Source organism: Corynebacterium meridianum, from assembly GCF_016342265.1.
Lineage (GTDB): Bacteria > Actinomycetota > Actinomycetes > Mycobacteriales > Mycobacteriaceae > Corynebacterium > Corynebacterium meridianum.
Map to the genome: position 1 here is coordinate 1 of NZ_JAEIOS010000013.1, position 57,671 is coordinate 57,671.

General features: G+C 65.5%; 51 protein-coding genes and 4 pseudogenes (1 of these 55 running past the window's edge). 34 read left to right on the forward strand and 21 right to left on the reverse strand.

The window, feature by feature from the left end:
• Positions 1–393: 393 nt before the first annotated feature.
• From JDV75_RS07805 to JDV75_RS07820, 4 genes are all read right to left on the reverse strand, one after another.
• Positions 394–1,290, reverse strand: coding sequence for a hypothetical protein (locus JDV75_RS07805; RefSeq protein ID WP_198738712.1), 897 nt, complete (start codon positions 1,288–1,290; stop codon positions 394–396).
• 183 nt (positions 1,291–1,473) lie between these two features.
• Positions 1,474–2,607: a hypothetical protein gene (locus JDV75_RS07810; RefSeq protein WP_198738713.1), complete on the reverse strand. Its 1,134-nt coding sequence runs from the start codon at positions 2,605–2,607 to the stop codon at positions 1,474–1,476.
• Entirely contained in the window at positions 2,604–3,515 is a 912-nt protein-coding gene (locus JDV75_RS07815) for an ATP-binding cassette domain-containing protein (protein WP_198738714.1), read from the reverse strand. The genes JDV75_RS07810 and JDV75_RS07815 overlap by 4 nt, the downstream gene beginning before the upstream one ends.
• The gene (locus JDV75_RS07820) at positions 3,512–3,886 is read right to left on the reverse strand and encodes a GntR family transcriptional regulator (protein WP_198738715.1); all 375 of its coding nucleotides are present in this window, start codon (positions 3,884–3,886) and stop codon (positions 3,512–3,514) included. The genes JDV75_RS07815 and JDV75_RS07820 overlap by 4 nt, the downstream gene beginning before the upstream one ends.
• Before the next feature lie 347 nt (positions 3,887–4,233).
• Between JDV75_RS07820 and JDV75_RS12345 the strand changes: the two are divergent.
• Together JDV75_RS12345 and JDV75_RS12350 are read left to right on the forward strand one after the other, a co-directional pair.
• Positions 4,234–4,807, forward strand: a pseudogene (locus JDV75_RS12345) (NYN domain-containing protein); the annotation flags it as partial.
• Between the two features lie 470 nt (positions 4,808–5,277).
• A pseudogene (locus JDV75_RS12350) lies at positions 5,278–5,628 on the forward strand (NYN domain-containing protein); the annotation flags it as partial.
• Between the two features lie 70 nt (positions 5,629–5,698).
• On the opposite strand, the gene JDV75_RS07830 reads toward JDV75_RS12350, so the two are convergent.
• Positions 5,699–6,463: a PspA/IM30 family protein gene (locus tag JDV75_RS07830; protein WP_198738717.1), complete on the reverse strand. Its 765-nt coding sequence runs from the start codon at positions 6,461–6,463 to the stop codon at positions 5,699–5,701.
• Positions 6,464–6,644: 181 nt separating this feature from the next.
• Entirely contained in the window at positions 6,645–7,013 is a 369-nt protein-coding gene (locus JDV75_RS07835; RefSeq protein WP_198738718.1) for a thioredoxin family protein, read from the reverse strand.
• Positions 7,014–7,242: 229 nt separating this feature from the next.
• Between JDV75_RS07835 and JDV75_RS07840 the strand changes: the two genes are divergently transcribed.
• Positions 7,243–7,443: a heavy-metal-associated domain-containing protein gene (locus JDV75_RS07840; RefSeq protein WP_198738719.1), complete on the forward strand. Its 201-nt coding sequence runs from the start codon at positions 7,243–7,245 to the stop codon at positions 7,441–7,443.
• 113 nt (positions 7,444–7,556) lie between these two features.
• Positions 7,557–9,845 (forward strand): heavy metal translocating P-type ATPase, encoded by a 2,289-nt coding sequence (locus JDV75_RS07845; RefSeq protein ID WP_198738720.1) that lies wholly within the window; start codon positions 7,557–7,559, stop codon positions 9,843–9,845.
• 81 nt (positions 9,846–9,926) lie between these two features.
• Here the strand turns inward: JDV75_RS07845 and dnaB are convergent, their stop codons facing one another.
• The 8 genes from dnaB to JDV75_RS07885 all read right to left on the reverse strand — a co-directional run bounded on the left by dnaB (position 9,927) and on the right by JDV75_RS07885 (position 18,474).
• A complete protein-coding gene (dnaB, locus tag JDV75_RS07850) occupies positions 9,927–11,417 on the reverse strand; it encodes a replicative DNA helicase (protein WP_198738721.1) in 1,491 nt (496 codons plus the stop codon).
• A gap of 805 nt (positions 11,418–12,222) precedes the next feature.
• Positions 12,223–12,675 carry a 50S ribosomal protein L9 gene (rplI, locus tag JDV75_RS07855; protein WP_198738722.1) on the reverse strand — a complete coding sequence of 151 codons (453 nt, stop codon included), beginning with the start codon at positions 12,673–12,675 and terminating at the stop codon, positions 12,223–12,225.
• Between the two features lie 126 nt (positions 12,676–12,801).
• Positions 12,802–13,398 (reverse strand): single-stranded DNA-binding protein, encoded by a 597-nt coding sequence (locus JDV75_RS07860; RefSeq protein ID WP_198738723.1) that lies wholly within the window; start codon positions 13,396–13,398, stop codon positions 12,802–12,804.
• Positions 13,399–13,504: 106 nt separating this feature from the next.
• Positions 13,505–13,792: a 30S ribosomal protein S6 gene (gene rpsF / locus JDV75_RS07865; RefSeq protein WP_198738724.1), complete on the reverse strand. Its 288-nt coding sequence runs from the start codon at positions 13,790–13,792 to the stop codon at positions 13,505–13,507.
• Between the two features lie 174 nt (positions 13,793–13,966).
• Entirely contained in the window at positions 13,967–14,146 is a 180-nt protein-coding gene (locus tag JDV75_RS07870; protein ID WP_232958384.1) for a hypothetical protein, read from the reverse strand.
• 19 nt (positions 14,147–14,165) lie between these two features.
• Positions 14,166–15,767 (reverse strand): glycosyltransferase family 87 protein, encoded by a 1,602-nt coding sequence (locus JDV75_RS07875; RefSeq protein WP_198738726.1) that lies wholly within the window; start codon positions 15,765–15,767, stop codon positions 14,166–14,168.
• A 120-nt stretch (positions 15,768–15,887) separates the two neighbouring features.
• Positions 15,888–18,011 (reverse strand): transglycosylase domain-containing protein, encoded by a 2,124-nt coding sequence (locus JDV75_RS07880; protein ID WP_418884392.1) that lies wholly within the window; start codon positions 18,009–18,011, stop codon positions 15,888–15,890.
• 103 nt (positions 18,012–18,114) lie between these two features.
• Entirely contained in the window at positions 18,115–18,474 is a 360-nt protein-coding gene (locus JDV75_RS07885; RefSeq protein ID WP_198738727.1) for a DUF5318 family protein, read from the reverse strand.
• A gap of 231 nt (positions 18,475–18,705) precedes the next feature.
• Here JDV75_RS07885 and JDV75_RS07890 point away from each other — a divergent pair, with 231 nt between their 5' ends.
• The 3 genes from JDV75_RS07890 (at position 18,706) to JDV75_RS07900 (ending at position 20,745) form a co-directional block, all read left to right on the forward strand.
• Positions 18,706–19,158 carry a MarR family winged helix-turn-helix transcriptional regulator gene (locus tag JDV75_RS07890; RefSeq protein ID WP_198738728.1) on the forward strand — a complete coding sequence of 151 codons (453 nt, stop codon included), beginning with the start codon at positions 18,706–18,708 and terminating at the stop codon, positions 19,156–19,158.
• A gap of 71 nt (positions 19,159–19,229) precedes the next feature.
• Positions 19,230–20,180, forward strand: coding sequence for a universal stress protein (locus JDV75_RS07895; protein ID WP_198738729.1), 951 nt, complete (start codon positions 19,230–19,232; stop codon positions 20,178–20,180).
• 82 nt (positions 20,181–20,262) lie between these two features.
• The gene (locus JDV75_RS07900; protein ID WP_336244310.1) at positions 20,263–20,745 is read left to right on the forward strand and encodes a hypothetical protein; all 483 of its coding nucleotides are present in this window, start codon (positions 20,263–20,265) and stop codon (positions 20,743–20,745) included.
• A gap of 3 nt (positions 20,746–20,748) precedes the next feature.
• On the opposite strand, the gene JDV75_RS07905 is transcribed toward JDV75_RS07900, so the two are convergent.
• The gene (locus JDV75_RS07905; RefSeq protein ID WP_198738730.1) at positions 20,749–21,051 is read right to left on the reverse strand and encodes an antibiotic biosynthesis monooxygenase family protein; all 303 of its coding nucleotides are present in this window, start codon (positions 21,049–21,051) and stop codon (positions 20,749–20,751) included.
• Positions 21,052–21,142: 91 nt separating this feature from the next.
• Positions 21,143–22,054, reverse strand: coding sequence for an oxygen-dependent tRNA uridine(34) hydroxylase TrhO (trhO, locus tag JDV75_RS07910; RefSeq protein WP_198738731.1), 912 nt, complete (start codon positions 22,052–22,054; stop codon positions 21,143–21,145).
• Positions 22,055–22,214: 160 nt separating this feature from the next.
• Here trhO and JDV75_RS07915 point away from each other — a divergent pair, with 160 nt between their 5' ends.
• The 4 genes and pseudogenes from JDV75_RS07915 to JDV75_RS12355 form a co-directional block, all read left to right on the forward strand.
• Positions 22,215–23,084: a siderophore-interacting protein gene (locus JDV75_RS07915; protein ID WP_198738732.1), complete on the forward strand. Its 870-nt coding sequence runs from the start codon at positions 22,215–22,217 to the stop codon at positions 23,082–23,084.
• Positions 23,085–23,192: 108 nt separating this feature from the next.
• The gene (locus JDV75_RS07920) at positions 23,193–23,372 is read left to right on the forward strand and encodes a hypothetical protein (protein WP_198738733.1); all 180 of its coding nucleotides are present in this window, start codon (positions 23,193–23,195) and stop codon (positions 23,370–23,372) included.
• Positions 23,373–23,526: 154 nt separating this feature from the next.
• Entirely contained in the window at positions 23,527–24,336 is an 810-nt protein-coding gene (locus JDV75_RS07925; protein ID WP_198738734.1) for an Fpg/Nei family DNA glycosylase, read from the forward strand.
• Between the two features lie 165 nt (positions 24,337–24,501).
• Positions 24,502–25,542 (forward strand): annotated as a pseudogene (locus tag JDV75_RS12355) (carbon starvation CstA family protein); the annotation flags it as partial.
• Here JDV75_RS12355 and JDV75_RS12360 read toward each other — a convergent pair.
• Entirely contained in the window at positions 25,542–25,748 is a 207-nt protein-coding gene (locus JDV75_RS12360) for a hypothetical protein (RefSeq protein ID WP_418884398.1), read from the reverse strand. The pseudogene JDV75_RS12355 and the gene JDV75_RS12360 overlap by 1 nt on opposite strands.
• 17 nt (positions 25,749–25,765) lie before the next feature.
• Here JDV75_RS12360 and JDV75_RS12365 point away from each other — a divergent pair, with 17 nt between their 5' ends.
• From JDV75_RS12365 to JDV75_RS07945, 5 genes are all read left to right on the forward strand, one after another.
• Positions 25,766–25,900, forward strand: coding sequence for a hypothetical protein (locus JDV75_RS12365; RefSeq protein WP_418884399.1), 135 nt, complete (start codon positions 25,766–25,768; stop codon positions 25,898–25,900).
• A gap of 54 nt (positions 25,901–25,954) precedes the next feature.
• Positions 25,955–26,551, forward strand: coding sequence for a cory-CC-star protein (locus tag JDV75_RS12370; RefSeq protein WP_418884390.1), 597 nt, complete (start codon positions 25,955–25,957; stop codon positions 26,549–26,551).
• Positions 26,542–27,000: an ArsA-related P-loop ATPase gene (locus JDV75_RS12225; protein ID WP_336244311.1), complete on the forward strand. Its 459-nt coding sequence runs from the start codon at positions 26,542–26,544 to the stop codon at positions 26,998–27,000. Before JDV75_RS12370 ends, JDV75_RS12225 begins: the two co-directional genes overlap by 10 nt.
• Positions 26,928–27,584, forward strand: coding sequence for an ArsA family ATPase (locus tag JDV75_RS12230; protein WP_336244312.1), 657 nt, complete (start codon positions 26,928–26,930; stop codon positions 27,582–27,584). The genes JDV75_RS12225 and JDV75_RS12230 overlap by 73 nt, the downstream gene beginning before the upstream one ends.
• A gap of 202 nt (positions 27,585–27,786) precedes the next feature.
• Positions 27,787–28,716, forward strand: coding sequence for a hypothetical protein (locus JDV75_RS07945; RefSeq protein WP_198738735.1), 930 nt, complete (start codon positions 27,787–27,789; stop codon positions 28,714–28,716).
• A gap of 75 nt (positions 28,717–28,791) precedes the next feature.
• Here the strand turns inward: JDV75_RS07945 and leuS are convergent, their stop codons facing one another.
• From leuS to JDV75_RS07960, 3 genes are all read right to left on the reverse strand, one after another.
• On the reverse strand, positions 28,792–31,665 hold the full coding sequence (gene leuS / locus JDV75_RS07950; RefSeq protein ID WP_198738736.1) for a leucine--tRNA ligase: 2,874 nt from the start codon (positions 31,663–31,665) through the stop codon (positions 28,792–28,794).
• A 78-nt stretch (positions 31,666–31,743) separates the two neighbouring features.
• The gene (locus tag JDV75_RS07955) at positions 31,744–32,595 is read right to left on the reverse strand and encodes a hypothetical protein (protein ID WP_198738737.1); all 852 of its coding nucleotides are present in this window, start codon (positions 32,593–32,595) and stop codon (positions 31,744–31,746) included.
• Positions 32,596–32,747: 152 nt separating this feature from the next.
• Positions 32,748–33,998, reverse strand: a complete 1,251-nt coding sequence (locus tag JDV75_RS07960; RefSeq protein WP_198738738.1) for a dicarboxylate/amino acid:cation symporter — start codon at positions 33,996–33,998, stop codon at positions 32,748–32,750.
• A gap of 316 nt (positions 33,999–34,314) precedes the next feature.
• Between JDV75_RS07960 and JDV75_RS07965 the strand changes: the two genes are divergently transcribed.
• From JDV75_RS07965 to JDV75_RS08015, 11 genes and pseudogenes are all read left to right on the forward strand, one after another.
• A complete protein-coding gene (locus JDV75_RS07965) occupies positions 34,315–34,785 on the forward strand; it encodes an SdpI family protein (protein ID WP_198738739.1) in 471 nt (156 codons plus the stop codon).
• Between the two features lie 9 nt (positions 34,786–34,794).
• Positions 34,795–35,336, forward strand: a pseudogene (locus JDV75_RS12235) (NUDIX hydrolase).
• The gene (locus JDV75_RS07975) at positions 35,323–35,664 is read left to right on the forward strand and encodes an ArsR/SmtB family transcription factor (protein ID WP_198738740.1); all 342 of its coding nucleotides are present in this window, start codon (positions 35,323–35,325) and stop codon (positions 35,662–35,664) included. Before JDV75_RS12235 ends, JDV75_RS07975 begins: the two are co-directional and overlap by 14 nt.
• Complete coding sequence (locus JDV75_RS07980; RefSeq protein ID WP_198738741.1) at positions 35,661–37,664, forward strand: heavy metal translocating P-type ATPase; 2,004 nt, start codon at positions 35,661–35,663, stop codon at positions 37,662–37,664. Before JDV75_RS07975 ends, JDV75_RS07980 begins: the two co-directional genes overlap by 4 nt.
• Positions 37,665–37,871: 207 nt before the next feature.
• The gene (locus JDV75_RS07985; protein ID WP_198738742.1) at positions 37,872–40,601 is read left to right on the forward strand and encodes a YncE family protein; all 2,730 of its coding nucleotides are present in this window, start codon (positions 37,872–37,874) and stop codon (positions 40,599–40,601) included.
• Positions 40,602–40,797: 196 nt separating this feature from the next.
• Positions 40,798–41,796: an ABC transporter substrate-binding protein gene (locus JDV75_RS07990; RefSeq protein WP_198738743.1), complete on the forward strand. Its 999-nt coding sequence runs from the start codon at positions 40,798–40,800 to the stop codon at positions 41,794–41,796.
• A 32-nt stretch (positions 41,797–41,828) separates the two neighbouring features.
• Complete coding sequence (locus tag JDV75_RS07995; protein ID WP_198738744.1) at positions 41,829–44,051, forward strand: hypothetical protein; 2,223 nt, start codon at positions 41,829–41,831, stop codon at positions 44,049–44,051.
• A gap of 41 nt (positions 44,052–44,092) precedes the next feature.
• On the forward strand, positions 44,093–45,106 hold the full coding sequence (locus JDV75_RS08000; protein WP_198738745.1) for a hypothetical protein: 1,014 nt from the start codon (positions 44,093–44,095) through the stop codon (positions 45,104–45,106).
• A gap of 2 nt (positions 45,107–45,108) precedes the next feature.
• Complete coding sequence (locus JDV75_RS08005; protein ID WP_198738746.1) at positions 45,109–46,107, forward strand: FecCD family ABC transporter permease; 999 nt, start codon at positions 45,109–45,111, stop codon at positions 46,105–46,107.
• A complete protein-coding gene (locus tag JDV75_RS08010) occupies positions 46,104–47,153 on the forward strand; it encodes a FecCD family ABC transporter permease (RefSeq protein WP_248096548.1) in 1,050 nt (349 codons plus the stop codon). The genes JDV75_RS08005 and JDV75_RS08010 overlap by 4 nt, the downstream gene beginning before the upstream one ends.
• Positions 47,150–47,950, forward strand: coding sequence for an ABC transporter ATP-binding protein (locus JDV75_RS08015; RefSeq protein WP_232958364.1), 801 nt, complete (start codon positions 47,150–47,152; stop codon positions 47,948–47,950). The genes JDV75_RS08010 and JDV75_RS08015 overlap by 4 nt, the downstream gene beginning before the upstream one ends.
• An 86-nt stretch (positions 47,951–48,036) precedes the next feature.
• Here the strand turns inward: JDV75_RS08015 and JDV75_RS08020 are convergent, their stop codons facing one another.
• Positions 48,037–49,911, reverse strand: a complete 1,875-nt coding sequence (locus JDV75_RS08020; protein ID WP_248096545.1) for a phosphoenolpyruvate carboxykinase (GTP) — start codon at positions 49,909–49,911, stop codon at positions 48,037–48,039.
• Between the two features lie 622 nt (positions 49,912–50,533).
• Between JDV75_RS08020 and JDV75_RS08025 the strand changes: the two genes are divergently transcribed.
• The 7 genes from JDV75_RS08025 to JDV75_RS08055 form a co-directional block, all read left to right on the forward strand.
• The gene (locus tag JDV75_RS08025; protein ID WP_198739084.1) at positions 50,534–52,099 is read left to right on the forward strand and encodes an anthranilate synthase component 1; all 1,566 of its coding nucleotides are present in this window, start codon (positions 50,534–50,536) and stop codon (positions 52,097–52,099) included.
• Complete coding sequence (locus tag JDV75_RS08030) at positions 52,096–52,764, forward strand: anthranilate synthase component II (protein WP_198738749.1); 669 nt, start codon at positions 52,096–52,098, stop codon at positions 52,762–52,764. Before JDV75_RS08025 ends, JDV75_RS08030 begins: the two co-directional genes overlap by 4 nt.
• A complete protein-coding gene (gene trpD / locus JDV75_RS08035; protein ID WP_198738750.1) occupies positions 52,751–53,773 on the forward strand; it encodes an anthranilate phosphoribosyltransferase in 1,023 nt (340 codons plus the stop codon). Before JDV75_RS08030 ends, trpD begins: the two co-directional genes overlap by 14 nt.
• Positions 53,766–55,232, forward strand: a complete 1,467-nt coding sequence (gene trpCF, locus JDV75_RS08040; protein WP_198738751.1) for a bifunctional indole-3-glycerol-phosphate synthase TrpC/phosphoribosylanthranilate isomerase TrpF — start codon at positions 53,766–53,768, stop codon at positions 55,230–55,232. Before trpD ends, trpCF begins: the two co-directional genes overlap by 8 nt.
• Positions 55,229–56,503 carry a tryptophan synthase subunit beta gene (trpB, locus tag JDV75_RS08045; RefSeq protein WP_198738752.1) on the forward strand — a complete coding sequence of 425 codons (1,275 nt, stop codon included), beginning with the start codon at positions 55,229–55,231 and terminating at the stop codon, positions 56,501–56,503. The genes trpCF and trpB overlap by 4 nt, the downstream gene beginning before the upstream one ends.
• Positions 56,500–57,339, forward strand: coding sequence for a tryptophan synthase subunit alpha (gene trpA, locus JDV75_RS08050; protein WP_198738753.1), 840 nt, complete (start codon positions 56,500–56,502; stop codon positions 57,337–57,339). The genes trpB and trpA overlap by 4 nt, the downstream gene beginning before the upstream one ends.
• 156 nt (positions 57,340–57,495) lie before the next feature.
• Positions 57,496–57,671, forward strand: the beginning of a protein-coding gene (locus tag JDV75_RS08055) for a MerR family transcriptional regulator (protein WP_198738754.1). The gene runs 703 nt beyond the window's last position; 176 of the gene's 879 nt are visible here — the first part of the coding sequence; the start codon lies at positions 57,496–57,498; the stop codon falls past the right edge of the window.

Genomic DNA, 57,671 nt, shown 5'->3' on the forward strand with positions numbered 1-57,671 from the left:
GAGCATCCGACAGCGGTCGATTAAGGAAGCGACTTACACTCCCCGGCACACGCCACGACCATGAATGATCCGGAAACGAATCAAAAAAACAATTACCCAACCAACAAACACAACCACCCACAAAGGCGGTCCCGCCTGCCGGCAAGATACATTGGCACACTATCGAGTTCTCAAACATCACGCACACAACCAACCAGCAACCCGAAACAGGCAACCAGCCAGGAAGGTGAACAATTTAGGAGCCAGCTTGTGTTTTCCTCACGCCACACAACCACAGGAATCACTTCCCGGCGGGGCGCTGTCGGTCTCGCTGACTCCCACTAATCTACACACACCCCACCACACACACAAACACCCAGGTTACCGCCAGTTTTCAGGATGTTCATCCACCACTCATCCCGCGTTGGTTGCCCTGCCGGTGTTCATACCCAACCAATCCGCCAGCCCCCTCGACCCCGGCCGCCAACGCCGGACCAGCCACCGGTCGGCCACGATGTAGTTGACGATGAGGAACCCCGCCCCGACCACGGGATAGAGGGCCGGATCAAAACCGGTGTCCGGGGGCGACACGACCGGAATCCCCGTCAGACCCATGATGACGATGAGATAGGGCGTCCACCACACGGTGAGCACCGGGAGGATGATCTCGATGGGGGCGATCAGGAATCCCACCGCGATCCACCGGCAGATCCCGGTGATCAGATGGTCATCCGGGTTCACGATCAACACTGACGGCAGTGACGCGGCCGCGGCCATGACCGGATGGAGCAACGCCAGTCGTGTCCGTTCCCGCAGCCAGATCCGTCGGCGACCGTTGAAGGCCGTCCACCGGTCCGGCCGCTCGTCGGATGTGAGACCCGTCATGACCGTCACCAGAGGAAGGATCATCCAGTTCACCCGGATGTCCGTGAGACCGATGATGACCGCGGCGACGGCCGTGAGTCCCCAGCCGATGAGGTTCCGCGGAACAACGTTGCCGGCGATGATCGCCCGGCACGCCCGGCGCGGGCCGCCACCGCTGATCGCCGGATCTCCCGACCTTGGCGTCGCCGTCCGGGGCGCCTCCGCCCAGGTCCGCGTGTTGCGGACCTGGATGACGACGGCCACCACCCAGAACACAACGCTCACCAGAACGACTCCCTCGCCGCGCACGAACCAGTTGATCATGGCGCAGGCGGAGAGGATGACCGCGTACAGCCCCACCCGGAGAAGACGGTGGCGACGCCAGGTCGCGTGGTCGAGGTTGAAGGCCCGGTAGGTGACCGCGCCACCGGTGGATGCCAGTAGCACCGCACCGAGTGCCGCAGCGACCCACGCGGTCCACGCCTACGGACGATATCCCGTGAAGAGGTACCCGTAGAGACCTGCGGCGGAGACCAGGGCCACCAGGACAGGCGGGACCCATGGGTTCGCGTTGCGGAGGATCGCGGTTGATGAACCGCCCATTGTTTTTCACGGTCGGTGTGCCCTTCCTCATCGTCGATTACCGGAGAACCGCTCGTGGAACGTCGCCCCGCTGAGGTCGGTGGCCCCGGCGAGCCGCGGGGAGATCACGAACAGCAGGATGAGCGTCCAGATCGTGAGCGCCGCCAGAGCTCCGGATACGACGCGGACGTCGGTGGAGCCTGTCGCGAAGGCGACGGGGTACGCGGCCACCAGGCTCGCGTACCACCAGGCGTTCCGCCCGATGGCCCACGGTGCGAGCACCATCCCGCTGACGGCGAGGAGTCCGACGGCGAGGAAGACGGGGATCCCCTCGTGGAAGGAGATCGTGCCCCGGAACGCCACGGCCCACGCGGCGGTCCAAACCAGGAGCGCCACCGGGAGGTTGAGCAGCGTCGTGACGTTCCAGTCGCGGACGAAGTCACGTCGCGGCCAGCCGTACGCCCGCCATGTCCTCGCGGCCAGGGGAGCCAGGGCCGCCATGCTCCCGGAGAAGGAGAGCACCATGATCGTGACGAAGGCCAGGTCGTCGGCCTCCCGGACGGCGCCCCACGGCAGGAGGCGGATCATCAGAAGGTAGACCAGCACCCCGACCCAGACCATCACCGTGAAGCGAAGGACCGGGTCGCGGATGACCTGGGCCGCGGGGGAGGAGCCGATCATCGTTCCACGGCTCATCCCGAGGTCCGCCGTCAACCACCACGGTTTCCCGTCGTCGGCCCGGGACCGGGACTCCGGCATCGACCGTCCCCGCCAGACCTGCACGAGAAACGCCGCGGCGAGAATGACACCGACGGGTACGAGCGCGCGCGGGGGAAGAAAGCCGGGTACGACGACCACGAGAGCCACGACGAGGGCGGTGACCAGGGTGAACACCGCTGAGCGCACGATGTGGTGCCTTTTCCAGGTCGCCCCGGTGAGATTCATCGCCCGGTAGCCGTCGGCCGGGGTACGCAGCCACACGAGGGCACAGGAGAGAAGGACGAGTCCGACATAGAGGACGTTCCACCGGTCGCCGTCCTCGATGAACACCATGAGCACACCGGTGAGCAGCACGTAGTCGGCGAGGACGAAAGCGAGGATCAGGCCGGCGCGGCGCCAGTCGCCGAGTGTCAGCATCAGCCGGCGGTCCACGTCGCCACCCGGGGTCACGTGGGGAGTCATCGGACATCACCCGACAGGGCGGTGACGGCGTCCTCGAGGTCGGCGGCCTGGACCCGGACACCGAGTTCGCGTGCCCTCGTCCACAGGGAGTCGATGGCGTCTGCGGTGGCGTCCCGCAGGTCGAGGATCACCCGCTCCTGCCCGGTGAGTTTCTCGCGGGCGAGGACCGTCCCGGTGGACCCGAGCGCCTCGACGAGCGTGTCAATGCGGAACGCGGGACCGGTCGCGGAGAGCACGCCCTCATTGAGGTCGGCGACCTCGGCGGTGAACAGCAGGGACCGTGAGCCGATGACGATGACGGAATCGATGATGGCCGCGGCATCGTCGAGCTGGTGGGTGGAGAGGATCACCGTTCGGGGATGCTGCTCCACATCGGCCCGGAGCTCGGTGTAGAGCACCCTGCGACGCTCGATGTCGAGCCCCAGATAGGGTTCGTCGAGGAGGGTGACGGGACAGCGGGCCGCAAGCCCTATGACGACCTGGAGCATGGACTTCTGTCCGGTCGAGTACTCCGAGTACTTCTTGTCCAGATCGAGGTCGAACAGTTCGGCGAGCTCGAGTGCGCGCGCCATGTCGAAGGTGGCCCAGCGTGCCTCCCCGATCTCCAGGAGCCTGCGTCCCCTCCAGTTCCGCGGTAGCGGCACATCAGCACCCATGAGTACGACCCGGTCCATCACCTCGGCATTTTCGAAGGGCGGGGCGTTGAACACCGTGAGGCTGCCGCCGTTCGTCTCGTGCTGGCCGGCGATGGCGCGCAGCAGCGTGGTCTTGCCCGATCCGTTGGGCCCGACGAGCGCGTGGATGCCGACGTCCGGGACGGTGACACTCAGATCCGTGAGCACGGGTGTCTTCCCGTATCCGATGGTGACGTCGTCCGCATTGATGGTTGTGTTGTTCCTGTGGTTCATGAGTAGAGTCCTCGGCTTTCCGCGACCTGGTCGGTGAGGGTGTGCAGTTCTTCCCGGGTCATCCCGAGTTTGACGGCCTCGTCGATGAGTGGGGCCAGGAAACCGGCGGCGAACGCCTCCCGACGGCGCTGGAGAATCGTCTCCCTGGCCGTGGCGGTGACGAACATGCCGATTCCGCGCTGTTTCTCGAGCACCCCGGTGTCCACGAGCAGGGTTAGGCCCTTGCGGGCCGTCGCGGGGTTGATGTTGTGGAACGCCGCGAGCTCGTTGGTCGACGGGGCCCGTTCGCCGGCGACGAGGGAGCCGTCGACGATTGAGTCCTCGACGAGTGCGGCGATCTGCCGGAACAGCGGCAGGGTGGTTTCCTCCATGGCCCAATCTCCGTCGTCGGATCGGTCGCGAGTCTTTGATGGTTCGTGGGTTGGTTACTTATGTAACTAACCGTACAACCATTTCGAGACACCCGCAACACCCGTCACAACCGGACAGATACGGGGGTACGGACCACACCCCGCCACCCCCCGAACGGGTGAGTCACAGCGCCCACCGATGCCCGGCCACGCACCGATCCCCCTCCTGTGCTGCCGGGACGTCGAAACGTACACCTGAAGCACCCGGGGCCCTACCGCGGGATATCGACGCAACCGGACCGTTTCAGGCATGCTGGACACGAGTGACTAAACGGATTTAGCAAGACAATGAACGGAAATTAGGAGCCATGCTTGAGCGCACACAAGTATTCGTCGATACGTCCTACCTGCTCGCGAGCTTTTACAACTCATGGGAGACGGGGGCACGCGCCCAGTTAGAGATAGACCTGCCCGAGGTTGTCGCCGTCCTCGGCACGATGATCCGGAATCAACTCGACCAGCCCATACAACGACAGATGTGGTACGACGGAATCCCCGATTCGGGCCCGCACCGCTACCAGCGCGCGCTCCGGACATGTGACGGTGTGCAGCTTCGCGCGGGGCAGCTCATCGAGTGGGGTGAACGCCGCACCCAGAAGGCCGTCGACACGCGTCTGGTAGCCGACATGGTGCTCACCGGGATCCGGGGCCAGTGCTCCGACATCGTCCTCGTCTCCGGTGACGCCGACATGCTGCCCGGGGTCCAGGAGGCCACCGCCGCCGGACTCCGCGTGCATCTCTACGGATTCGGCTGGGACTCCATGTCCTCGGCCCTGCGCTACGCCTGCGATTCCACGACGATCCTCGACCCCCGGGAGGACTTCGCGGAATGCATGCAACTGCAGGTCCTCGAGGGGCCTCTCCCACCGGTGGTGAGAACCAAACCGATCGGCGACGCCGAACCCCTCGAGGAAACCGGTCCGACCAGCGTCCCCAACCCCGGAGGGATCACCCCGCCGGTACCCCAGACGTCAGGGCAGTCGGGCACCTCGAACAACAACGGACAGCCCGGGAAACACCGCCCGACGCCCACACCCGGCACCGTCAGCCAGGGACCGCTCCGTGGTTCCGGCGACAACCAGGTCGACGTACCCGGCCCCCCCACCGAGGATCGGGGCCCCGGAGCTCCCGCGATGCACCAGACGGCGTCACCGTCCACACACGCCGGAGCTGAATCACCCCGAGAGCCCGTCACGGCAGAAAGTCCCGAAACGGGCGATCTCCGTGCCGCGGACGCACCCGCCGCGCAGGATGCCACCGACACCACCACGGAATCCCGGGATCAGCAGGGGAGTGGCACCGGCACCGGTGACCCGACACCGGAAACCGGTGCCGCGGGAACCCAGACACCACGCCCCCGGCCCGTTCCGAATCCGTCGATGATGGCTCCGCGGCGGAAACTCCGCTCCCGGTACGTCCCGTTGCCCAGCGAGGTCTGGGCCTCCGACGGATCACAGACCCCCTTCGACGTCGGCCAGCAGTACGCGAGCTGGTGGTACGACAATGCGGCGTCAGGGGAGCAGCGCAACAACGCCCATCAACTGTGCGGCGGCGGTCTACCCCCGGAGATCGATCGCCCTCTCCTCCAGTTCGCCTGCGAGACACTGCACGAGTACACCCTCACCGAATCACAGCGGGTGAATCTGCGAGACGGCTTCCACTCCGGTATCCGGGGCGTTCTGCTCCACATCTCCCGCCGCTGACGGAAGCGACCGGAGACAACGGTGATCCGCCCGCCCTGGTTCATCCGGAGCGGGCGGATCACCGTCTTCATCACCGGTCCGCTGAGTTTTCGGGCCCCCCGGTTATCTCGGGCTTCTTCATCTCCGCGCGGATCTGCTCCAGACGCGCCGAGGCCTTCATGTCGATGCCGGAGTCCCTGATCTCCGTCATCCGCTCCGCGACAGCACTTTCCAGCAGCTCCTGCGATCCCAGGGCCTCCGCATAGCGCCGTTCGATCTTGGCGCGGACCGCATCCAAGGTGGGGACGGAGGAATCGGATTCGCCGATTCCGTCCATCGAGCCTGTGGCGTCGTTGACGGTCTCCCGCATTGCGGCCTGATCCACCTGGGCGCGCAATTCCTGGATCTGGCCCAGCTGCTCCCGCAACCGCGCCTCAGACTCACGGACCTGTGCCTCGGCCTGCTCCGCGGCTTTCACCGCCCGGGCGTGGAGGGCAGAGGTCTCGTCGATCTGGTTCTCCACCGCGACCAGACGCGTGGAGAGCACCTCCGCGGTGGTCATCAGTTCGGCGGCACGGGCGGTGTCCCCGGCCTCCGTTGCGGCGTCGGCGGACCGGAGAGAGTTGCGCGCCTGGTCCTCGAGATCGTTCTTGTCCGCGAGGAGCCGGTTCAGCTTCATCTCCAGCTGGCTGCGGGTACCGATCACGGATGCCGCCTGACGGGCGATGTCCGCGTGCTGTTCCTTCGCGGCGGCGGCGGCCTGCTGGATCTGCACCTTCGGGTCGGCGTTGTCGTCGATCTTCTTGTCCAGGGATGCCATGAGGTACTTCCATCCCTTTGCGAATGTGTTGGCCATGATCTTCTGTCGACTCTCTTCCCGGGGACCGTGGCGGCGCCGAGCTGAATGGCGCCGAACTCACCACCAGTCTAGCCGTGCTGACCACCCCATTCACCGAGCTTTCCGGCCGAAACCTCAAAACCCCTCCCGGGGATGCTCACGCACCCCTCGGGAAGGAAGAGAAACTCCACGGAAACCGCTACTCGGACTGCTGTTCCTTCGCCATCTCGCTCCGCACCTGATCCATGTCGAGTTCGCTGACCTGGGTGTACAGGTCCTCCAAGGCGGCGGCGGACATCGCGCCGGATTCCCGGAACACGAGGATCCCGTCGCGGAAGATCATCAGAGTGGGGATCGACTGGATCTGAAGCGCCGCGGCGAGCCCCTGGTTCGCCTCGCTGTCCAGCTTCGCGAACACAGCCTCCGGGTGTGCCTCGGAGACCCTCTCGAAGGTGGGGGCGAAACGGACACAGGGGCCGCACCAGGACGCCCAGACGTCGACTAGAACTATTCCGCCCTTGGTGACGGTGTCTTCGAATGTGGCTTCGGTTACATCAATAGTGGCCATGGAATAAACACTCCGGATTCTCTGGTTTAGAACTGTGCATCCCGCTCAACACCGGAATCCCGGACGATATTCCCGTCCCCTTGCGGTGGACCCGGTGAACTGGGGTAGTTTGTGCGGGTAGATGACACCGCACCGTCACGGTACCGGAGGAGAACCGGCCCGAACCGGGCTGTCCCTCCGGACTCCCATCGGACGGAAGTGACGGCGACGCGAAAGGACGGAAGAGACAATGACCAAGAATTACCGTGTGGAAGGCATGACCTGCGAGCACTGCAGCAATGCGGTCGTCGAGGAGGTGTCGACCGTTCCCGGTACCCAGGGCGTCGACGTCGACCTCGACAAGGGTGTGGTGACGGTGACCGGTCAGGGATTCACCGACGAGGCAATCTCCACGGCGATTGAAGAGGCCGGCTACAAGGTGGTCGACTGATCCGGTCGCCCCTCGGATCTCACACTCACGACGCCGCCCCGCTGTCTCGACGGCCGGGCGGCGTCGTTTTTCCCGGAAACCGGATCAACGGTTCCCCACGAACAGGAGCAACGATGAACAACACGACCGCATCCACCGGTCCCACAGCACCAACCCGTACCGCACACACCGATCTCACGGTCTCGGGAATGACGTGCACCTCCTGTTCGGGACGGGTCGAGCGCAAGCTCAACCGGCTCGACGGGGTCACCGCCACCGTGAATTTCGCCACGGAGACCGCGTCCGTCGACTTCGATCCAGGTCTCGTCACCCCGGAGGACCTCGTCTCCGTCGTGGAGAAGACCGGCTACGGCGCGAGCATCGTCGCCCCCACCGGCTCAGGCACCGACTCCGCTGATCCCGGGGAGGACTCGCCGGATGTCGCAGACGAGGCCCGCGCGGAGGAGATCGCCGATCTGCGTCGCCGCCTCATCGTGTCCGCGGTGTGCGGTCTGCCGGTCATGCTGCTGTCGATGGTCCCCGCCCTCCAGTTCTACTACTGGCAGTGGGTCGCGCTCGCGCTCACCGTGCCGGTGTTCTTCTGGGGCGGATCGCCGTTCCACCGGGCCACCGTCACGAATCTCCGGCACGGGGCATTCACGATGGACACCCTGGTCAGCATGGGCACCACCGCGGCTTTGGTATGGTCGATCGTCGCACTTACCGTCGGCGACGCGGGTCGACCGGGAATGACGATGAGTTTCCACTTCCTCGCCGACAGTGGTTCCGCACTGCACGACATCTACCTCGACACCGCGGCGATGGTGATCGTCTTCCTGCTGCTGGGCCGCTGGTTCGAGGCCCGCGCCAAGGGGCGTTCCTCGCAGGCGCTGCGCGCCCTGCTCACCCTCGGCGCGAAGGAGGCCACCATCCTCGTCGATGGGCGGGAACAGCGGATACCGGTGGATCGGCTCGCGGTGGACGACGAATTCGTCGTTCGCCCGGGGGAGACGGTGGCCACCGACGGCGTGATCATCTCGGGCACGAGTTCCGTCGATGAGTCAATGCTGACGGGGGAGTCGGTGCCGGTGGACGTCACCCCGGGCGACACGGTGACGGGCGCGACGGTCAACAACTCAGGTCGGCTCGTGGTCCGCGCGACCCGGGTCGGCGGGGAAACCACCCTAGCCCGGATCGGTCGCATGGTCACTGACGCGCAATCCCGGAAGGCTCCGGTCCAGCGACTGGTGGACCGGATCTCCCAGGTCTTCGTCCCCGTCGTCATGGCGGTGTCCCTGGTCACGCTGATCGTCCATCTGTTCCTGGGGTCGAGTACCGCGGAAGCCTTCACCGCAGCGGTGGCGGTACTCATCATCGCCTGCCCCTGTGCCCTCGGTCTCGCAACCCCCACCGCACTGCTCGTGGGAACCGGCCGTGGTGCCCAGATGGGTCTGCTGATCAAGGGCCCTGAGGTTCTCGAATCGACCCGCCGGGTCGACACGATCGTCCTCGACAAGACCGGAACGGTCACAACCGGGGAAATGGCGCTGTCCGGTGTCTCCACCATCCCGGGGATGGACCGTGGTGAGGCACTGCGCCTCGCCGGCGCGGTCGAACAGGGCAGTGAGCACCCCGTGGGTCGGGCCATCGTCACCGCCGCGACGGCGGAAGCGGGGGGCGGGAAGCTGCCGGAGTTCTCCGACTTCGCCGCCCACGCCGGCAGCGGCGTGAGCGCGGTCGTTGAAGGACGTGAGGTCTCGGTGCTGCGTCCGGAGGAGGGGCTACCGCAGAAACTCGCCTCCGTCGTGGTGGACACCCAGTCCGAGGGCGCCACACCGGTCGTACTCCACGTCGACGGTGACCCCACCGCCGTTCTCACCGTCCGCGACCGGGTCCGGGGCACCTCCACGGACGCGATCGCATCGCTGAAAGACCTCGGTCTGACCCCGGTGCTGCTCACCGGCGACAACCGGGGTGCAGCCACAGCTGTCGCCCGGGAGGTCGGAATCGACCCGGACAATGTTCTCGCCGGAGTGTTGCCGGAAGGCAAGGTCAACGAGGTCCGCCGCCTGCAGGACGAGGGCAGGACCGTCGCCATGGCGGGGGACGGTGTCAACGACGCGGCGGCGCTCGCCCAGGCCGATCTCGGACTGTCGATGGGCACCGGTACGGATGTCGCCATCGAAGCGGGCGACATCACCCTCATGCGGGATGGACTCGACGGCGTCGCCGATGCCATCCGGCTGTCCCGCGCGACGTTGCGGACGATCCACGGCAACCTGTTCTGGGCGTTCGGCTACAACATCATCCTGATCCCGGTCGCCGCGATGGGGTGGCTCAACCCGATGCTCGCCGGCGCCGCCATGGCGCTGTCCTCGGTGTTCGTCGTCACCAACTCCCTCCGACTGCGAACCTTCCACTGACCGGGGTACATCCCGTGAAGACGGCAGCGGGGGCGGTGCCCACAGGTACCGCCCCCGCTGCCGTCGTTTTTCCGGACGCGGCTAGCCCATACCCCGGGCAAGATCCCGGAAGCGGGAGTAGTGCAGCTGGTGGGCGACGGCCACGGTCCCGATTGGGCCACCACGGTGCTTGGCCATGATGATGTCGGCCTCTCCCGCACGCGGGTCCTCCTTGTCCTGGGAGTCCGGACGGTACAGAAGCATGACCATGTCGGCGTCCTGCTCCAGCGAACCAGACTCACGGAGGTCCGCCAGCTGAGGTTTCTTGTCGGTCCGGGACTCCGGACCTCGGTTCAGCTGGGAGATGGCGACCAGGGGAACATCGAGTTCCTTGGCCAGCAGCTTCAGCTGACGGGAGAACTCACTGACCTCCTGCTGGCGGGACTCGACCTTCTTGCCCGAGCTCATGAGCTGGAGATAGTCCACCACGATCATCTGCAGGTCGTGCTTCTGCTTCAGCTGGCGGGCCTTGGACCGGATCTCCATCATCGTCAGGTTCGCGGAGTCGTCGATGAACAGCGGGGCGTCGGCGATCTTCCCGACCCGTTTCGCGATGCGCTCCCACTGCTCCGTGGTCATCTTGCCCGACCGCATGTCGGTGAGCTTGATCTCCGTCTCGGCGGACAGTAGGCGCATGACGATCTCGGACTTCGACATTTCCAGGGAGAAGATCACCGAGGCCTTGCCGTGTTTCACCGAGCAGGACCGCATGAAATCCAACGCCAGTGTCGACTTGCCGACACCGGGACGGGCGGCGACGATGATCATCTGACCGCCGTGGAGCCCGTTCGTCAGTTCATCGAGGTCGACGAAACCGGTCGGGATCCCCGCAGCCAGCCCACCGTGGGTCGCCAGAGCCTCGAGCTCCTCCATCGTCGGTTCCAGCACATCCGAGAGGATCGCGTAGTCCGTGGTGGTCTTGCGCTGCGCGATGGCGAAGACCTCCTGCTGTGCGAGGTCGAGCACCGTGTCCGCCTCGGCGGTTTCCGTGCCCTCGTAGCCCAGTTGGACCACTCTCGTGCCCGCATCGACCAGTCGGCGCAGCAGCGCCTTCTCAGCGACGATCTCGGCGTAGTAGCGGGCGTTCGCCGCCGTCGGGACGGAGGAGATCAGGGTGTGGAGATACGGAGCCCCTCCGACCCGGTCCAGATCACCCTGCCGGTCCAGGCGACCCGACACGATGATCGGGTCGACCTCCTTCTGCTCACTGAACAGGTCGAGGATCACCGAGTAGATGATCTGGTGGGCGGGCCGGTAGAAATCCTCCGGTGTGAGTTCCTCGACGATGTCGGTGACCGCACCGGTGGAGAGCAGCATCGCGCCCAGGACACTGCGTTCCGCCTCCAGGTGGTGGGGTGGGACCCGTCCGAACTTCTTCTCCGCGGCCTCGCCCGTGGCGGACCGGAACCTGGGTCGATCACGACGCGCCCGGTCCAGGGGGACGAAGTCGGTGCCGCCCCCTTCGTCCTCCGGAGGCACCTCCGGCGGCACGTAGTCGTCGTCGAAGCTGGTGTCACTGAAACCCGAGGTCACTGAGGTGCACCTTTCACTGTCTGAAGATGATCGCTGAAGCCCATGCGCCGGAGTGCCCGCTGCCGGGAGCTGGATGCTACGCCCCCGGCCCGGTACGGGGCCGGTGGGCGCCAGCCCCAACAGTACCGGCAACACCACGTCCCACGATATGTCGCGCGGTCCTCGATGCCCCTGTGGTGCCGGTACCGGACAGGTACGAATACCCATGGTTTCGAGGGTGCGGAACGACGCCTTCCCGCGTCCGCATGCACCAGGTTATCCACAGGAACTGTGCACAACGTCATGGATAATTGTGTTTCGCGCTGGGGTTTTCGGGACGGCTCTGTGGATAACTTGTGGACAAGAAGTCGAAATTCCGCTGAATTCCAGATAAAATAGCAGGTCAACACATGTAAATGGGCTGTTAGCAACTAGCCGTAGATCGTGGATAACTGTCTCTCACCAGCCGGTTTGACAGCGCGGGGCACGCAGAGTTAGGCGTATCACCGCCGGTCACAGCTTCGCGTTGCACCTCCGGGAGGGCGAGTTATCCACAATGTGACAACGATATTCACATGGTGCAGCAGAAGTGTCACGACGCCACCTGTGCCACACCGGTTGTCACCCTCCACACACGGTGGGTTCCCGTCTCCGCGATAAGGGACGATTCTCCGGTCCGCGGGTTTCGGCCCGACGAAAGACCACGGCCCCAGCGCCTCCCTCCCGGTGAGCGCGGAATGCGGAAACCGGGGGAGGGGCGCTGGGGCCGTGGCTGCTGTTGTCGTTGGGCCGGCACGGTGTGCCGGCCGCCGTCTGGCCGCCTGTCTTAGGCGGAGACGACCTCAAAGTTGATCGGCGCGGTGACGTCACCGTGCAGCTTCACGTCCACCTGGTAGGTGCCGGTCGACTTGACCGTGCCCTTCGCCAGCTTGACGTTGTGCTTGTCCAGGGTGGGGCCGCCGGCCTTCTTCACCGCAGCGACGATGTCGTCTGCCGTGACTGAGCCGAAGAGCTTGCCCTTGTCGGAGGTGCGCACTGCGATGGAGACGCCGGTGAGCTGCTCGAGCTGCTCCTTGACCTCGCGAGCGTGGTCGGTGTCGCGGATCTCGCGGGCCTTCTGGGCGCGCTTGATGTCCTCGATCTGCTTTTCCGCGTTGCGGTGCGCAACGATGGCGTAGCCACGCGGAAGCAAGAAGTTACGTCCGTAGCCGGCCTTGACCTCGACGATGTCCCCGGGGACACCGAGATTGTCAACGGCGGCGGTGAGGATCAGCTTCATGATCCCTGCCTTTCGTTCTGCTTCCCGCCGAACCCGGCGCCGCCTGTGCGGCGGTGTTCAGGTGAGCGGGAAATAATGTGGATGATTGATGCTGGGGGACGTACCCGCGTTCTACGGACCCGAAGGTCAGAACGGGGGCTCGTCATCGGTTGAACCACCGAAACCGCCGGATTGCGGGGCACTGTTCCACGGGTCATTGTCGGGGGCGCGGTTGGCGTTTCCGCCACCGAAACCTCCGGTGTTCTGGCCGCCGCCGAAACCACCGCCGGCGTTGCCGCCACCGAAGTTTCCGCCGCCGGCACTGCCACCGGCACCGCCGCCACCGCCGAAGTTTCCGCCACCCTGGCCGCCACCTCGGGGGGTGCGTGCGACCTGGGCCGTCGCGTACTTCAGGGAGGGGCCGACATCGTCGACCTCGACCTCGAAGACACTGCGCTTCTCACCCTCACGGGTTTCGTAGGAGCGCTGACGGAGTCGACCGGTGACGATGACGCGCATCCCCTTGCTCAGGGACTCCGCGACATTTTCCGCGGCCTGACGCCAGACGTTGCAGGTCAGGAACAGGGCCTCACCATCGACCCACTGCTTCGACTCAGCGTCGAAGCGGCGGGGGGTCGAGGCGATACGGAAATTGGCGACGGCCGCCCCCGAAGGGGTGAACCGGAGCTCCGGGTCGGCGACGAGGTTGCCGACCACCGTAATGTTTGTGTCTCCCTGTGCCATGTCCTTTAACGACCTTCCTTTATGACTCGTGTACTGGGGGTTCACCGCCCACCACTGGTGGTGGGACTGCGTGCGGGAAAAGAGTTTTCCCTACCAGTGTCCCTGCTTAACGGTCAGCCCGCAGCACCTTCGTGCGCAGGATGCTGTCGTTCAGGTTCAGCAGACGGTCGAGTTCCTGCACGGTCGCCGGCTCACAGGTGAGCTCGACGACGGCGTAGATGCCCTCTTCCTTCTTGTTGATCGGGTACTGCAGGCGACGCTTGCCCCAGATATCAACCTTCTCCACGGTGCCGTTTTCCTTGCGGACGACTTCGAGGAACTTGTCCAGGGACGGGGCGACAGTGCGCTCGTCCTGGGAGGGGTCGAGAATGATCATGAGTTCGTATTGACGCACGGACCTCATCACCTCCTGTGGTCTAGTGTTTTGGATCGGCCACACCCTTGTGGTGTGGCAGGAGGGTTCGTTGCGTCAGCAACCCCACCAGCGTACACCAGGACCACAACGAGCCGGAAGCCGGAGCGGAACAGGCACGCCCCGCACCATTGAACCGGTCCCCCACGCTCAGGTTCAGCCGGCCCCGGATCCGGCGAACAGGGTCGCCCAGAATACGGCGATCACGGTCGGTACGACGGTGATGAAGAAGATCGCGACAGTGAAAAGAGTCCAGGTCAACTTCGGGCTGAGTCGGTAGCTGAAGCTCACGTACGACCCGCCGAACAGCAGGAAACCTATGAAGACGCTCGCCATGGTGACGATGACTGCGGTGTTATCCACGATCCGCCACTCCTCCGGGGCCGGTCGAGACAGCTACCTTCTCCTGCGGCTCACCCATTCGCCCCTTCTTCGCGGGCGCACCATCCCCGGCCGGGGAGACCGCACCGATGAAACCCCGGTACGTGGAACCCGGACGCACGAGGAATATCCCCGAGAGTGGATCCACACCGCTGTTCGCGTCGAGCACCGGATCCGTGTGCCGGCCGAGCATCTGTCGTACGACGAGCACCATGATCGTGATGAGAAGAGCCCCCCGGATCACCAGCACCGTATCCAACAGCTCCGGAGGAGCACCCTTGGCGTCATCGCCCGCCATGTGCCACATCAGCACCGGCCAGACCATGGCCTCCGCCAAGCCCCAGGCCAGGAGCAGGCGCCATCGGGGGAGTGCGAGCACCGCGAGGGGCACGAGCCACAGTGAATACTGTGGGCTCCACACCTTGTTCGTCAGGAGGAACACAGCGACGATGAGGAACACCAGCTCCGCCACCCTCGGCTGCCGTCTGGTGAGCACCCCGAGGACAGCTATCGCGAGACAACCGATGAGGAAGAGCGCGAGGGACACGGCGTTCAGGATCACCGGCTCAGCTCCGGGCTCGTCCCACCCGTTCCAGGATGTGTTCCGGGCTGCGATGGCGTAGATGGTCGACCACTCCCAGCCACGCTCCGTATTCAACCTGAAGAACTCGCGCCATCCCTCAGGGAACGCGAGCATGATGGGAAGGTTCACGACGAGCCAGGTTGCGGCACCGGACGCGACCATGACGACAAACGGGCGGAATCGGCGAGTACGCACAGCCAGCACCAGATACGCGCCGAAAATGAAGAGCGGCCACAGTTTCAGGGCGACCCCGAGACCGATGAGCATGCCCGCGATCCCGGGTCTACCCCGCGCCACGGCGAGCATCGCGGCCAGGGCGGCGGCGATGGGGAGGGTGTCGTAGTTGGTGAAGGCGTGCACCACGACAAGCGGGGAGATCGCCATCAGGACAGTGTCCCAGACGCGATGACCCGTCATCGCGTAGACGCACCGCACGGCCAGCACCCAGAACAGGGCCAGGAACAGCGCCGACACACTGAAATAGACCGCCACCTCGGGCGCCGACCCCGCAACCGCATGGACAGCAGTCCAGATGATCCTGGTTATCCGGGCCATGAGCCACTGGAAGAGGCCGGTCAGGACCGGGTACTCCATGTAGCGGGTCGAATCGTTGTCCGTCCACGAATAAGCGTAGGGGAAGTGCCCGTCCTTGAGCCCTTCGGCCCCGTAGAGCGGCACCATGTCGCTGTAACACGCCGAGATCAACTGCCGACTGCCGGACCAGTCGAGATTGGCCACCCCGTCGTCACCGATATTTCCCTGGATGCAGTTGGCCTTCGCCAGCCAACCGAGGGCCAGGAACGCGAGTGCGACGGCGGTGATCACCCGGAGCGGAGTCACCACCCGGGAGGTTCCCGGCGCGCTGAACCGTCCGAACGGGCCCCCCAGGAATTCGATGAAGCCGCGCGCGAGTGGCTCCGTGTGGCCGGGCTGAACCCGATCCAGGTCGCGGTCGATGTCCGCAGGCCTCCTGTTTTTCGGTCTGGTACTCATCGTCCTCATTCGTGCCTGGTCGTCGGGATGTCGGTCAGGTTCATTGTCACCCACGGACCCTCAGCTGCCAACCACCCTGCAGGGGAACCGTGTCTACGGCCCCCCTGCAGGGTGGTTGTGTCAGTTGAAGATGTTCGGGATGGTGATGCCGGGAAGGATCTCCACCTGCTCCGGCGGGGCCAGAACCGGGGCCGGAGCACCGGGAACCTCCGGGACTCCACCCTCGACACCGCCGGCCTCGTCTTCCGCCGGCTCGGCGTCGGGATCCTCGGTCTCCGGCGCGGAAGGCGCAACCGCGGAGCCCGGCGCGGGGGGTACGTACTGCGGTGCCGGGGCATTGTTGAATCCGAGCGGCTCCGCCTCGGGGAAGGTCTCGAGGGGCTTGCCCTCGAGAGCACCGTCCATCGTCGCCTTCCAGATCTGGGCGGACAGCCCGGCCCCGTACATGTTTCCGCCCCAGTAGTTACGCAGGGGGGAATTGTCGACGGTGCCGACCCACACGGCGGTCGCGAGCTGCGGGGTCGCGCCGATCATCCAGGCATCCTTGTTGAAGCCGGTGTCACCCAACTGGGTGGTTCCCGTCTTGGCTGCCGACACGCGTCCGCCGGCGAGTTGGTTCTGGTTGGACCAGGCGGCGATCGGTGCCATCGCGCTCATGACGTTGTTGGCGACGTTCGCGGCCACCCGGCGCTGACCGGTGGTGGGGGTGTGTTCGTAGAGGACCTCGTCGTTCGAGGTCGCGACCTTCTCCACGAAGTAGGGCTCGTGCCAGACACCCTCATCGGCGAGGGTGGCGAGTGCGATGGCCTGGTCGAAGGGCCGGGACTCGTACTGGCCGAGGATGATCCCCTCGTAGGGCTGACCACCGTTCTCCGTGAGGGTCGCGGGATATCCGGGCAGTGAGCGGGCCATGCCTAGGGCGTGGGCCATGTCAGCGACGTCCTGGGAGCCGTTCGCCAGGTCCTGCTCGAGACGGATGAAGCTGGTGTTGTGGCTGCGCTTGAGTGCTTCGGCGATGGTGCAGTAGCCACAGCCACCACCACCGACGTTGGTGACGGTGACGTTGCCGGTGGTGACCGGCTCGGAGGAGTACATGGTGGCCAGCGGTATGCCCTGCTGGAGCGCTGCGGCGAGCCCGTAGATCTTGAAGGTCGAGCCGGTCTGGATCGGGGCGTTGGCGTAGTCCCATCCCGCCGCGTCATCCCCGCCGTAGTAGGCGCGCACCGCCCCGGTGGACGGCTCGATGGAGACGACGGCTGAGCGCAGCTTCTCGTCCTCCCCGTCGAAGATCCGGTTCACGTTGTCGACGGCCGCGTTCTGGTTCCGGATATCGATGGTGGTGGTGATGCGCAGGCCACGGGTGTCGAGGTCCTCCTGGGTGATCCCGACTCTCTCGAGCTCCGCGACGACCTGGTTCTTGATCAACCCGTTGGCTCCCGTCGCTTCGACGTACGCCCGGTTCAGGGCGGGGTCGACGACCTCGGGGTACACGGCGGCGTCACGGTCGGCCTGGGAAAGGTAGCCGGTGGCCACCATTCCGTCCAGGACGTAGTTCCACCGCTGTTCCGCCTCCTCCCGGTTTGTCCATGGATCGAGCTGGCTGGGGCGCTGAATGGACGCGGCGAGGACGGCCGATTCCGCCGGGGTGAGCTCTGCGAGGGGTTTACCGAAGTAACCCTCGGCGGCGGCCGCGACACCGTAGGAGTTACGGCCGAAGTAGATGGTGTTCAGGTACGCCTCGAGGACATCATTCTTGGACCACTCGTTGGCCATCTTGGCGCTGATCACGAGCTCCTTGAGCTTCCGCTCGTAGGAGCGTTCGTTGCCGACGACCGCATTCTTCACGTACTGCTGTGTGATGGTTGAACCGCCACCGGCCGACTCATCGCCGGTGATCTGTCCCTTGACGGCGCGGGCGAAGCCAGTGACCGAGAATCCGGGGTTGGTGTAGAACTCGCGGTCCTCGGCCGCGAGCACGGCCCCGCGTAGTGCCTCCGGGATCTGGTCGAGTTTGACCTGTTCGCGATTACCTTCCGGGGGAACGATGCGGGCCAGTTCGGTGGTCCCGTCCGAGGCATAGATGTTCGACACCTGTTTGTTGACGAGTTCCTCGGGCTCCGGTACATCAGCCATGACATAGGCGGTCAGGACGGCACCCACCGGGGCGACGACGAACAGGACGAACGCGGTCGCCAGGGACCAGATGAGCCAACGGCGACGACGGGAACCGTGCGCGGTGTCCACCCCGTCCCCGTCGTTGTTGTTGTACCGGTTTTTTCTAGTCACCTTTGTGTCCACTCCATCGGATTGTTTCTGTTGACTTCACGTACCACGGTCCGTGGTCGGTTCATGGCCCGACCTCCCGGGCGCTGAGCAGATGGTTCCAGTGACAGTCGGGGCAGACCTCGACGTTGTGCACCGTGAACTCCCGTCCGGCGTCAGCGAAACGCTCGATCTCCTCCACGCTACGGGCGCTAGATGACATCTTCCCCAATGATTCACCAAATATCCACAGAACCACGCGGAGATCAGCACCGCCGCAGATCGGGCAGGGACGCCCGACCGACTCACCGTGGAAGCGGGAGGCCGCGAGCAGCCGGAAGTCCCCGTCGCACACCGTTTCCCGGGACACCCTGCCGGCCCGCCAGTCGGCCAGCAGACGACGGCGCGCCCACTGATGACTCACTTCGCCGGAATACGTGACCACACGTACCACTCTATCCGTCACCGGGTGAAAGCCCCGGCACACCGCGGCAACGGCCACGAAAACCCCGGGGACGGCCGTGTGGCACATTCTTTACTTTTGTTCGTGAACGGACTTTTTACCCCGTGCCGGGCCCGGGACCAGCACGGACAGCTTCTTTGCACAGACATCGCAGCGTACGGCGGTTAAATCGGGATTGCACGGGCATCCCGGAAAGCAGTTAAGATTGGAAACATGACTGCTGCAACCCCGATGGATATCGCCGCCCAGATCCGGCCGGCCATGACAAAGCTCTACGTGACCTACTTCCGCATGGCAGAACAGTCCGATCTGACTGGCCCGCAGCTGACGATCCTGACCCGACTAGCCGAACACGGTGCCTCCCGCATCAGCGAGGTCGCCCGCCAGGAGGGCATCCGCATGCCGACCGCCTCAAACGCCCTGCATCAGCTTGAGCACCGGGGCATGGTCGAGCGAATCCGTGACACCAGCGACCGGCGTGGGGTCCGCGTCCAACTCACCGAGCTGGGCCGGACCGAACTCAAGCGCGTGGGCGATGAGCGCACCACGTACCTCGCCGAGATGCTCTCCTCCCTCAGCCCGGAGAAGCTTGAGATCGCCGAACAGATCGTCCCGGTCGTCACTGAACTGGCCGAGCGCTATTCCGCGAACCAGAAGAACGCCTGATCGCTTCCCCTACCGAGTGACCACACCCGGACCGCGCTGCCGTGGACGGAGACCGAGGACCTTGACAACGCATGTCCAAGAAGAACGCTGAACCGGAGGACACATCCCCGCCGATTCGCGTTCTCGTCGCGTGGCGCCCCGACGACTCGGGCGCGGAGGCGGTGGAGTTCGCGGCCTGGTTGGCGCGCACCACGCACATCCAGGTACGCGCGGTCACCGCGTTCACCCGCCCGTGGCCGTCGTCATCCCTGAGTCGACTCGGCGGAAAATACCGGAAATGGCGGAGGAAGGAGGCCGCCGCGTGCGAATCGCGGGTGCGCAAGGCACTCACCGCCGCGGAACTGCCCGACTCGATGTGGGACAAGAATGTGTCGGTGTTCGCGGACGGCCCCTCGGAGACAGCGATCCTGACGCAGGCGGCCGATGACTTCGAGGCCGATGTCGTTCTCCTCGGTTCCCACGGATCCGCGCCGAAGCGACGCTTCATGGCCGGTTCCACCGCAGATGCCCTCCTGCACTCATCTCCCCGCCCACTGGGCCTCACACCCCGCGCACCGAAACTCTCCCGGCGTGGTGTGACACGCATCAATTGTGCGTTCATCGACTCGGAGAACGACCGGAGTTTCCTCGCCGACGCCGCAGATCTCGCCTCCCGGTGGGGGGTACCGCTGCGGATCGTGTCCTTCGCCCCGGAGGGGATAGCCGATTCCCCGGTGAAGAGCACCACCGATCTGGAATCGGAGATTCTCGTCGAATGGCGGGAGCACACCCTGGCGGTGCTCGACCAGGCCCGGGATGCCGCCCTGGACAGACATCCGGAGATCAACGTCGACACCGAGATCGGTTCCGGATGGGGTTGGTCAGGGGCCGTTGAATCCGTGAAATGGAAGAAGGGCGATCTGCTCTATCTCGGGTCCGCCCTCATGGGATCGCTCGAACGGGTGTTCATCGGGTCGAGCACGAATGAGATTCTCCGCCACTCCCGGGTACCGGCGATCATCCAGCCGGCCCACGGTCAGTGACCGCACCCGGGCACACGGCGCACCGGAACGGGACTATCGTCGGGGGTGATCGAACCAGACGACAGGGAAGGCGGGAGCCGTAGTGAATGACACCCGGAAGGGGGCAGGGGACGATGACCGGGACCGGCGTATCCACCTCGACCCCGTCCTCGACAACGCCCCGCGTAGGGGCGCTTCTTCGCTGGACTATGAGGCGGACCCCCTGCTGCGGCTCGAGCGCAACAACTCATCGACCAGGCAGGCGATCATCTATGCGCTCGCGATCCCGCCACTGACGTTTCTCACGGCGTTCGTCGTCGCAATGATCTCCCGTACACAGGGCGGACCCCTCTGTGACGCCGGCACATCGTCCTGGATCTGCTCACGGACGTACGAGATCCTCTTCCCGGTCGTTCCGGGCATGGTGACACTGGGCGGAACTCTCGGCGCCGCCTGGCTCACCTACCGGCGCTGGGCCCGCTACGAGCGCTGGCGTCCCTGGCTCGCGGCACTCTGGCCCCTCATGCTGTTCACCCTCGCCTGGATCACCGGCGTGGGGACGATGGCCGTGGTCGGATCTTCCTGAAACCTAGGGGTTGGCTTCGAGAGCGATCTCGAACTCGAGCAGTTCGGCACCCGTGGCGACGGGTTCCTTCTTCTCTCCGGCGTGTGCCTTCCTGGCGTCGCCGTCGCGCCACGCGACGAACGATTCCTCGTCCGCCCACCGGGTGACCACGAAGTAGCGCTCCTCGCCCGCGACCGGGCGAAGCAGCTGGAAGCCCTCGAAGCCGGGGGAGTTGTCCACCGTGTGCTTCCGCGCCTCGAAGCGCTTCTCCAGTTCGGCACCCTTGCCCTCGGGAACGGTGATGGCGTTGATCTTTATTATGCTCATGCTCACCAACCTACTCCGGGAAACCTCACGACGCAGGAAAGGAAGCACGGATGCAGCCCCCGCCGCGAGGGCACCCGCCCCGGAGCGGCGCTCAGACGCCGACAGACGTCGCACGCCGACAATCGGTGCAGTGGGAACCGGGCCGCGTAGCCGCGCAGTCGTCGCAGATGAGGACCTGCCGCCGGCACTTCTGATTGGCGCAGTTCCGGTAGGTGTTGGTTCCCCCGGAACAGTGGATGCACCGGCCGAACTGCACGAAATTGTGGTCGGTTGCATCACCGAACTCCATGTGCATCCGCCGGTCGAAGACGTAGAGGGACCCCTCCCACAGTCCGTCGTTTCCGTAGGTCTCCCCGTAGCGGACGATCCCGCCGTCGATCTGGTACACCTCCCGGAAACCCCGCTTCTTCAGCAGCGCGCTGAGGACTTCACAGCGCACACCGCCGGTGCAGTAGGTCACCACGGGGCGATCCTTCAGGTCGTCATACTTGCCGGATTCGATCTCGTCGATGAAATCGTGGGTGGTCTCCACGTCGGGGACGACCGCGTCGCGGAATCGACCGATCCCGGCCTCTATCGCGTTGCGCCCGTCGAAGAACACCACTTCGTCCCCCCGGGAATCGACCAGCTCATTGACCTCCTCGGGCTTCAGGTGCACACCGCCGCCGATGACACCGTTCTCGTCGACATCGAGGTCCTCCGGGGCCCCGAAGGCGACGAGCTCCTCCCGGACCTTGACGCTCAGTCTCGGGAAGTCCGCGGCCGAACCCTCGGAGAACTTGAACTCCATGTCCCGGAACCCGGGGTAGGCGCGGGTCGCGCGGATGTACCGCTTGACCGCCGTCAGTTCGCCGCCCACCGTGCCGTTGATGCCGTGGCGCGATATCAGGATCCGGCCGGTCAGTTCCAGCGACTCGCAGAGCGTGCGCTGCCACAGCATCACCGCCGTCGGATCCGGGATCGGTGTGAAACGGTAGTAGAGGAGAATCTTGCTGATGGCCACGGTGAAAAAGTCTAGCCGGGTCCCTCCGGCCCACCTGCACGCCCCCATCCGGACACTTGCACACGCTCTGCACTTTTTATGGAAATCGGTTAGCCTGTGCTAACCGGCACCCCGTTCGGGTACGGCGCACCAGACCCGATGAGAAAGGCCCGTCGTCGCCATGTCACTGAGGAACACCCTCTACCGCACGACCATGAAAACCATGTCCGCGGTCATGAAACACAACATGGCCATGCCTGCAGATGCCGAGATCCGGGAGGAACTCGTCCGGGCCGGGGTCACGTCGGCCCAGACACTCTCCCCGCAGCTCAGGAGGATCGCTCTCGGCGCCCCAGAATTCCGGGGGCTGAACAGTGCCGGCCCGGACGAGTACGTCGCACTGATCATGCCCGGCGAGGGGAAACCCCTGACGATGCCGGATCCGACGATCCTCAACCCGCGGGCCGCGCTCGCCGCCATCGACGAGGATCTCCGCCCGAGCATGCGGTACTACACGATCCGGAGAATCCACCCGGACAGCGCGGAAATGGTCATCGACATCGTCACCCACGGAGATTCGGGCCCGGGTTCCGCCTGGGCGCTTCGCGCCACCGAGGGGGATGAGGTCGGGGTCCGCTTTCTCTCCGCCGCCTACCGGGAGCCCGATGGGCCGCAACTACTCGTGGCCGACTCGACCGCCGCACCGGCACTGTCGGCGATCCTCGAATCCGTAGACGAGACGGCCCGGTCGCGGACACACACAATCGTCATCGCGGAATCGGATGACCTCCTGGCCCCGGACCTGGCGCGGCTCGTGTCGGGGATCGGTTCCTGCACCCGACTGACCGCGTCCCCGGGGGACGCCCCTTCCGCAGGAATCGCGGCGATCGACGCCCTGCCGGTCGCGGTCGACGATCTCGCCTACGCGTGGATCTGCGGGGAGCAGTCCATAGCGACCGCCCTGCGCCGCCACCTGGTCAAGGAACGGGGGATGGACCGGAAGAAGATCTTCTTCTCTGGATACTGGCGGTCGGGTAGGGAACGCGGATGATTCGGTAGGGTCTGCGTATGGACTCTCTGCTGTTGCCCATGGTGGTTCTCGCCGGCGGTACGCTGTTCACCGGCTACCGGGGGTGATCGAATACCGGAGTCCCCCACCGTGCACCCGGCGGCACCGTCCGTCACCCATCTGCGGGCGATCCTGTGGCTGATCGCCGTCGCCTTCTTCGTCCTCTCACTGTGGATGCTCACCCGGGGTCTCATCGTTTTCGCGGGCACAGTCACGGTCTGCGCCCTCGTGGTCTCCGTACTCGCCTACCAACGGGTGGGGAAGAATTAACGGAAGAGATCAATAATCTCCTATTTCAATTATCGAACTGCCGACGATTCCTATATCCAATTATTTGAGCAGCTCTTTTCCCCTTCCTCCGCCAACGAAGAACAGCGGCCATTCGTGAGGTGCCGAACGTCCACACCTGAAATAGCCTGGAAGCATGCCAGAAGGTCACGTAATACACCGCCTCGCCGAACACCTGAATACCACGTTCGGTGACCGCGAACTCGAGTTCTCCTCACCCCAGGGGCGCTTCGCCGTTGAGGCGGCCAGCCTCAACGGGCACCGCATCGCGCTCGCGGAAGCCTGGGGCAAGCAGCTCTTCATCGACGTGGACCTCGACGCCCCCGAACACATCATCCACATCCATCTGGGACTCATCGGCGGGCTGAAACTCACCCCCTTCGCCGATCCGACCGGCGCGGTGCGCCTCCGGATCACCAACGGGCACACCGCCGCAGACCTCCGGGGACCGCAGTGGTGCCGACTGATCACCGACGCCGAACGGGATGCTGCGGTCGCCAGGCTCGGAGCAGATCCCCTGCGCCCGGACGCCGATCCGGAGTCCACGTGGATCCGGGTCCACCGGTCGAAGAAGTCCATCGGGGCACTCATGATGGACCAGAAACTGTTCGCCGGTGTCGGCAACATCTACCGGGCCGAGGTGCTCTTCCGCCTCGGCCTCGATCCCCGCACGCCCGGAAAGAACCTCGACAGGGGCGAGTTCGACGCCATCTGGGCGGATCTTGTAGACCTCATGGCCACCGGAGTGCGGGATGGACGGATCGACACGGTACGCCCGGAGCACACCCCGGAGGCGATGCACCGGGAACCGCGCGAGGACGACCACGGGGGAGAGGTCTACGTGTACCGCCGGGCCGGACAACCGTGTCACGTCTGCGGCACGCCCGTCGAGACCACCGTCCTGGAGGGCCGAAACCTGTTCTGGTGCCCCCGCTGCCAGGGGTGATCTCTCCACCGGACCGTCGATAGCGTGCCCGAACACCCACGGGACGCACCGTTTCACGAATAGCCCGACCAAGAACCCCCGTCGTGTTGTTTTCCGGCGAGGCCTGTTCCACATTCGCCATATGTGATCTAACGCACTCCATCCCCTGGGGGTGCTCCCCCTCACATGCCGACCGCACACCGCTCCGCGAGGGCGGACGTACCGAAACGGAAAGACCTCCACCATGAACGCACTTTTCCTCGCCGTCATCGGCGTCGCCATGATACTCGGCGGTTATTTGCTCTATTCCAGGTACCTCGGTTCCCGGATCTACAAGCTCAACGCGTCGTTCCGGACGCCCGCGCACACTCTGGAGGACGGCGTCGACTACGCCCCACCAACAAGTACGTGCTCTGGGTGCACCACTTCACCTCCGTAGCCGGTGCCGCACCCATCGTCGGGCCGGCCATCGCGGTGATCTGGGGGTGGGTACCGGCCTTCCTGTGGGTCACCATCGGCACCGTGTTCATCGCCGGAATGCACGACTTCGGGGCCCTGTGGGCCTCCGGCAGACACCGCGGGCAGAGCATCGGCACACTGTCGGGCAGGTACATCGGCCGGAACGGGCGCAACCTCTTCCTGGTGATCATCTTCCTGCTACTGCTCATGGTCAACGCCGCATTCGCGGTCGTCATAGCGAAGCTGCTCGTGACCACACCGACCTCCGTCATCCCCACCTGGGGCGCGATCATCGTCGCGCTGCTCATCGGCCAGGCCATCTACCGCCTGAAGTGGAACCTCCCGATGGTCTCTCTCGTCGGCGTCATCACCCTCTACGCCCTCATGGTCGTCGGGAACTCGATCCCGATCGTCCTCCCGGACACCGTCCTCGGGCTCAATCCGAACGGGTTCCGGATCGTCGTCCTCTTCCTCTACGCCGGCGTCGCCTCACTGCTGCCGGTGTGGGTGCTACTCCAACCACGGGACTACATCAACGGTCTGCAGCTGTTCGTCGGCCTCATCATCCTCTACGGCTCCATCGCGCTCTCCCCGCCGACCGTCGTCGCCCCGACCTTCAACACCCGACTGCCCGAGGGCACTCCGTCGATGATCCCGCTGCTGTTCGTCACCATCGCCTGCGGCGCCATCTCGGGTTTCCACGGCCTGGTCTCCTCCGGGACCTCGTCCAAGCAGATAGACAGGGAGAACGACGAACGCTTCGTCGGCTATTTCGGTGCCGTCGGTGAGGGACTGCTGGCCCTCGGCGCGATCATCGCCACCTGTGTCGGGTACCAGACGATCACCGAGTGGCGTGAGGGGTCAACTCCGCGTTCGGCAAGGGCAGCGTCGGTGCCTTCGTCGAGGGCGGATCCGGGATCATCCACGCCGGGCTCGGCCTGCCGCCCTTCCCTCTCCGCCACGATCCTCGCCACGATGGCGGTGCTTTTCCATGGACACCGGTGTCAGGCTCCAACGTCTCGTCGTCCAGGCGATCGGGGATCATCTCGGTGTGAAGCTGTCGAACATCGTGGCCACGGTCATCGTCCTCGTCGTCGCACTCGGCCTGACCTTCTCCTCCGGCTGAGACGGTTCCGGTGGACTCGCCATCTGGCCACTGTTCGGCACGACGAACCAGCTGATGGCCGCGCTCACGCTCTGCATCCTCTGCATCATCCTGATCCGTCTCCGCCGGCCCTACAAGGTGGTGCTCATCCCGATGGTGTTCGTCATGGCCGTCTCCGTGTGGGCCCTGGTCATCCAGCTCGGGACGTTCTACGCCGCCGGAAACTGGATGCTGCTCATCCTCGACGTCATCATCCTCGTCGCCGCGGTATGGGTCGTGGCCGAGTCCGTCCGCGCCATGCGGGACGCCATGAATTCGCCGGCGATCACCGACGCCGGGGTCGACGAGGCCACCGAGGTAACGGACGGCACGACACCCCGGCGCGGGTGCAGTGACGTGACCTGGATCGGTGACCTGCGGAACTCGCTGCGGGCGTTGTCCGACGGGCTGTCGGAGTTCTACGCCGGCCCATACCGGGCAACTCTCCGACGGGCCGCCCGGGATGCCGACGACCTGTTCATGATGCTCGTCATGGGGGAGGCGCTCGGGGTGCCGAACCCCGCCAGCCACCACACGCTCGAACTCCTCCCGGTGATGTACGACCGTTTCCATGACTGGCACCGGCGGATGGGTGTGGAACACTCGCCCGTCGAGGGTCTGTCGTGCTGCTAGAACTCATCGGCGACCGCCGGGTGGTGTTCTTCGGAGGCAAGGGCGGCGTGGGGAAGACGACGCTCGCCTCCGCGACCGCGGCGGCGCTCACCGGACATGGCCGCCGGGTGCTGCTCGTCTCCACCGATCCGGCGCACAACCTCGGCCACCTGTGGGACACCCGGATCGGGGACACCGTCACCGAACTGGACACGGGCCTTGAGGCGGTGGAGATCGACCCGGGTGCCACCACCGCGGCACATCTCGCCCGCATCGAGGAGACCATGCACCAGATGATGCCCCGGCACCTCAGGCCGAGGTCTCCCGCCACCTCAGGCTCGCGGCTGCACCCCCAGGCACCCACGAGGCGGCGATCCTGGAGCGGATCGCCCGGATCGTGGACGGTTCGGTGGGGGAGTACGACCACATCATTGTCGACACCGCACCCTCCGGGCACACGTCGAGGCTGATGGCGCCGCCGGAGATGATGGCGGCGTGGACGGACGAACTGCTGGGCCGGCGGGCGAAGGCGGAGAAACCCGCCGAGGCCGCTGAAGCGTTGGGCCCCACATCGCGGAGCGACAGGGATCTGCTCGGTTCACGGCGCGCGACCGGGAGTTCCACGGATCCGGTTCGCCGCCGCAACGAACGACTGCGGTCGATCCTGGAGGAGCGCAGGCTGTTGTTCGGGCGGTCCCGCTACGTCCTCACCGATACCGGGAACTGCACCTTCATCATCGTCCACACCACGGAACGCATGCCTGTCTTCGAGACGGTGGAGCTGTACGCCGATCTGTACGCCACCGGCGTGGCGGTCGCCGCATGCGTGGTCAACCGGCGCTCGCCGCGAAACCAGGGTGCATTCCTCGCCGCACGCGCCGAACTCGAGGACGGTTTCGTGCGGCTCCTGCGCACGCGGCTGCCGGGGACTCCGGTCATCGAGCTGCCGTTGCTCCCCGGAGAATCCGCGTCGCGGGCGGCCCTGCGGAGGATCGGCGAGCATCTCGAAGCGGGTCCGGACGCGCCCGGAAGCGCTGCCACCAGCGATATTTAGAGCGTCACCTGACAGTTTTCCGGTAATTCCGCCCGAACTCTTGGAACCAAGGCAAGGGTCCGCTAACTTAAGCGGAGGAAGTCAGTGATTCCTCTCACTGTTTTTCCGCCGGATCAGCCGGTGGCGGGGCAGTGGACCAACCAGCCACCCGGATCCGTTCCCACCTTCTCCGGAACGGCCCTCACCCTAGGACGGACCCACCGTGATCATCGTTCCCCGCGACATCGACTGGATGCTGGAGTTCACCGCCGGCGCCACTTTCCACGGTGCGATGCAGCTGTTCGCCACCGGCCGGGATCCGTTCGAGAACTGGCCGGTGCTTGATCGCGACGAGCTCGCGACGATGCCCGCCCGGGAGACCCGTGGCGAGGCCGCCCTTCTTCTCGCCACAACGGGACCCCACGTTCCGGTGACCTGCCTGGAGGAGGCCCTGCTGCACCTGTGGGCGGTGGATGAACTGCTCGGCACCGATTCTTCCGCGGGCGTCGAGGCTCTCCATTCGCCCCGCACCCACTGCGCCCTGGAACAGCTCCGGGTTTTCTGCCTCACCTTGTCCGGGGTCCTGTTCGAACAGCGTCTTCTATTCTGGCTGATCTTCAACGATGAGGGGAGCATGGACTACCGGATCGACGGGAAGACCTACATCATGGGCCGCGGGGAACTGGGGATACCGTGGGAGGTCGCCACCGGTGGTGAGCTTCCGTTCCATTTCGGGGAGCTGTTCGACTCGTTGGTTCCCTGCCGGGATGCCGTGCGCTGGGATCCCTGCCTGAGCTTCTATCCGGTGGGGAAACTCGACCTGTTCTTCACCGGGAGCCCCACTTCGCAGCCGTGGTTGACCGACACCGCAAGCACCCTCCTCGCACGGCTTGCGGATCCCCGCGTGTGGCCGACGGTCACCGATCTGACGCGCTGTGACCCGTACTTCTTCTTCGCCGCCTACCGGGGCCAGGCGCTGACGCAGGTCGGCGAGGACGGCACGCCGCTGACGGTTGCTCTCCGGGTGATCGAACAACGGGTACCTGACCACGGTCCGGAGGAACTCTATCTCCGGCGCCTGATGGAATACCTCGCGCAGGCCATCAACTCGGAGTGGACCTTCGCCTCGCTCCTCGGCGGCGGCGGCGACTAGAGCCCGAGCAGTCGACCCCCGGGATGGAAGCCCCGGGGGTCGACTTGGACGCGCCTGTTCGGATGGCCCCGCCGGTTACTTCACCACGAGGTTGATCAGACGACCGGGAACGACGATCTCCTTGACCACTGTCTTGCCGTCGATGTGCCCGGCGACGTTGGACTCGGCCTTCGCGGCGGCGATGATGTCCTCCTTCGGGGCGTCCACGGCGACGGTGACCCGTCCACGGACCTTGCCGTTCACCTGAACGGGAAGCTCGACCGAATCGTCGCTGAGCCACTTCTCGTCGAAGGTCGGGAAGTCGGTGTAGGTGATCGTGGCATCGTGGCCGAGGCGCTTCCAGAGTTCCTCGGCGATGTGCGGGGCGATGGGGGCGACCATCTGCACGAGGGGCTCGACGGCCGCGCGCGGCGCGCCCGACGGGTACGACTTGGTGAGGTGGTTGACGTACTCGATGAGCTTCGCGACCACAGTGTTGTCCCGCAGCTCCGCGTAGTCCTCACGGACACCGGCGACGGTGCGGTGCAGGGCGCGGTTGTCATCGTCGGTGAGCGCGGCGTCGGTGACGACGGGATCGCCGGTGTTCTCGTCGATCGCGAGGCGCCACAGGCGCTGCAGGAAACGGTGTGCGCCGATGACGTCCTTCGTGGCCCACGGGCGGGATGCGTCGAGGGGACCCATGGCCATCTCGTAGACGCGCAGGGTGTCCGCACCGTAGTTGTCGCAGATCTCATCGGGGGAGACGGAGTTCTTCAGGGACTTGCCCATCTTTCCGTACTCGCGGTTGACCCGCTGGCCGTCGTGGAAGAACTCGCCGTCGACCTCCTCGACCTCGGCCGCGGGGACGTAGACGCCACGGTCATCGGTGAAGGCGTAGGCCTGGATGTACCCCTGGTTGAACAGGTGCCGGTAGGGCTCGAGAGAGCTGACGTGTCCGAGGTCGAAGAGGACCTTGTGCCAGAACCGGGAGTACAGCAGGTGGAGCACGGCGTGCTCCACACCACCGACGTAGAGGTCGACGCCACCCGGGTCCTTCGCACCGTGGTCTGCGGGGCGCGGCCCGGTCCAGTAGGCCTCGTTCTCCGGGGCACAGAACGCCTCGGAGTTGGTCGGGTCGATGTACCGCAGCTGGTACCACGACGAACCCGCCCACTGGGGCATGACGTTGGTGTCACGCGTGTAGGTCTTCGGTCCGTCCCCGAGGTCGAGATCGACCTCGACCCAGTCACCGGCCTTGGCGAGCGGCGGATGCGGCTCACTGTCCGCGTCCTCCGGGTCGAAGGAAACAGGGCGATAGTCGTCCACCTCGGGCAATTCGACGGGGAGCATCGACTCGGGCAGGGCGTGTGCGACGCCGTCCACGTCGTAGACGATGGGGAAGGGTTCGCCCCAGTAGCGCTGGCGGGCGAAGAGCCAGTCGCGGAGCTTGTACTGGATGGTGCCCCGGCCGGTGCCCTGCTCCTCGAGCCAGGAGATGGTCTTCGCCTTGGCGTCAGCGAGCCCGAGACCGTTGATGTCCAGGCCGTTGTCGTTCGCTGAGTTCACCGCAGTTCCCTCGCCGGTGAAGGCGGTTTCGGTAACGTCGCCGCCGGCGACGACCTCGAGGATCGGGAGCCCGAAAACGGTGGCGAAGTCGTGGTCGCGGTCGTCGTGGGCGGGAACGGCCATGATGGCACCCGTGCCGTACCCGGTGAGCACATAGTCGGCGATGAACACGGGCACCTGCGCACCGTTGACCGGGTTCGTGGCGTAGGAACCGGTGAACACACCGGTCTTCTCCTTGTTCTCCTGGCGCTCGAGATCCGACTTCGCGGCGATGGCGGAACGGTAGGCGGCGACGGCCTCGGCGGGGGAGGACTGTCCGTAGGTCCAGCGCCCGTCGATCCCCTCGTAGGAGCCGGTCCCCTCGGCGACGAGTACGTCGACGAGTTCATGCTCGGGCGCGAGCACGACGTAGGTGGCTCCGAAGAGGGTGTCGGGGCGGGTGGTGAAGACGTCGATGGCGTGACCGCCTGCGTCGAAGGTGACCTCGGCTCCGCGGGAACGTCCGATCCAGTTGCGCTGCATGGACTTGACCTTCTCGGGCCAGTCCAGCAGATCGAGATCATCGATGAGACGGTCCGAGTAGGCGGTGATCCGCATCATCCACTGGGAGAGGTTCTTGCGGAAGACGGGGAAGTTGCCACGCTCGGACTTGCCGTCGGAGGTGACCTCCTCGTTGGCGAGGACGGTGCCGAGACCGGGGCACCAGTTGACGGTGGAGTTCGAGCGGTAGACCAGGCGGTATGCGTCGACGACCTCGGCGCGCTGGACCCGGTCGAGCGTGGTGAAGTCGGAGGTGCCGAACTTCTCCGCCAGCTCCGCGGGCACGGGGAGTTCACCGGACTCGAGCAACGGGGTGAGCTCGGCGATCGGGCGGGCCTTGCGCTGCGCCGGATCGAAAAAGGAATTGAAGATCTGCAGGAAGATCCACTGCGTCCATCGATAGTAGTCGGTGTCCGTCGTGGCGATCACTCGCCGCCGGTCATGGCCGAGGCCGAGACGACCGAGCTGACGTTCCATGTTGTCGATGGATTCCTGCGTCTTGATCCGCGGGTGGGTTCCCGTCTGGATCGCGTACTGCTCGGCGGGCAGCCCGAAGGCGTCGTATCCGAGGGTGTGCAGCACGTTCTTGCCGAGCATGCGGTTGAAGCGGCCGTAGACGTCGGTGGCGATGTAGCCGAGGGGGTGTCCGACGTGCAGCCCCGCCCCCGAGGGGAAGGGGAACATGTCCTGCACGAAGAGCTTGTCCTCCGGCAGCTCCTCGCCATCCGCCGGGGCGAGATCCCCGACCGGGTTCGGCGCGTTGAAGGTGCCGTGTTCACGCCAGCGGTTCTGCCAGGTGCGTTCAATGCTGCCCGCCAGCTCCGCGGTGTAACGGTGTGCGGGAGTCTCGCTCGGTGTATTCATGTGACACAGTCTATCGCCGCCCCGAACGTCGATCAGCACGGGCCGGGATCCAGGTGCGATCAGGCCTCCGGGCAGCGGTCAGCAGCGGGGTAGCACGGACGCCAGCATCGTCGAAACGAGCATTCCGTCGGGGATCCCGTTCCGGAGGTTGAGGGGGTCCGCACACCGGACCTGGTGCTTCAGTTGTGCCCCGGTGATGGCCCACGAACTGGACCCGAGCGGTGGTCCCGCAGGCTCCGGTGACTGCGTAGCGGGGGAGTCGCTCACCGCGGCGTGGACGTCCCGGGTGAGCTGATCCGGGGGACCGTAGGTGCGGGCGGCGGCGGTCCACCCGTTCCCGTACGTACCGGTCGCGTTGATGGTGCCGTCATCGGACCACCCGAACTTCGTGGCCCAGGCGCCGGGAAGTACCGCTGTTCCGTAATCCTGTTGGTACCCGTCCGCGGCGACGGGGCTCGCGGTCGCCATGGCATCGATGATCGGGGCGGCCGTGGGATCATCGCGCACCGCGGTGAGGAACTGCACCACGTCGTCCGTGGTCGTCACACCGAATCCCCAGTCGGGTCCCGCATGGCTCTGGCGGAGACCGAAACGGTTGATCGTGTCCGCGATCGCGGACGGGTGTTTCGCCGACAGACGCGAGGCCGTCAGATCATCGGATGTCCGGATCATGTGGGTCACCGCACCGCGGTCGGCCGGGTCACCCGCCGCGAGAACCCCGTACGCGAGATAGAGCTTCGCCAGGGACAGGGCGGGGCCCGGGCGGTCTCCCCGGACGCTGAATACGGTGCCGTCAGCGTTGCGGATGCTGATCTCGGTGCGGTCCGGGACCCTCCACGGGTCGACGGTGAGCGCACCTGCGACCGGAGTGGAGACGAGGATGCCGGCCGCGGTCAGGAAGGAGGCTAATAGCGTTCGGGTCTTGATCACCCGACACATGATAAGCCCGGCCGGCGGGGAATCCCGATGATGGCGGCCTTTGGGGGTGTTTCACGTGAAACTCCGACCCCCGGAACGCGGCAGCCCGCCGGGGACCGTGGGTCTCCCGGCGGGCTGCCGAACCGGTGGGGGCGGCGGGGCGCCTAGATCTTGGAGTCGAGCTCCTCGTCCTCCTCGATGATGTCCACCTCGTAGCCGAGGGTCTCCTGCTGCTCGGAGCGGGAGATCTGCCCCTTCGCCAGCTTGTTCACCACCATGGCGATCGCGCCGTCGCCCGTAACGTTGCAGGCGGTACCGAAGGAGTCGATCGCGATGTAGGCCGCGATCATCAGGGCGACCTGCTCGTCGTTGAAGCCGAGCATGGAGGCGAGCAGGCCGGTGGCGGCCATGATCGCGCCACCGGGGACGCCCGGCGCGGCGACCATCGTGACGCCGAGCATCAGGATGAAGCCGATCGCCATCGGGAAGGTCAGCTCCATGTCGTTCATGTACATGATCGCGAACGCGAACAGCGAAATCTTCAGCATGGAACCCGACAGGTGCGTGGTGGCGCACAGCGGGACCGTGAAACCGGCAACCGTCGGGGCGACGCCGTTGCGCTTCGTGCAGGCGTAGGTGACGGGAATCGTCGCGGCGGACGAGGAGGTACCGAGGGCGGTGCCGTACGCGGGCAGCATGTTGAGGAATGCACGCACCGGGTTCCGGCCGGCGGCCGCGCCTGCGATCGCGAACTGGATGACCAGGAGGATGAAGGTCATGAGGATCGCGATGATCAGTACGGTGCCGAAGGACGTCAGCGTGGACGTCAGGTTGCCGTTCATGCCCATGGACAGGAACAGGCCGAAGATGAAGATCGGCAGCAGCGGGATGATGAATCGCGCGATGACGCGCATGATCACGCGCTCGAGATCACGGACCGTGCTGTAGAGGGTGTCGCTCTTGACCGCGGTCATCGCGACACCGAGGGTGAACGACAGCAGCAGTGCCGTCATCACACCGAACGGGGCCGGCATATCGATGCTGAAGTAGCTGCTCAGTGCACCTTCACCGACATCGACCGCATCGACCATCGCCTGGTGCTGGAGCAGGGAGGGGTACAGCAGCGCGGAAGCCCCGAACGCGAGCAGACCGGCGAATACCGTCGAGCCGTAGGCGATGCCCGTCGTCACGGCGAGCCACTTTCCCGCACCACGGCCCAGGCCCGCGATGGCGGGTGTGATCAGGGCGAAGATCAGCACCGGGATGAAGAAGCCGAGGAAGTTGCCGAACAGCTCGTTGAATGTGACGAATACGCGGGCGAGCGAATCCGGGAAGAAGAAGCTGCAGATGATGCCGAGAATGATCGCGACGATGATCTTGAACAGCAGTGAGGAAGACAATCTCTTAAAGTCCATGTGTTCTACCTAGGTCGGTGGGTGTTCCGGTGCACCGTTCCGCCGGGTCACACGGGGATACGGGACGGATCTTAGGAACCCGACACCGGTGTGCGCCGCGGCGACGGAGTCGACCGGGGACACGCAGGCGTGGGCTGAGTCGGATCTGTGCGAAGGCATACGTCCTCCACAGATTCCCGACATCTGGCACTTACGATACGGGATCGGCCCCGGCACACACCAATGTTTTTCCGGGGTTGATGACGGGCTCCGGCAGGATGAGGGCCGGGGGACGGACAGATCACGTCCCGGTGGGGTGGAGGTTTAGACTGGGGACATGATCGTGATCTCCGTCGTCCTGCTCATTCTCGCGCTGCTCCTGCTCGCCACCGGCGTGCTCGGATGGACCGGTAGGCTCCCCGGGAATCCGGTGCTCGGCATCCACGTCGCCGAGGTACGTAAGTCGGAGGATGTCTGGGTGCTGGCGCACCGGGCGGCCGGGCCGCTCTGGATCGCCGGCGGCATGCTCACCCTCGTCGGGGCCGTCATCAGCTTCGGCGCGACGGACTGGATGTGGCTCCTCCCCGTGGTCGCGGTGACCGCCGGACTGGTGTTCGTCGGCGCTGGCGCAGGCCTCGGCGCGCGGGTCGCGGCTGCCGCGGATGTCGCGGCGAACCGGACCGCGGAGGACGGGGTCGGATGTTCCTCCGGCGGTGGCTGCTGCGGCGGAGCGGACGAACCACCCGCACGACCGGCCGTCGATCTCGATGCGGTGCGGCGGGCGGCGAGTCAGGCCGACGGAAAGTAGGGCGGTCCCGTGCCGACCCCGGACTTCATCCTCGAGCTGCGCGAACGGATCGGTCACGCCCCTCTCTGGTTGCCGGGGGTGACGGCCGTCGTTCTCCGTCCGGCGGCAGACACCGGCGGAAGTCCGGAGGTGCTGCTCGTGCGGCGGGCCGATACCGGGGCGTGGACCCCGGTCACCGGTATCGCCGATCCCGGGGAACAACCCGACGTCACCGCGGTCCGGGAGATCGCCGAGGAGACCGGTGTCGACGCCGAGGTGGAGCGGGTGTTGTGGGTCCGGGCGGTGGGCCCCGTCACCTAACCGAACGGTGATGTCGCCTCATACATGGACACCGCGCTCCTGTGCCGGGCGGTGGGGGAGTCCGGGTGCGCGCACGCGGCGGACGACGAGAACACCGAGGCCCGCTGGTTCCCAGTCGACCGGATGCCCGAGATGTCCGAACGGTTCCGGCAGACGATCAGCGCCGCGCTGACAGGTGGCCCCACCCGGGTGGGTACCCCCTCCAAATAGTTCAGCCTAGCGTGTACCATCCTGGGCATGAGCCATATTGAAGCCCACGAACAGGCACTCGTCCGCCTCGGCCGAGCCCTCGCCGACCCCACCCGCTGCCGACTGCTCCTCGCGATCCTGGACGGAATCCACTATCCCGCGCAGCTCGCCGAACAACTCGGACTGTCCCGGGCGAACGTCTCGAACCACCTCGCCTGCCTGCGGGACTGCGGACTCGTCCGCACCCAACCCGAAGGCCGGAAGGTCCGCTACGCTCTCGCCGGGCCCGAACTCGCGGACAGTCTCCGCAACATGACCCGGATCGCCCTCACCGTGTGTGACGATCCGGAGACCTGCCTCAATGAGACCCCCGCGGAGGCGACCCGATGAGCGACGCATGCTGCGGTGGCGAAGACACCACGACAGACCGTCCGCCCGGTGAGCTGCTCGCCGCCCGGGACGAACCGGGAACCCCGTGGTGGCGGGATCCGACACTCGTGATGCCGCTGCTATCCGGGGTGGCACTGCTGCTCGGCCACCTCGTCCACCCCGCCCTCTTCTGGGCCGCGCTGGTCCTGGGTGGGTCGACGTTCATCCCGCAGTCCGTGCGGAGATTCATCACCGGTTCCGGCGGTGGACGACTCGGCATAGGACTCCTCATGACCGTCAGCGCGATCGGTTCCGTGGCCCTCGGCTATGTCGGTGAAGCAGCCGCACTCGCTTTCCTGTTCTCCATCGCCGAGGCACTCGAGGAGAAAGCCATGGCACGGGCACGGGCCGGGCTCCGCAGCCTCGTCAGCCTCATCCCCGAGACCGTGACCGTTCTCCGGGGCACCACCCCGGAAAGGATCGGCATCACCGAGCTCGTCGTCGGCGACACCGTGATCGTCCGCCCGGGGGAGCGGGTACCCACCGACGGCACCGTGTCCCGGGGAGAGGGCGCCCTGGACACCTCCGCCGTCACCGGTGAATCCATTCCGGTGAACATCGGGCCGGGGGACGCCGCACCCGCGGGATCCATCGCGATCGGCTCACCACTGGAGGTCCACGCCGACGCGCCCGGAACCGACAACTCCCTGACCACGATCGTCGCCCTCGTCACCCGGGCACAAGCGGAGAAGGGTGCCCGGGCCCGGATGGCCGACCGGGTCGCACGGCCGCTGGTCCCCGGTGTCCTGATCACCGCGGTGGCCGTAGCGGCCATCGGTTCCCTGCTCGGAGACCCGTCCGTGTGGATCGAACGCGCACTGATCGTCCTGGTCGCCGCATCACCCTGCGCGCTGGCGATCGCCGTCCCCGTCACGGTCATCTCGGCGATCGGCGCGGCGAGCCGTTTCGGGGTGATCATCAAATCCGGTGCGGCGTTCGAACGCTTCGGGGCCGTGGACCGCATCTCCTTCGACAAGACCGGCACGCTGACGCGCAACACCCCGACCGTCATCTGCGTGGAGGGCCCCGACGAAACGCTCACTCTCGCCGCCGCGATCGAGCAGCACAGCACCCACCCGTTGGCGGGAGCGATCCTGCGTGCCACCGAGCACCGGGACATCCCGGAGGCACTGGAGGTCGAGGAGATAGCCGGGCACGGAATGCGTGCCAGGGTGTCGGGGCGTCTCGTCACCGTCGGCAGTCCCCGCTTCGTCGACCCGGGGGACATGGCACCCCGGGTCGACGAACTCGAGTCAGCGGGCACGACCGTCGTGGTCGTCCGTTCGGACGACACTCCCGTGGGGATCATCGGTATCATCGACCCCCTCCGCCCCGAGGCCGCCGAAACGGTGCAGACCCTCCGGGACATGGGGCTGCGGGTGACGATGCTCACCGGCGACAACAGTCGGACCGCCACGGCACTGGCGCATGACGCGGGCATCACGGATGTGCGGGCCGAACTCCTGCCACAGGACAAGGCCCGAGCAGTTACGGGACGCGGCTGGGCGATGGTTGGCGACGGAATCAACGATGCACCCGCCCTGGCGGCGGCCGACATCGGCATCGCGATGGGCACGACGGGAACGGATGCGGCCATCGAATCCGCGGACATCGCCTTCACCGGGCACAGCCTGACGCTGCTTCCGGGGGCAATCCACCACGCACGCCGGGGTCACTCGATCATGAACCAGAACATCGCTCTCGCCCTCGCGGTCATCATCATCCTCCCGCCGCTCGCGCTGACCGGTGTCCTGGGTCTGGCGACAATCGTGTTCATCCACGAGGCTGCGGAGATCGTGATCATCGCCAACGGGTTGCGCGCTGCCGCGACCCGGCGCACGTCCGAAGCAATGCCGGAAAGCTCCGTCGGCCCCGCAATGACCGGATCACACAGCGGCGGTGAGACGGATGAGAAAAGCGCGGACGACAGCGACTGTGCATGCTGCACGGAGCATTCCTGAGTCAGTCCTGAACAACTTCCCGATGAATTACCCCTGAAGCTGTGTGATATCTCATAGCCTGGTCACAAAACCATCACTTGCACCACTGACCAGGTGTGCCTTACCTTAGTATGACCTGCCCAGATAGGAGAGGTTCTTCCATCGCTTTCCAGATGTGGACCTGCCGTCCGGGCCCGTCACAACCCACACAAGGGAGCCACAGATTCCATGAAGCACACCTTCAGTTCACGACGAGTCGGAAAGCGCGCCATCGCGGCGATGCTCTCCGCGTCACTCCTCACCACCGGCGTCACCGCGGTCGTTCCCGCCGCCACCGCAGCAGCCGCCGAGGACGAATCCGGGCAGAGGACCTCGGTCACCGGCGACCAACCGCGCCATGGCGGCAAGACCTTCGGCGGTACCCTCACCTCCGACGCCACCGTCGAGGCCGGCGGCCTGCTCACCGTCCACGGTTCAGGCTTCGGACAACGCCCCGAGAGCGGTTCCTTCGGAGTCAAGATCAACGACGGGGGAGTGAAGCTTCCCGTGGATCAGACCGGCGCCGATGTCACCGATGTCGACACCGCGGGAACCGGAACGCTTAGTACTCCGTTCCTCCCGGATGAGAAAGGTGAGTTCACCTTCAAGGTCAGGGTTCCCGCGAACCTCGAGCCGGGCGCCTACTGGGTGCGTGTTCTGGGCAGTCCCGCCGACGGTGGTCCGGCGGTTTCCACCTTCACCTGGTTCGAGGTAGTGCCAGCTACCGACGGCGGCGGAACCGGTGACGGGGCGGAGACACCGCGCACCTCGGTGACCGGTGATACCCCGCGTGGCGGTGGCAAGACCGTCGGCGACGGATACGTCAAGGTCCGAACGGACGTTGCCCCGGGGAACGTGATCACCGTCTACGGCTCAGGCTTCAAGCAGCGTCCGGACGGCGGACGTCTCGTCGTGAAGATCAACGATGGTGCCGTACCGATCGGTGACCAGGGCGGTCGTGGTCTCAGTGAGGTCAAACGTGGTGCGGGTATTCTAACCGGCGATCAGCTGCCGAATGCCGAAGGCTTCTTCCAGTTCGATCTTGTCGTCCCTGAGGATCTCGCCCCGGGCGACTACTGGATCCGGATCCTCGGGAACGCCAACGACGGCGGCGAATCCGTCTCCAACCTCACGTGGTTCACCGTCACCGAGGCCACGGAGTCCACCAGTGACGCGAAGGTCATAGCCAAGCAGGGCGAAACCTCCAGCCGAAACGGATCTGTCTACATCCCGGTCACCGCCAGTGGTTTCGCCCCGGCGACCGATGTGTCCGTCACCGTCGACGGTACCGCAGCGAAGTGGTACCTCGGCCACCGCAAGACCGGCGACACCATCACCACTGATTCCGAGGGAACCGCCGAGGGTGAGATCGTGGTGGAACCCGGTGTCGCCGCAGCCGGCGTCAACCACACCGTTGTCCTCAGTGCCGGCGATGTCCGCGCGGAGACCACCGTCAACGTTGATCCCGCTGTCGAGCTCACCGTCCCAGGCAACAGCAAGTTGTCGAACTCCGCCCTCAACTCGAAGGCGGACGTCATCGTGACCGGCCTGCCCGAGAAGGCCACGGTCGACTTCGTCGGGGTAGGGGACCGAAATCTCCTCACCGACGGTCAACAGGGTGTCTCCGGTGCGGACTCCCGCACCGTGATCCCGGACGTCACCATTCCGGGGGACGCCGCACTGCTCGGCCAGAAGATCCGGATCACCTACACCGTCGACGGTCACGAAGGTACCTTCGAGACCGATGTCACCATCACCCCGGACAACAAGCTGTACGGTGCCGACAAGTACACCGTGCAGGAGGCCGAACTGCCCGCCGGCGTGTACCAGAGCCGCTACAGCGCCAAGGAGAACGCTCTGTTCGTCACCCGGACCGATTTCAGCGCGGACGGCAAGGTCTCGGGGCTGATGAAGGTCAACCCGGACACCCTCAAGGTCACCAACGAAATCCAGCCGGCCACAGATGACACCGACGGACGCGTATTCGGAGTAGGCGTCGATGACAAGCGCGGTCTGGTCTGGACGACCAACACCCTGGGCAACTCGGTGGCGGTTTACCGCGCATCGGATCTGAGCCTGGTGAAGCAGTTCCCCGCGGACATCATCAACCACGCCCGCGCCGTCGTCGTCGACCAGTCGACCGGTAAGGCGTACGCGTCCTCGCCGGTCTCGGAGACGGACTCCATCGCCATCTTCGACGGTGACACCCTGAAGCACGAAGGCTCCCTGTCCACCCCAGGCTTCGGAAACGCCATGGGCCTGCAGCTCAACCAGGAGACGGGTGACCTCTACTCGGTGTCACTGCGCGCCCCGAAGGCTGTCAAAGTAAATGTCCGCACCGGTGCATCCACCGTCTACGAACTACCCGCTGACATGGTCTCCCGTGGATCTTCGGTCGCCGTCGATCCCGCGACCGACACTCTCTACGTCGCCAGCCAGGGCACGAACAACGTTCTCGCCTACGACATGAAGAACCAGAAGGTCCTCGCCGACATCAAGACCGGTGCCCAGGCACTCGCGGTCGTCTACGACCCCGCGACAAAGAAGGTCTACGCGGTGAACCGTACCGCCGGTACCCTCACAGTGATCGACCCGACCACGAACAAGAAGATCGCCAACCTCGACGCCGGTTCGCTGCCGAACGACGTCACGTTCGACAACGAGGGACGCATCTTCGTCATCGGGAAGGCGAGCCGTGGAGGCACCTCTGAGATGGACAGCATCCACCGCTACACCCCTGATGCTGACGAGACCCCGGATCCCAGCACCACGAGCTCCAGCTCAAGTACCGCCGTCGGACTCCTCGGAATCCTCGGTGCCGTCGGTGGACTGACCGCACTGTTCGGCTACCTCATCAAGATCGGGGTCATCCCGGCCCACATCCTGCCGCAGCCTCTGCGCACTCTGTTCCACGTCTGATCGACACCTGAAACAGTCGGCCGGGTGCCTTTCCACTGACATCAACGTCCCGGGAACGGCATCCGGCCGAGATCAGGTTCCAGGCCCGACCCCACCGACGGGGTCGTGGCCGGAGAGCTGGCGCCCGTCCTTCGAGAGGAGCCCCGGCATCCCCGGTCACCCGACACACACGGCCGTACCCAAGGAGTCCAAAACCATGCATCGACGACGTTTCCTGACCGGTTCTGCCCTCATCCTCGCCTCCGTCATCGGACTCGGCGCGTGTTCCGGTTCCCCTGATCCCGGTTCCACCGCCGGATCGGTCGAAACCCGGACAATCACGGACATCGAGGGCACCGACGTCGAGGTACCCGCTGAACCACAGCGGGTCGTGGCATTGTCCGAACCGACCCTCGACGGACTGCTGGCACTCGGAATAACCCCCGTCGGGGCGGTCGCCGGGCGCGGTCAGAACGACATCGCGGGTTACCTGCGGGAACAGGCGGGAGATGTTCCACTCCTGGGAAATGTTGCGCAACCCAACTTCGAAGCCGTCGGAGCCGCAGGCCCCGACCTCATCCTCGTCGACGGCACCAGCATCAACAACAATCCTCCTGTCATCGAGGCACTGCGTGCCATCGCGCCGGTCGTCTACACCGGATACGCCGGCGGCGACTGGCGCATCAACTTCCGGAACACCGCCAATGCGCTGAACATGGTCGATCGGGGCGAGGAGATCATCGCCGACTACGATACCCACGTAGCGGAGGTATCCGCTCAGCTCAACGCCTTCCGTGACTCCACCTTCTCCATCGTCCGGTGGCAGGGAAACTCCGCGTCCCTGATCCTGAAGGAGCTCCCCGCGGGAATCGCCCTGAACGATCTCGGGCTGCGGAGACCACCGAACCAGGACCGCCGCGGCCGTGGGCACTCGGAACCGGTTTCACTCGAGAACCTGCGGGACATTGACGCGGACTACATCTTCTTCGGAACACTCGGTGGCTCGAGCGTCAACAATCCCGGCGCTGGAGGGAAAACAAACCTTGACGGTGCCCGGGACGCCCTCGAGCAGGCGGAGACCGTCCCGGGATTCACCGATCTCGAGGCCTACCGAAACGGCACCATCATACCCGTCGCAGGTGACCTGTGGACTTCCACCGGAGGGCCTCTCCTGATGAACCACATACTCGATGACGTCGCCAATCTAGCCCAATAGAACTCACCTCCCCCACAACCGGAGATCACACCGTGCACACAGCCAACCGGCACCGGATCCACAGCACCACCGCCCTTATTCTGACCGCCTTCCTCACCGCACAGACCCTTAATCTTCCGGCACCCGCCATCGCGGACACCCCCGCCGGTGTGCAGACTCAGACCGATGGAACACAACTGTTCACAGGAGAATCGAATGACGGGGCCCACGTCGACATCCCCTACGTCATCGATGCGGGTCAGAGCGTGGAACTGAATGGTTCCGGATGGCACACGGTCGATGGTTCAGCGGGATCCACCGTCGTGGTCAAGCTCTACTACACCCTGGCGGACGGTGAATCGGGCATCTACACCCGCACCGGGGATGCGGTGGTCAACCATCCGCGGAACGGGAATCCGGACCCCACCATCTGGGCCGTACTCACCGCCGACGACGACGGCTCCTTCCACACGACCCTCGATCTGCCCACCGAACTCACTCCCGGACAGAAGTTCAACGTCGCGGTCACCAGCGGACTCGCCGGCGCGGACGACATCCAACGATCCGTCGTGCTCGGGCCGCTCGCCGTCGGTGGCGAAGAGTGGGTGGAACCGGAGAATCCGGACGCGATCACCTGTGTTCCCTCGACACCGAAACCAACGGTGAAGGTCTCGCCGAAACCCAACCCCGACGGCACCCTCACAATCAGTGGCACCGGCTTCTGCCACTCAACCGACGGGGGTTCCCGGTTGTCCATCAAGATCGACGACGGACGGTTCAAGCACGTTCCGGGACATCAGGTCCATGACAACGCGACGATCTGGGCAATACACGATGCCGATCCCCGGACCGGTGACTTCACCGTCGACATCGTCCTCCCGGACGGCACCGACCAGGGTCAGTACGGATCCGACCCCATCTTTGAATCGGGATCACACCTCATCCGGATCCTCACCGGAACCCTGAAGGACGGCGACCCAATCAGGTCGATCCCCCGCAGAGGTGACGACTCCACCACCTTCACCGTCGGGGAATACCGACCGAGTGGTGTTCCTGAACCACTGGATTACGAATCCACACTCACGACCGCCAATCAGAAGGGTGTGTCCTTCACCACGACACCCTCCCTGGTCACGGTCACCATCCCCGAATCAGAACCGGGGGACTGGGTATTCGCCAGCACCTACATCGAGGACAGTTCGGTCCGGCTACCCTGGCGGGACAACTGGTACACGGTGGGGGAGGACCACCGCATCAGCCTCCCTCTGGGTGATCGCGACGATCTCCCCGAAGGACGCCTCAAGCTCGTCATCCAGTCGGGCAACGCGGGGAAGTACAGCGATCTCGTCGGCTGGAACTGGATCACACTCCGGAAACCGGACACCACGGATCCCGGCGACCCCACTGATCCGGTGTATCCCGATGAGAGTGTTGTCCCCCGGGATCTGATCTTCGCGATTGCACCACTCATCGGGACGATCGGGGGACTCAACGGCAAACTGGGCGAAATCTACCGGATCATCAAGAAACTGCAGCCGGAAACCACGACGACGAAGGATCCTGCGCCCGGTACCGTTACGCGAAACACCTCCCCGGTTACGCCCTGGGACTCCGATGCGACGCAACGTGACGGCACCTCCAACGCGAAGGACACCGACCAGGAGACCGTGGTAACCGTCATCAAACGTCGACGCGGCACCCCCGGAGCAACCGGAACCGGATCCGGGACCCGTGCCTCCCGGTCGGGGCGAAACACCGTCGTTGATCGGCCGCGGCCCGATGGTGAACCGACCCCACCGGTACTCAACGCGGCGAACCTAACATCCCGCCGTATAGGACCAGTGACCTCATCCATCAACGGTGATCTCATGACCCTCGCCGCCGGTGGCCACGAACCGGGTGAGTGGGTCTACCTGTTCAACTACAGCCCCAAGCCCACCGGCATCGGCTGGGCCCAACTCGACGATCTCTCCCAGGTCGCACTCGACATCTCCGGACTGGGCGCCGGTGAGCACCGTATCGCGATGACGGATTCCTCCGGGAAGCTCATCGGCTGGTCACCCGTCCCCGATACCGAACACCGTTCCCCCGACTCTGCGCCCGTGACCGCGACCGAGGAACCCCCTCAGTCGACTCAGGCGAACGGAGCCCGCGCCACGGGTGTCGCGCAGCCCCTGATGTCGGGGACGGACTGGGCCCTCATCCTCGGTGCGATCGCACTCGTCCAACTACTCGTCCTCGGAGCCGTACTCCGGCGCCGACGCCGCCAGCACTGACCGTCAGTCCAACCCCGAAACACCCGTAGGAGCCCAAAACCATGAAGAACCACATTCACCGCATCGCCGCCGCAGGTGGAGCCGCCGCGCTCGCTACCCTCGTCAGCCTCCCCATGGCGGGTGCCGTCCCACCGGGCGGTCCCGGTCCTGACACCCCGGGAACCAGCTCGTCGGTTTCCCCGAGCACGGTCGAAGCCTGTGATACGGTGGCCTACTCGGTCGAGGGTTTCCCCGCCGGCGAGACACTGAACGTCAAACTCGATGACGGATCGGGGTACTCCGACCAGTCCGTACACGGAACAGGCGTGATCGCCACCCAGCGCATCAGTTCGGACGGCACCGCTTCCGGGTCAGTGCTCCTTCCCTGCGACATCGACACCGGTGAACACTGGCTGCGTTTTCTCTCCAGCACCGAACTCACCGATTCGGAAGGCAACTATCTCGGGGTCAAGGGTTACACGAGCCAGAGCACCTACTTCACCGTCGTCTCAGGTGGCGGTGGTAACGGTGGCACCGGAGGGGGCGGCACGGACAACGGCGGCGGGAACTTCCTCGACACATTCCTCAAAGAAGATCCCGGGGCGAACAGAGCGAACGACGACAACGGCGGCGGTGGCACACAATCCGACGCCGGTGGCCGGCGCGGCGGAGGATCTCCCGCCGCCGACCGGGGCGGAAGATCCGGTGGCAGCGGACCGAGGACCATCACCGAAGTGATCGATGAACCCGGCGCCGGTGGGGGATCTGGCCAGGGTTCCCGCTCCGGAGGAAACAACGCCGACGGACGGTCCGCAGGTTCCACAAAGACCGGAAAGGGTGTTGAACGTTCCACCCTCGCCGCCAAGGCGGGAGCCGCTCAGTCCGGAGGCACACGTACGCCATCAGCGATCGCTGATCCCGGTTCCGATGACATACAGCCGGCTTCCGTAGCTGCCGAGTCGAACCATGCTCCGATGGTCGGGTTTCTCGTGGGTGGGGCAATTCTCATCGTGGGATTGGCCGGCGTAATCGCCTACCTCTACACCCACCGCGCCGGCTCCGACACCGACAGCTAGCGATGTACAGGGCGCGTCGACGAAACGGCTTCATCACCGCGACAATCCTCCTCATTCTCCTCAGCACAGCATCGCTGCTCATCGGTTCAAACGCGATCCCCACCGGAGATGTTCTGCAGCTTCTCGTCCATCCGGACACCTCGTTCGAATCCACGGTGATCCACTCGCAGCGTGTACCCCGCACACTGCTCGTCATCATCGTCGCCACCGCGTTGGGTATGGCCGGGGCGCTGATGCAATCGCTGACCCGGAACCCGCTCGCCGACCCAGGCATTCTCGGTGTCAACGCGGGAGCATCACTCGCGGTTGTCGTAGCCGTCGCCGTGGCGGGGATCACCAGCATCTGGTTCTATCTCTGGTTCGCCTTCATCGGTGCGGCGCTGGCAGCCGTGGTCGTCTACATCCTCGGTGGCGCCGGGCGGAGCGCCCCGACCCCGGTACGACTCGCTCTGGCCGGTGTCGCGGTGACCATGGCGGTCTCGTCGATCGTCCAGGTGGTCATACTCTCGGACCGGAATGCGTTCAACGAGTTCCGGTTCTGGGCGACCGGCTCAGTGGAGGGAAGAGGGTGGTCGGTATTCAGCGCCGTCGCGGGCTTCATCTTCCTCGGTGCCGTCCTCGCCCTAATCTCCGCACCGGCGCTCAACGCCCTCGCTCTGGGTGATGAACAAGGGCGTTCACTGGGCGTCCGTATAGCCCGACTCCGAACAACGGTGATGATCGCGGTAACGCTCCTGGCCGGCGCGGCGACAGCAGCGGTCGGCCCGATCATGTTCATCGGGCTCGGAGTCCCGTACATCGGTCGGTTCATCTGCGGTCCGGATCAGCGATGGGCGTTGCCGTTCTCCGCACTAGCGGCTCCCGTGGTCCTTCTCACCGCCGATATCCTCGCCCGGGTGGTTATCGCTCCCCAGGAGATCCAGACCGGGATCATCACAACGATCATCGGTGGCCCCTTCTTCATCGCCATCGTCCGCCGACGACGAATCGAGGCCCTGTGAGTTCCTGCCGCCGTTTTCTGCTGATCCGTACCGGTTCCTGGACCTTCCGGGTGGAGCGTCGCACCCTGGCGGTCGCCGCACTGCTCAGCGCCGTCATCACGGTCATGATCATCTTCGCACTGATGCTCGGGGACTACCCACTGGGACCGGGGGACGTCGTAGCGTCACTTCTCGGAACCGGAGATGATCCACTCGCACAGTTCTTCGTCCGGGAGCTCCGGGCCCCCAGGGTTGTCACCGCACTGCTCATCGGTGCGGCACTCGGCACGTCCGGAGCGATCTTCCAGACACTCACCGGAAACCCGCTCGGCAGCCCCGATATCACCGGTTTCACTGTCGGTGCCGCGACGGGTGCCCTGCTCCAGATCATCGTGTTCGGCGGTGGTCCGTTGGCCGTCGGGCTGGGTGCGCTGTTCGGTGGCTCCGCGACCGGGGCCGTCGTCTACCTGCTCTCCCGGAGCAACGGGATCACCGGAACCCGGTTCGTCCTGATCGGCATCGGTGTCGCCGCAGTACTCCAGGGGCTCAACGGGCTGCTCATCGTCCGTGCGTCACTCACCGCGGCGCAGACCGCGGCCCAGTGGCTCGCCGGGTCCTTCAACGCCACCACCTGGGGGGAGACCGTGATTCTCACCGCGGTCCTGATGATCCTGATTCCGTGCGCCCTCGCGCTCTCCAGGCCACTTGGCGTGATGCTCACCGGACCGGATCTCGCAGTTGGACTCGGGGTACCCGTGGACACCAGACGCATCCAGCTGATCGTTCTCGGCGTCGCGTTGGTGGCCGTCTGTGTCGCTGTCGCCGGGCCCATCGCGTTCATCGCACTCGCCGCACCCCAACTAGCCCGCAGACTGACCCGGACCAGCGGACCGGGTCTCGGGACTGCTGCGCTGATGGGAGGTTTCCTCGTGCTCACCTCGGATGTCATATCGCAGCGACTGTTCGCCCCGACCCAGCTTCCCGTCGGCGTCGTCACCGGTTCCCTCGGGGGCGTCTACCTGATCTGGCTACTCGCCCATGAATGGCGGAAGGACCACCACGCATGATCACACCGGACACGCCCACTCCCCGTCTCCGTGCCCACGACATCACCGTCGGATACGGAAAAACAACCATCCTGGAGAATCTGTCCATCGACATTCCCACCGGCGAGTTCACGGTCATCGTCGGGCCCAACGCGTGCGGCAAGTCGACACTTCTCCGTGCACTGGCACGGATGCTTCCGACCGGAACCGGTTCGGTCACCCTCGATGAGGTGCCGCTCGTATCCCTCGCCCCCAAGGAGGTGGCTAAGCAGCTCAGCCTGCTGCCCCAGTCCCCGCACGCACCCGACGGAATCATCGTCGAGGATCTGATCGCCCGGGGACGGTATCCACACCAGGGCATATTTAGGCAATGGTCGACCTCTGACCAGGAGGCCGTCGACCGGGCCATGAAACGGGCGAACGTCACCGACCTGGCCGATCGCTTCGTCTCCGAACTATCCGGCGGACAACGCCAACGGGTATGGGTTGCTCTGGTCCTCGCCCAACAAACCCCCATCGTCCTACTCGACGAACCCACCACCTACCTCGACATCACACACCAGGTCGACGTCCTCAACCTCGCCCGCGACCTCCAACGCGATGGCGTCACCATCGTCGCGGTCCTCCACGAACTCACCCTCGCCTTCCGCTACGCCACAAACCTCGTGATGATGAAGGAAGGACACATCGTCGGGACAGGCCCAGTCACCGAACTGGTCACCGCCGACCTCATCGCAGACGTCTACGGCCTCGACTGCGACTTGATCACCGATCCACACTCCGGACGCCCCATCGTCGTCCCCGTCGACCAGAATTGAAGCGGGTGGGGTGTTTCACGTGAAACACCCCACCCGCTTCTGGCTTCTGTACCATTCGGTACCATTCAGCCTTGGTCTGACTCGGACTACCCGGCGTCCTTCAGGTTCTTCTCCACACGACGGTGCGCCTCCCAGATGCGCTCCGGCAGTCCCTCGAAACGGGACAGGTGCTCGGCACGGGAGTCCATCTCCTTGAGCCACAGATCGCGATCGATCGTGAGAACCGCCTCGAGATCGTCGCGGTCACCGGTGAAACCGGTAAGGTCCAGTTCGTCGATCTTCGGGATCAGGCCGACCGGCGTCTCGGTTCCCTCGACCTTTCCGTCCTTGTAGTCGAGCAGCCAGAGCAGCGCACGCAGGTTGTCGCGGTATCCGGGCCACATGTAGCGGCCGTCCTCGCCTCGCTGGAACCAGTTGACGTGCGCGAACACCGGCAGTGCGCTGTCGCCGCCGACTTCCTTGGCCTTGTCGAAGATGTTCAGCCAGTGCTGGGCGTAGCGGCCCTCCGGGTAGGCCATGAACGGGCGCATGGACATCGGGTCGTAGCGCAGCTGTCCGGCCTTGCCCTCCGCTGCCGCGGTGGCCTCCGCGCCGAGGGTGAGTCCGTCATAGACGCCTTCCGCGGGATCGCGGAAGGCGCGGATCAGCGGCTCGCGGTCGCGGACGCGGCCGCCGAAGATCACGGCGTCAACCGGCACGCCCCCGGGCACCTCGTAGTTGGGTGCGACGTTGGGTACGTTGGCGAGCGTGGTGGTGAAGCGGGAGTTGGGGTGTGCCCACTCGTCACCCTTCGCGTCCGAACGCTGACGCTCGACGGGACGGTCGGCGATCGGCTCACCCTTCCAGTCCAGCCATCCATCCAGGTCCTCCGGGTAATCAGGGGTCATGCCCTCCCACCACACCTGGTGGGTCTTCGTGTTGTAGGCGACGTTGGTGAACAGCGTTCCGGTGCCTTCGTCGATGGCGTCGATCGCGGTCGGGTTGGTGTTACGGTTGGTGTTGGGGGCCACACCGAAGGCACCGAACTCCGGGTTCATGCCGTAGAGCCGACCGTCGACACCCACGCGCAGCCACACGATGTCATCGCCGTAGAAGAACACCTCGTAGCGGTCCCCGAGGCCGTCCGGCGGAAGCATCATGGCGAGGTTCGTCTTGCCGGAGGCCGACGGGAATCCACCGCAGATGTAGCGGTGTTCGCCGGTGACCTTGTCGCGGATGCCGATCAACATGAACTGCTCGGCGAGGAACTCCCCGGAGGCCCAGCCGTCGTAGCAGGCCTGACGAAGGCCGTGCGCGATCTTTCCGAGCAGCGCGTTGCCGCCGTAGGAGGAGCCGTAGTGGAGGATGGTGCGCTCGTCGGCGACCGTCGCGAAGCAGCGTTGGTCGTCATCCGTACCCTGGCCGAGATTCTCCAGGTCTCCGGTGACGTGGACGGCGCGGACGAAGTGGTCCGGGTCCTCGAGGTCGCTGAGGTAGTCGATCCCGACCCGGGCCATCCGGATCATGTGCAGGCAGACGGTCCGGTTGTCGGTGAGTTCGACGCCGGCGGCCCACGGGGCGAATGGGGAGTCCTTCGGGCTCATCAGGTAGGGGAGGACGTACATCGTCTTGCCCCGGTAAGCGCCGGCCATCTTCGCCTTCTGCTCGGCGGTGATTTCCGAGGCGTCACGCCAGTTGTTGTACTCGCCCCGGTCCGCGGGATCGTGGGTCGCCACCACGGTCTTCTCTTCCGTCCGGGCGGTGTCCTTGTGGTAGCTGCGTGAGTAGTAGCGGCCCTCACCGGCGGGCTGGATCTCGTCGTCCGCGAGCGCGGAATCGATCAGCCGCTGATCGTCCTCGGCGGAGATGACCTCGATGGAATCGGGCTGCAGAATCTCAGCCCACTCGTTGACGAAGCCGATAATGTGCTGATTGTCGACGCCCGCTTCCTCCAGCACTGTCGTGTAGTCGGTTGTAGCCACGGTGAACACCTTTCTCCTGGGGTGGCGGGGGAGGCCCCTCTGGTCCCGAACCGGAAACCGAAAGGAGTTCGCACCCCCGTATTTCATCTTTAGCTTATCAGTATTAGCGTGCCCTGAACACCGTTTTTACGTCACCGACGGTATCTTTGCCCTTGTAGAGGTACCCCGGTCGACAATCCCTGATGAAAGACGATTCCAATACTTCGAGCTCTTTCTGCGCCTCCCTCCAGCGCACGATCCACACCATTCAAGGGGTGGCCATTCCAGCGGGAACGGTTGCACACCGACGAGCCACCGGTGCTAAACTGTTCTCCATGTCCAACATTTCCGTAGCCGCCCGCACCCAGTGGTGGTGGCGCACCGTCAAGGTGGGCCACGGAATGTAGGAGACGGTTCTCCACCGTCAGTATCGAACACCCGAGGGCTCGCCCGCTTGAACCCCAAGCAGCGGGCCTTTCTTCATGCCGGTTCCCACCGGAGGCCCTCCACCCGGGGTGACGCGGCCGAACCTCCTGAAACCAACAACAAAGGAAGGCCATCCGAGGTGACCAACACCGACTCCACAACCGGCGGCACAGCGGCATCACCCCCAGATTCCGGGGCCACCGTCCATCGCATCCCCGTGCGGTACCACGAGAATGCGTCGACCCTCTTCGCTTTCCTGGGTGGTACCTCCGTCGACGACGCCGTGCTCCTGGAGAGTGCCGACATCAGTTCGAAACAGGGACTAACCTCGGTGGCGGTCCTCCGCGGCTCGGTCCGGGTCACCTGTCGTGGGGACGACGTCTGCGCCCAGCCGCTCACGAAATCCGGAATGTTTCACGTGAAACGTCTCCGGGAGGCACTGGTGGACCGGGCGAAAGAGGGTTCCTCCGCCGATGGGGGAGCGGGCACGGTTTCATTCAGTTTCCCCGCCGGCTCGGAGCTAGACGAGCGCCGCAGGCTCACCGAGATCTCCACGATAGAACCGTTGCGCCGCCTCCAGCAGGACCCCGGATATCACGACGAAGAAGGTGCCCTGCCATTCATCGCCGGGGGATTCGCCTTCGACTACATCGAGACCTTCGAGAATCTCCCCGCGGTCGCCGACGGCGAGAACACCTACCCGGACTACCAGTTCCTCGTCGCCGAAGTCCTCCTCACCATCGACCACCAGTCCGGTACCGCCGAACTCGTCGGCGTCAGTGTGGGCGAGGCGGAGGCGACGCGCCTGAGCGGGGAACTGGCCGAACTGGCGGTGGCGATCGAGTCTGCGGAACCCGACCACGCCGACGCCTACGTACCCACGGCCCATCCCACCGACACCCTCACCATCACCACCGACACCGACGACGCGACGGTCCGGGGACAGGTGGCCCGCCTGCAGAAGAACATCGAGGTCGGCGACATCTACCAGGTGGTCCCGGCGCGGAGCTTCCTCGCCCCCTGTCCCGACGCCTTCGCCGCCTACCGGGCACTACGGGCAACCAATCCCAGCCCGTACATGTTCTACGTCCGGGGCCGGGCCAACGGTGAGTCCTACGAGCTGTTCGGTGCATCCCCGGAATCGAACCTCAAGTTCACCGCGAGCACGCGCCAGGTCGAGCTGTACCCCATCGCCGGAACCCGACCGAGGGGGCTCAACCCCGACGGCAGCGTCAACGACGAGCTCGACATCAGGGCTGAACTCGAACTCCGCACCGACGCCAAGGAGATCGCGGAGCACACCATGCTCGTCGATCTCGCCCGAAACGACCTCGCCCGCGTGGCCGTACCCGCCACCCGCAGAGTCGCCGACCTCCTCCAGGTCGACCGGTACAGCCGGGTCATGCATCTGGTCAGCCGGGTGACCGCGGATCTGGACCCGACACTCGACGCCCTCGACGCCTACCGTGCCTGCATGAACATGGGCACACTGACCGGAGCACCTAAACTGCGCGCCATGGAGCTCCTCAGGGAGACCGAGGGAAAGAGGCGCGGTTCCTACGGCGGTGCCGTGGGGTACCTGCGGGGTAACGGCGACATGGACACCTGCATCGTCATCCGGTCGGCCTTCGTCCGCGACGGTCAGGCCGTGGTACAGGCCGGGGCCGGGGTCGTCCGTGACAGTAAACCGCAGGCCGAGGCCGATGAATCACTGCACAAGGCGTTCGCCGTCCTCAACGCCATCGCCCTCGCCGCCGACGCGAACCTGGAGGTCATCCGGTGACTGACAACCAACCCCACATCGTCCTCATCGACAACCAGGACTCCTTCATCTACAACCTGGTCGACGCGTTCGCCGTCGCAGGCTTCCGGTGCACGGTGTACCGGAACTCGGTTCCCGTGGACACCGTCCTCGAAAGCGCTCCAGACCTCATCTGTCTGTCCCCGGGCCCCGGGCACCCCCGTGACGCGGGCACCATGATGGAACTGATCGACACCGTTCTGGGGCGGATTCCGCTCCTCGGGATCTGCCTGGGATTCCAGGCCCTCCTGGACCACCACGGGGGCAGGGTCGAACCCTGCGGACCCGTCCACGGCACATCGGACCTGATGACCCTGACGGACGAGGGTCTCGACAGTCCCGTGTTCCGCGGTCTCACCGTCGACGCAGGCCCGGATCTCCCCGGTGTCACCGGACGCAAGGTCCCCATCGCCCGATACCACTCACTCGGCTGCACCACGATCCCGGATGGCATGGTGTCCCTCGCGACCTGTCCCTCGGAGATCGGGGAGGTCACCATGGCGGCACGAACCACCGACGGGACCGCCCTCGGGCTGCAGTTCCACCCCGAGTCAGTACTCAGCCCCTCCGGCCCCCACATCCTCACCCGCAGCGTCGAGACGCTGCTCACCAAAACCCGAGAAGGAACCAACGATGACGCACACTGACCCCGGCACGCTACTCACCGCCTACCTGGACAACCGCGATCCTTCGGTCGAAGAAGCCCGAGCCGTCTTCGATCCCCTGACGACGGATTCCTACTCGACCGCCCAGGTCGCAGCGCTCCTCGCGACCCTGCGCACCCGCGGGGAGACCGCCGCCGACATCGCCGGAGCCGCACAGGCCTTCATCAACGCGGCACGACCCTTCCCCGTCACCGGAGAAGGCGTCATGGACTCCTGCGGCACCGGCGGCGACGGCGCCAACACCATCAACATCTCCACCGCGGCGGCACTGGTCGCCGCCGCCGGGGGAGTGACGATGGTCAAACACGGCAACCGGTCGGTCAGCTCCAGGTCAGGGTCGGCGGACGTCCTCGAGGCACTGAACATCCCCCTGGACCTCGATCCGGCACGGGCGGAACGTCAGGTCAGGGCCTCCAACTTCACCTTCCTCTTCGCCCCCGTCTACCACCCGGCGATCGCCCACGTCATGCCCGTGCGCAAGGAACTGAAGGTTCCGACGATCTTCAACATTCTCGGCCCACTGCTCAATCCGGCGAAGCCGCACCTCCAGCTGATGGGGATAGCGCGTCCCGAACTGGGGCCCGACATCATCGAGGTGATGCGGGAACTCGGCCGGAGCCGGGCGCTGGTCGTCCACGGGTCAGGTACCGATGAGATCGCCGTCCACGGTCCCACCACCGTCTGGGAGCTCCGCGACGGCACCGTCACCGACTACGAACTCACCCCGGAGGACCTCGGGGTGCGCACGCATTCCCTGGAAGACCTCACGGGCGGCGACGGGGAAGAGAACGCCGACCACCTGAGGGCCGCCTTCGCCGGAACCGGTCCCGACGCCCATCTGGACGCGATCGCCGCCAACGCCGGTGCCCTGTTCTACCTCAACGGTGACACGGACACCATCTCCGACGGAGTGGCGAAAGCGAAGCAACTGCTCGCGGACAAGACCGTGGAAACCTGGCTCGCGACCCACGAGGAGGCGGACTATGCCTGACACCCATTCGATGCCGACGGTCCTCGAGGGGATAGTCACCGCCCGCAGGGGGCACCTCGAGGGCATCCGCCACCGCATCAGCCATGTGGACCCGGAGGCGCTGCCCCGCTCAACCCGCAGCCTCTTCGCCAGCCTCGGCGGGGATCTTCCCGATCGGGGTAGGGGAGCGAACCGCTTCATCATGGAGTGCAAGTCCGCTTCGCCGTCACTGGGGCTCATCCGTGAGCACTACCAGCCCGGTGACATCGCGCGGATCTACTCGCGCTACGCCTCGGGCATCTCCGTGCTCTGTGAGCCCGACAGGTTCGGCGGCGACTACGACCACCTCGCCACCGTGGCAATGTCCACGCACCTTCCGGTCCTGTGCAAGGACTTCATCATCGACGAGGTGCAGATCCACGCCGCCCGCTACTTCGGCGCCGACGCGATCCTCCTCATGCTGTCGGTTCTCGACGATGAGGCCTACACACGTCTCTCAGGCGAAGCCGAAAAACTCGGCCTCGACATTCTCACCGAGGTCGTCGACGAGGACGAGATGGACCGCGCACGTGACCTCGGCGCGCGGATCATCGGCATCAACCACCGCAATTTACACGATCTCAGCATCGACCTCGGCCGCTCCGCACGGCTCGCGTCCCTCGCGCCGCACGATGCCGTGCTCATCGCGGAGTCCGGGATCCGGGACAACGCGACGGTCCGGCGCATCGGTGCACCCGTGAACGGTTTTCTCGTCGGCTCCCAGCTCACGGGGGAGCCCGACATCGACGCCGCCGCGCGGGAGCTCGTCTACGGGCCGAACAAGGTGTGCGGGCTGAGGACACCGGGTGCCGCCCAGGCCGCCCGCGCCGCCGGTGCGGTCTACGGTGGGCTCATCTTCGAGGAGAATTCTCCCCGCTCGGTGGACGCGGGTACGGCGGAATCGATCATCGCAGCGGAACCCGGGCTGCGCTACGTCGCGGTCAGCCGGCGTTCCTCCGGTTACGGTGAGCTCTGCATCGAGGGTGTGGCGGCGGTTCAGGTCCACTGCCCTCTCGGCACGGTCGACGAGGAAGGCGAACTGATCCGACGCATCCGGGCCGAGCTTCCCCACCACGTGGAACTGTGGCGGGCCGTCTCGATGACAACGCCCGGTGCCGCCGAGACCGTCTCCGCACTCGCCGAGGGAGAACCACTCGTCGACAGGTTCGTCCTGGACTCCGGTTCGGGCGGCACGGGAACCGCGTTCGACTGGACCACGATCCCGGAGAACGTCAAGCGGCGGTCGTTCCTCGCCGGCGGCATCGGGGTGGACAATCTCCGCGACGCCCTCGACGTCGGCTGCGCGGGACTCGACCTGAATTCAGCACTCGAATACGGGCCGGATGCGGCGGCCTGGGCCGGACACAAGGACACCGCGCGGCTCGCCTCGGTCTTCACCACGATACGCACCTTCAACGATGAACAGGCGGTAGAGAAATGACCCCTCCCGAACACCACGCGACGACTCCGGACACGTCCGGGGGAGCGACCATTCTGCCCGCCTACTTCGGCCAGTTCGGCGGACAGTACGTACCCGAGCTGCTGATCCCGGCACTCGACCAGCTGGAGCAGGCCTTCGTCGACGCGATGGGCGATCCCGGGTTCCGTACGGAACTCGCCGACTACCTCCGCGACTACCTGGGCCGACCCACCCCGCTGACGGAATGTTCGAACCTTCCGCTGAAGGGCAGGGGCCACGGACTGGCCCGTATCTTCCTCAAGCGCGAGGATCTCGTCCACGGCGGTGCCCACAAGACCAACCAGGTCATCGGCCAGGCGCTCCTGGCGAAGCGGATGGGCAAGACCCGCATCATCGCGGAGACCGGTGCCGGACAGCACGGCACCGCGACGGCGCTCGCGTGTGCCCTGCTCGACCTCGAGTGCGTCATCTACATGGGTGCCGAGGACGTCCAGCGCCAGCAGCCCAACGTTTACCGGATGGAGCTGATGGGCGCGAAGGTCATTCCCGTGACCTCCGGGGCGGGCACTCTCAAGGACGCCGTCAACGAAGCGCTCCGCGACTGGACGGCCACGTTCCACGAGTCTCACTACCTCCTCGGCACCGCGGCCGGTCCGCACCCCTTCCCGACGATCGTCCGTGAATTCCACCGGGTCATCTCGACCGAGGCGAAGGCGCAGATGCTCGAACGGACCGGCGGGCTGCCGGACGTGGTGACGGCCTGCGTCGGCGGCGGATCCAACGCCATCGGCATGTTCGCCGATTTCATCGAAGAGGAGTCCGTTGAGCTCGTCGGAGTGGAGCCGGCGGGGGAGGGGCTGGATTCGGGACACCACGGCGCACCCATCCACGCCGGGAAGATCGGTATCCTCCACGGCGCCCGCTCCTATCTGATGAGGACCGCGGACGGGCAGGTCGAGGAGAGTTACTCCATCTCCGCCGGGCTGGACTATCCCGGCGTCGGTCCCCAGCACGCGTATCTGCACGAATCCGGCCGAGCCACCTACGTCGGCATCACCGATGCGGAGGCACTGGAGGCCTTCCAGCTGCTCAGCCGATACGAGGGGATCATTCCCGCTCTCGAGTCCGCGCACGCACTGGCATACGCACTCAAGCGCGCCGCGGCAGCCGAGGAGGACGGCCGGGAGATCACCATCCTCGTCTCACTTTCCGGGCGGGGCGACAAGGACGTCGATCACGTCCGCCGTACCCTCGCCGATCACCCCGAACTCGTCATGGAGGACAACCGATGAGCCGCTATCCCGCACTGTTCGAGCGTCTCGACGCCGCCGGGGAGGGAGCTTTCGTTCCCTTCGTCATGCTCGGTGACCCCGACGCGGAGACCTCCTTCGAGATCGTCCGTGCCCTCGTCGAGGGCGGAGCGGACGCCCTGGAGCTGGGCGTACCGTTCTCCGACCCGGTCGCGGACGGTCCCACGATCCAGGCCGCCCACATCCGGGCACTGGACGCCGGTGTGGACGTGGACACCTCGTTCTCGATCATCTGCCGTATCCGCGACACCTGGCCGGATCTCCCCATCGGTCTGCTCATCTACGGCAACGTCCCCTTCGCCCGGGGGAGTGGGGAGTTCTACGCCTCCGTGTCGGAGGCCGGTGCAGACTCGGTGCTCATCCCGGATGTTCCCGTCCGAGAGGGCGCGGCCTTCTCCGCGGCCGCTGAGGAAGCCGGCGTCGACCAGATCTTCATCGCCCCGCCCCACGCTTCGGAGCGAACCCTCGCCGGCGTCGCGGCCCACTCCCGCGGCTACATCTACGCGGTCTCCCGCGTCGGTGTCACCGGAGCGGAGAATGCCTCCAGCACCGACGGGCTCGCCGACGTGGTCGCCAACCTGCGGCGTTTCGGCGGGGCTCCCGCCCTGCTCGGCTTCGGGATCTCCACTCCTGAACACGTCCGGGCGGCCATTGACGCCGGTGCCGCCGGGGCTATCTCGGGTTCTGCGATCACGCGGATCATCGAGCGGCACTGTTCCGGCGCTTCTCCGGCGACCCGTACCGTCGACGATCTCCCGGCTCTCCTCGGGGAGCTGCGCGACTTTACAGCCGGCATGAAAGCCGCAACGCGGCGATAGACCCTGCACCGAGGGGCCCCATGTTTCACGTGAAACATGGGGCTTTCTTTTTGTTCACCCTGCTCCACCGCCATCTAACGTGCTGCCTGCTTCGTCACATTGTTCTCGGCCTCTTGACAGTGACCTAGCGTCACAGTGTTCCATTGAGCCATGAGGGTGAAGGAGCTGGCCGAATACACCGACACAACAGTGCGGACAATCCGCTACTACCACCAGATAGGCCTGCTCCCCGTACCCGAAGGGGCTGGCATCCGGGACTACGGCCTCGAACATCTCATCAGGGTCGAGAGGATACGTCACCTGCGCAGATCGGGTCTGTCGCTCACGTCAAT

Bases quoted from the DNA above. Each gene is read 5' to 3' on its own strand.
- JDV75_RS07985 (WP_198738742.1), top strand. From the start codon at position 37,872: ATGAAGCACACCTTCAGTTCACGACGAGTCGGAAAGCGCGCCATCGCG.
- JDV75_RS07990 (WP_198738743.1), top strand. From the start codon at position 40,798: ATGCATCGACGACGTTTCCTGACCGGTTCTGCCCTCATCCTCGCCTCC.
- trpB (WP_198738752.1), top strand. From the start codon at position 55,229: ATGACCCCTCCCGAACACCACGCGACGACTCCGGACACGTCCGGGGGA.
- JDV75_RS08000 (WP_198738745.1), top strand. From the start codon at position 44,093: ATGAAGAACCACATTCACCGCATCGCCGCCGCAGGTGGAGCCGCCGCG.
- JDV75_RS07870 (WP_232958384.1), bottom strand. From the start codon at position 14,146: ATGGCGAGCGTCTTCATAGGTTTCCTGCTGTTCGGCGGGTCGTACGTG.
- JDV75_RS07925 (WP_198738734.1), top strand. From the start codon at position 23,527: ATGCCAGAAGGTCACGTAATACACCGCCTCGCCGAACACCTGAATACC.
- JDV75_RS07980 (WP_198738741.1), top strand. From the start codon at position 35,661: ATGAGCGACGCATGCTGCGGTGGCGAAGACACCACGACAGACCGTCCG.
- JDV75_RS07815 (WP_198738714.1), bottom strand. From the start codon at position 3,515: ATGAACCACAGGAACAACACAACCATCAATGCGGACGACGTCACCATC.
- JDV75_RS08005 (WP_198738746.1), top strand. From the start codon at position 45,109: ATGTACAGGGCGCGTCGACGAAACGGCTTCATCACCGCGACAATCCTC.
- JDV75_RS07890 (WP_198738728.1), top strand. From the start codon at position 18,706: ATGACTGCTGCAACCCCGATGGATATCGCCGCCCAGATCCGGCCGGCC.
- JDV75_RS07810 (WP_198738713.1), bottom strand. From the start codon at position 2,607: ATGACTCCCCACGTGACCCCGGGTGGCGACGTGGACCGCCGGCTGATG.
- JDV75_RS07820 (WP_198738715.1), bottom strand. From the start codon at position 3,886: ATGGAGGAAACCACCCTGCCGCTGTTCCGGCAGATCGCCGCACTCGTC.
- JDV75_RS07965 (WP_198738739.1), top strand. From the start codon at position 34,315: ATGATCGTGATCTCCGTCGTCCTGCTCATTCTCGCGCTGCTCCTGCTC.
- trpA (WP_198738753.1), top strand. From the start codon at position 56,500: ATGAGCCGCTATCCCGCACTGTTCGAGCGTCTCGACGCCGCCGGGGAG.
- JDV75_RS07895 (WP_198738729.1), top strand. From the start codon at position 19,230: ATGTCCAAGAAGAACGCTGAACCGGAGGACACATCCCCGCCGATTCGC.
- JDV75_RS07915 (WP_198738732.1), top strand. From the start codon at position 22,215: ATGTCACTGAGGAACACCCTCTACCGCACGACCATGAAAACCATGTCC.
- trpD (WP_198738750.1), top strand. From the start codon at position 52,751: ATGACGCACACTGACCCCGGCACGCTACTCACCGCCTACCTGGACAAC.
- rplI (WP_198738722.1), bottom strand. From the start codon at position 12,675: ATGAAGCTGATCCTCACCGCCGCCGTTGACAATCTCGGTGTCCCCGGG.
- JDV75_RS07975 (WP_198738740.1), top strand. From the start codon at position 35,323: ATGAGCCATATTGAAGCCCACGAACAGGCACTCGTCCGCCTCGGCCGA.
- JDV75_RS07830 (WP_198738717.1), bottom strand. From the start codon at position 6,463: ATGGCCAACACATTCGCAAAGGGATGGAAGTACCTCATGGCATCCCTG.
- JDV75_RS07875 (WP_198738726.1), bottom strand. From the start codon at position 15,767: ATGAGTACCAGACCGAAAAACAGGAGGCCTGCGGACATCGACCGCGAC.
- trpCF (WP_198738751.1), top strand. From the start codon at position 53,766: ATGCCTGACACCCATTCGATGCCGACGGTCCTCGAGGGGATAGTCACC.
- JDV75_RS07840 (WP_198738719.1), top strand. From the start codon at position 7,243: ATGACCAAGAATTACCGTGTGGAAGGCATGACCTGCGAGCACTGCAGC.
- JDV75_RS07835 (WP_198738718.1), bottom strand. From the start codon at position 7,013: ATGGCCACTATTGATGTAACCGAAGCCACATTCGAAGACACCGTCACC.
- JDV75_RS07845 (WP_198738720.1), top strand. From the start codon at position 7,557: ATGAACAACACGACCGCATCCACCGGTCCCACAGCACCAACCCGTACC.
- JDV75_RS08015 (WP_232958364.1), top strand. From the start codon at position 47,150: ATGATCACACCGGACACGCCCACTCCCCGTCTCCGTGCCCACGACATC.
- JDV75_RS12365 (WP_418884399.1), top strand. From the start codon at position 25,766: ATGGACACCGGTGTCAGGCTCCAACGTCTCGTCGTCCAGGCGATCGGG.
- JDV75_RS07960 (WP_198738738.1), bottom strand. From the start codon at position 33,998: ATGGACTTTAAGAGATTGTCTTCCTCACTGCTGTTCAAGATCATCGTC.
- JDV75_RS07905 (WP_198738730.1), bottom strand. From the start codon at position 21,051: ATGAGCATAATAAAGATCAACGCCATCACCGTTCCCGAGGGCAAGGGT.
- leuS (WP_198738736.1), bottom strand. From the start codon at position 31,665: ATGAATACACCGAGCGAGACTCCCGCACACCGTTACACCGCGGAGCTG.
- JDV75_RS07860 (WP_198738723.1), bottom strand. From the start codon at position 13,398: ATGGCACAGGGAGACACAAACATTACGGTGGTCGGCAACCTCGTCGCC.
- JDV75_RS12370 (WP_418884390.1), top strand. From the start codon at position 25,955: ATGGCCGCGCTCACGCTCTGCATCCTCTGCATCATCCTGATCCGTCTC.